This is a genomic window from bacterium (assembly GCA_028821235.1).
Classification (GTDB): domain Bacteria; phylum Actinomycetota; class Acidimicrobiia; order Spongiisociales; family Spongiisociaceae; genus Spongiisocius.
In genome coordinates this window covers 115,343-173,013 of record JAPPGV010000081.1, presented here as the reverse complement: position 1 = coordinate 173,013, position 57,671 = coordinate 115,343, and the positions used below count along the sequence as shown (strand labels likewise).

Here is a 57,671-nt window from a genome sequence, read left to right as displayed (position 1 = left end):
GCCAGGCTGGAGGGGCCCGCCGCCAGCTGGGCCAGCGCGGACACCGTCTCCAGGTCGAGCGATCTGGGATAGATCTGCCCCACGGAGGTCAGGCGCCGGGAGAACCCCAGTCCATCCGCCACCTTCTCCTCGAACCGGTCCACCGCCTCCTCGTCACCACCGAACAGGCCCAGGAGGTCCTGCTGGGTCCCCACCGGGCCTTTGATCCCTCTCAGGGGATAGCCGGCGATCAGGGTCTCGACCCGCCGGTATGCGGCCAGGGTCTCCTCGGCGGCGGAGGCAAGACGTTTCCCCACGGTGGTGGGCTGGGCCGGCACGTTGTGGCTGCGGCCCACCACGACCGTTGTCCGGTACTCGACCGCCCGGCCCGCCAGGGCTGCCAGCACCGCCACGGTCTTGTCCCGCAGCGTCTCGAGCGACCGCCGGACCACCATCTGCTCGACGTTCTCGGTGACATCCCGGGAGGTGAGTCCCTTGTGGATGTGCTCGTGGCCCGCCAGCCCGCAGAACTCCCCGATGCGGGCCGCCAGGTCATGACGGGTGGCTTCCTCCCTCGACCGGATCGAGGCCAGGTCGACCTGATGGATGACCGCCCGGTAGTCGTCGACCACTCCTTCGGGCACCGGCACTCCCAGTTCGATCTGGGCCTCGAGGACCGCTACCCAGAGCTCCCGCTCCATGACCACCCGGCCCACCGGTGACCAGAGGCGACGGATCTCGCGGCCGGCGTAGCGGGAGGCCAGGACATTGGGAACGTCGGACTGTCCGGGGAGATCCGCCGGGGTCGGTGCCATCGTCTCGACTCCGCTCAGGTCTCCGTCTCGGATGGGTCCCATTCCACCCCCGCCAGGCGGGCCAGGGCCAGGATGAGCGACTGGGTGCCCTTGCGCCCCAGCCCCTGGGCCTGGAGCGATACGTAGAGCTCGTGGGCCAGGGCCAGACCGGGCGCCGGGAGCTTCATGGAGGCGGCCTCCCTCAGGGCGATCCCCATGTCCTTGACGAAGTGATCCACGAAGAAGCCCGGCTCGAAGTCGCCCCCGAGCATCCGGGGACCGTAGTTCGACAGCGACCACGATCCGGCCGCGCCGCCGCTGACCGACCCCATCACCGTGTCGAGGTCGAGTCCGGCCTGCTGGCCGTAGAGCAACGCCTCGGACAACCCGATCATGCCGGTGGCGATCAGGATCTGGTTCACCGCCTTGGTGTGCTGGCCGGCGCCCGGCCCGCCCTGGCGGATGATGGTCTTGCCCATGGTCTCGAACACCGGCCGCACCTGCTCCACAGGGTCCGGGTCGCCGCCGATCATTATTGACAATGTGCCGTTGCGGGCGCCTATGTCACCCCCGCTCACCGGGGCGTCGATGGCCTCCACACCCCGTTCGGCGCACGTGGCGGCGATCTCGATGGCGAGGGCGGGCTCGGAGGTGGTCATGTCCACCAGCACGTCGCCGGCCGAGGCGCCTTCCAGCAGGCCGTCCGGGCCGAGGAACACCTGGCGGACATCCTCCGGGAAGCCGACGATGGCGAAGGACATGTCCGACGCCGCGGCCACCTCGGCGGGGGTGGCGGCCCAGGTGGCGCCGCGGGCGATGAGGTTCGCGGCCCTGGCCTTGGTGCGGGTGGTCACCGTCACCGGATATCCGGCGTCGAGGACGTGCCCGCACATGGAGACGCCCATCACTCCGGTTCCGACCCAGCCGATCGCAGGCTTGTCAGTCACGTTCCGCTCCTTTCGATGACCAGCTTGCCCTGATGATCCCCGGCCTTCATCCGGCCCAATGCCTCCGGCAGGTGCTCGAACGGGTAGACGCTGTCCACTAGAACCGGCAGATCGCCGCCGGCCACCCACTCGGTCACCCGGGCGAAGTCCTCGTGGTCGAACATGGTGGAGCCGATGATCTCCAGGTGGCGGAAGAAGAGCGGCGGGACGCTGACCTCCACCTTGGGGCCGCTGGTGGATCCGCAGGTCACCAGCCGGCCGCCCGGCGCCAACGACCGCATCGACTGGCTCCAGGTGGCGGGCCCGACGTTCTCGAACACCACCTCGGCCTGCCGTCCCGCGGCCTGCCGGAGTTCCTTGGAGAAATCCCCTCCGGAGGCGAACCCACCCGCCGCGCCGAGCTGTACGGCCCGTTCGATCTTGGCCGGGCTACGAGAGGTGACGTAGACCTCGGCGCCCATCAGCCGGCCGATCATCAGCCCGGCCGAGCTGACCCCCCCGCCGACCCCCACTACCAGCATCAGATCCCCGCCGCAGAGGCGGGCCCGGCGCAGCATCCGGTAGGCGGTGGAGTAGGCCAGCCCGTAGGCCGCCGCCCGGTCCCAGGGGAGGTGGGCCGGCTTGGGCACGACGTTGGTGGCCGGAACTACGACGTATTCGGCCAGCGTTCCCCAGGAGTGCTCGCCCAGCACCCCCAGCTTCCCGCTGAAGGGTATGTGGCCGGTGGTGGGGGCGTAGCCGAGGCTCGGGTTGACGATCACCTCGGCGCCCGGCGCCAATCCGTCCACCCCGTCACCCACCGCGTCGACCACCCCGGCGCCATCCCCGCCCGCCACGTGAGGGAAGTGCTTGGGCGCGGGTAGGCCCATCGACATCCACAGGTCGAGGCGGTTGAGCGCGGACGCCACCAGCCTCACCCTCACCTCGCCCGGCCCGGGGCTGGGCGTGTCCACCTCCCCCAGGGTGTAGGAGGAAGGCCCCCGCGTGTCGTTCAAAACCCAAGCCCGCATGGGCCAAGGCTAGTGATCTGCCTGCGAACAACCGGGTGCCCTGGCGGCCATCGGCGCCCCGTCGCTGCGTTCCGCTTCCTCAACGTACCCTGCGGGTACGCCTTCGTCAGCGGGCCTTGCGAGGAACACCGCTGCCTCGCCAAACCACACCGCCATTCCACAGACAGACCACTAGACCACCGGACGGCGTCTTCCGACGGGTTCGCGCGAGCGCGACGACGACAACCGAGCCGGTGCGGTCCGCTACCGGATCCCGTGTCAGCGCCAAGTCCGGGCGGTCGCCTCCCGGGGTAGCCGCGAACCAGATCTCACCGCGCCGCATCGACCCAATCGGACCAGTCGTCCGCCACTCCCCAATCGGCGATCCGACCGATCTCCGACTCGTCGGGCGTGAGCGGTTGCTCCTTCCAAAGGTCGGCGTCCTCTACGGAGGCGAGCCATGCCAGGTGCCTACGGAGCGACTCCTGGATCACCCCCGAGCTGGTGGTGCCGAGACGATCCGCCCACCGCCGGACCTCGGCGGCCTCCTCGTCATCCACACGGAAACTGAGCACTGTCATGCGTTCAGAATATATGTATGACGGTCGGGCTGTTCCCGGCTACGTCCAGCCGAAGTGGTCGATGGGGCCCTCGCCGCGGCCCAGGTCCCATCCGGCGGCGCCGGTGATGGCGCGCGACACCCAGGCTCGGGCGTCGGCGATGGCCACGATCAGGTCGGCGCCGGTGGCCAGGCGGGCCGCTATGGAGGCCGAGAGGGCATCCCCGGTTCCGTGGACGTTCCGCGACCGCACCCGGCGTCCCGGGAGGGCATGGGTCCGGATCCCGTCCGAGAACACGTCCAGGAGAGGCTTGTCGTCAGCCATCCGGCCGCCGGTCACCAGGAAGGGCGTCCGGGTGGTGCGGGCCAGGTACTCCGCCGCGGCCCGCTGGTCGCGTTCGTTCTCGACGGGTCGGCTGGCCAGCAGGGCCGCCTCCCGGTGGTTGGGGGTGGCCAGGCGGGCCGCCGGGATCAGGGCTTCGCGGTAGGCGGCGACGGTGGATCGATCCGCCAGCGACCTCCCGTCCCGATCCACCAGGACCGGATCGATCACCAGGTTGGGCAGCCGGGCCGCTTGTTCCGCCACCAGCCGGACCACCTCGGCCCGGCCCAACAGACCCGTCTTGGTGGCGTCCGGCGGAAGGTCGGAAGCGACCGCTTCCAACTGCGAGGAGATCATCTTGACGGGCACTTGCTCGGCCCTGGTGACGCCCCGGGTGTTCTGCGCGGTGACGGTGGTGATCACCGTGGTGGCGAACACGCGGTGCGCCGACAGCGTCTTGAGGTCGGCCTGGATCCCGGCGCCGGCACCGGAGTCGCTGCCGCCGATCGTCATCACCGTCTTGGGGGTATCTGTCATGTCCTCCAGCCGACCAGGGTGTCGTGGGCGGTCCGTCTCTCGCAGCCGGATCGCTGCACTATGCCGACCTCGTCCGATTCGACCGTGGTGTTCGTACACCCGCCGGCATCGTAGGCCTGGTAGGTCACGCGACCGCGGTCCACCGGGACGGGCTCGCCATCGAGGCCGAACGCGGACGGCCGGCTCCACCGTACTTCGATCGGCGGGTCGTCGCACCGGGTGAAGAGCTCGGACCACACGATCGGCGATCGGAGATGGTCGCCCTCGCACAGGAGGTGGCGCACCACCACGTCCTCGCCGGTGTCGAGGCCCTCGATCCGGGCCGGCCACCGGCTCGGGCCCTGGACGCCGGGGGCGCAAGGTCCGATGGTGAGGCGGTAGCGCGCACCGGGCGCCCAGGCTAAGTCCCTGGTGTTCGGGTCGAGGGGCGTGGACGGCAGGGACGACTCGGTTCCCGGCAGGATGGCGCCATCGCGGTCGTATCCACCCCAGTTGACGGCCAGGCTCCCGGGATGGCGGGGATTCCACTGGATCCCGGTGTGGGCGCCTCCCTGGTGGCGGCCGGGCGTCCAGAAGGATGCCTGGAGCGCGAAGAAGGCCAGGCGGCTGACCTCCGGCGGCTTCAGGACCTCCAGGATCACCGACACCGAGGCCAGGGGAGTGTCGGGAACCTCCCACCACACGTGGAACGAGGAGGCCCCGTTGGGGGACGGCGGCAACCCCCGGTCACGCACGGGACCCGAGGCCACCGGTTCGAGCCGCGCCCGGGGAGCGTCGGCGGGATGGGCCGGCTCGGACAGGGCGACAACCCTCTCCGGGTCTATCTCCACGAGCAGGCGGGTCCCCCTGGGAGGCCCGGTGCCCGCGGTCTGGACGACAAGAGGATGACCGGAGCAGTCCACCTCCACACGGGACTGCCCGGCCACGAAGGTGGTCGAGTCCACCGTCCCGGCCAGGCTCCCGGTCGGGCTCAAGGCAGCGCCATCAGGCCGGATGACCACCCGGTGGCGGCCGTCCGGAAGGTGCGTGGGGATGGCGCCCCACTGGGAGGTGGCGGAACCGGACTCGACCGCTACATCGGCGAAGTTCTCGAACCCGAGGAAGCGGGCCACGAACTCGGTGGCCGGGCGGCTCCAGAGTCGCTCAGGGGTGTCGACCTGCCTTATCCGGCCCCGGTGCAGGATCGCCACCCGGTCGGCGATTGCGAACGCCTCGTCCTGGTCGTGGGTGACGTAGAGGGCCGTGATGCCTATCCGGCGCAGGAGTTCGGACAGTTCCGGGACTAGGCGGGCGCGCAGGGCCCGGTCAAGGGCGCCCACCGGTTCGTCGAGCATCAGGAGGGCCGGTTCGGGCGCCAGCGACCGGGCCAGGGCGACCCGCTGCTGCTCGCCACCCGAGAGGGAGTCGACTCCGCGGTCGCCGTAGTCGGCGAGGTCGACCCACGAGAGCACCTCCTCCACCCGTTCGCGGATGGCCCGCCGGTCCCTTCCCTGCATCCGGAGTCCGAAGGTCACGTTCTCGGTCACGTTCAGGTGGGGGAACAGCGCGTAGTCCTGGAACATCAGGCCCACCCCCCGGCGGTGAACGTCGACGCGGGTGATGTCGCGCGACGCCAACTCGATACGCCCTGCTGCGGGCTTCTCGAGGCCGGCGATCACCCGCAGGAGGCTCGACTTCCCCGAGCCTGACGGCCCCAGTACGGCCATCACCTCCCCGGACCCCACCGACAGGTCGATGCCGTCCAGGGCGCGGTGCTTCCCGTAGTCCAGCGTGATACCGGTGATCTCGAGCATCAGAACTCCCCGAGCCCAGCGACCCGGTAGCGGTCGATGGCCATGATTATCACTGTCGTGAGGAGCATCAGGACGGTGCTCAGGGCCAGCGCCTGCCCGAGGTTGGCCGCTCCCGGCTGGCCGAGCAGGCGGAAGATCGCGGTCGGGATGGTCGGCCGGCCGGGCCGGATGAGGAAGGCGGTTGCGCCGAACTCGCCGAGTGAGACGGCCGCGGCGAAACCGGCCCCGACCAGTGCTGCCCGGCTGATGATCGGCAACTCCACCTCCCGGAAGACCCGCCGGGGCGAGGCTCCGAGGATGGCCGCCGCCTCGCGGAGGCGGGGCTGCACCGACCGGAGTACCGGGGTCACGGTGCGGATCACGAACGGCGCCGCGACGACCGAATGGGCCAGGGGTATCAGCCAGATCGAGGTACGGAGATCCACCGGCCAGTCGAAGGCGACCAGGAACCCGAAGCCGATCGTGACGGCCGACGTGCCGAGCGGGAGCATCAGGAAGGTGTCGAGCCGCGCGCCCAACCGGCCGGGGCGCCGCGCGATGACCACGGCCGCGACGAGCCCGGCCGCCACTGCGGGCACCACAGCGGCCGCTGCGAACCACAACGAGTTCACGATCGCCTCGGCAGGATCGACGAAGGGGGTAGCGCCTCGGACCAGGCTCGCGTAGTGGTCCAGACCCGGCCCGGCCGACGTGCGCAGCGATCGCCACATCAGCGTGCCGATCGGGGCGCCCAGGTAGAGGACCATCGAGGCGATGGTCCCTCCCACGACCAGAAACTGACCCGGGGTGGCGGGGTGGCGGGCCACGGTTCGGCTCGAACGCAGGGGGAGGCGCCGGGCGTGCCGCTGCTGGAGCCGGGTGTACGCCCACAGTGCCGTAGCCACACCTGCCATCTGGACCAGCGCCAGGGCAGCCGAGGCGGCCAGGTCCAGGTTGATGGTGGCCTCCCGCCAGACCGCCACCTCGATGGTGGCGTAGCTGAAACCCCCCAGGATCAGCACCACCCCGAACGACGTGAAGGTGAACAGGAAGACGATGGAGGCGGCCGCCGCTATCGAGGGGAGCAGGAGGGGTAGCGTGACGGTCAGGAACGCCCGAGCCCGGTTGGCGCCCAACGCCCGGGCCGCCTCCTCGAGCCTCGGATCGACGAGCTCCCAGAAGCTGCCCACGATGCGGACCACCACGGCGTAGTTGAAGAACACGTGGGCGATGAGGATCGCCCAGGCCGTCTGGCGCAGGTCCACCCCTAGCGGCCCACCGGGTCCGAGAAGAGCCAGGTAGGCGGCACCCACGACCACCGTAGGCAATACGAACGGGACCGTCACCGCCGCCCTCAGCAACCTCCTGCCGAAGAACGAGTACCTGGAGAGGACGTAGGCGCCCGGTAGGGCGAACAGCAGGGTGGCCATAGTGGAGACCGTGGCCTGCCAGACCGTGAACCAGGCGGCCCGCCGCAGCGAGCCCTTGGTGGCGATCTCCACGAAGGGCGACAGGTCGAGTTGCCCGTCCAGGGTAAGGCTGCGCAGCACCACCCGCACCAGCGGGTACGCGAAGAACAGCCCGAAGAAGACGAGCGGGACGGCGACCAGCCACCGTCCGGCGCCGGACTTCAGGAGGCTACGACCTCGATCCATTCCTCGATCCACCTGGAACGGTTGGCGTCGATCTCCTCGGGAGCGACGGCGGCCGGGTCGTCGGGTATCTCGGTGTACCGGACGAACTCGTCGGGCAGCTCGGCCTTCTCGTTGGCTGGGAACACGAACATGTTGAGTGGGATGTCCTCCTGGAAGGTGAGCCCGAGCATGAAGTCGACCAGTTGCCGGGCCGCGTTGGGGACCGGTGTCCCCGCCAGGATGCCGGCGAACTCGATCTGGCGGAAACAGCCGGCCAATACCACACCGGTGGGCGCCTCGGTGACCGGCGGGTCTGCGTAAATGACCTCGGCCGGCGGGGAGGATGCATACGACACCACGATAGGACGGTCCCCTTCCCCCGACCCGCCGGAGAAGGATCCGTAGTAGGCGTCCTCCCAACCTGCCGTGACCAGCACATCGTTGGCCACCAGGTCCGACCAGAAGCTCTGCCACGGATAGTCGCCGTCCTCGCCGAAGGTGGCGACGGTCGCCAGCAGGAAGGCCAGGCCCGGGGACGACGTGCCCGGATGTTCCACCACCAGCAGCCCGGCGTACTCCGGCCTGGTCAGATCCCTCAGCGTCGAGGGAGGTTCGAGGCCCATCCCCGCCAGCCCGGCTATGTCGTAGTTGAGGCACACATCGCCGAAGTCGATCGGCGTCACCCGGGAGTCCAGCTTCAAGGAGTCGGGGACGTCGGCGAGTCCCGGCGACTCGTACTCCACGAACAGGTCCTCGGCAAGCGCGCGGCCCAGGAAGGTGTTGTCGATCCCGAACATCACGTCCGCCACCGGGTTGTCCTTCGTGAGCACCGCCTGGTTCACCATCGTGCCGGCATCGCCGGCCTCCAGGTGCTCGACCGTATGGCCGGTCTCCGCCTCGAACTGCTCCAGCGTGCCCTCGCTGACGTAGAACGAGTCGTGGGTAACCAGCCGGATGGTCTGGGGCCCCTCGTCCTCGGGCGTGTCATCGGCACACCCGGCCGCGACGAGCATCAGCGCCGCCAGCACGATCCCTAGTCTTCTCATGCGCGCAACCTCCCGCCTTGTGGGGTTTCGGGAGGGCGAGATCACTTCCTTCGCCGGTATTACCCGGATCAGGTTCTACGGTCGGAGATGCAGTCTCCCTCTCAGCCCTTCCCGGGCTCCCGTGTGTGAGGGCTTACCTTACACAGGGTTGGTGGATGGTTGGAGGGTAAGTACGAGGGTGGCCCTGCTGTAGTCGCCGTCGGTTCCCACGGCCAGAGCCATCGGGCCCAGCCACCGTGACAGCATCGAGAGCAGTCCGTCATCCGACCCCATCCCGGCGGGACCTATCCGGGCAATGACGCTCGCAAGGTCGACGTAGGCCAGGAGCAGCGGGTCGTAGGAGATGTGCTCCACGGTCCGGCGGTACCGATCGGTGTCGGACACCCGCTCTCTCGTTCCCTGCTGGACGGCCACCGTGGTCTCGAGCGCGTCCGTATCGGTTCCGAACGTGAGGAACCCGCCATGGAGGAGGTATCCGAGGGAGGGCGTCCCGTCCTCCATCACGCGCGCAGGTCGGCCGGCGCCCAGGTCGAGTTGGTGCAGGGACACCCCCGTCAGCGAGGTGACGCCGCCCGCGATGCCGTCGATCGTCCCTGCGAGGGTGTTCGCGGACAGGGGCCGGTAGGACAGCGCGGCCACCACCTCTACGGAGGAGCCCTCGCGGTCCGGGCTGTGGGCGGCTATGACCAGTTGGCCGCGCAGATGGTTGAACAGGTCCGCCTCTAGGTCGAGCCCGGTGCCGAGATCCACGAATCCCAGGGCGAGGTCCAGGGCATCGGCCAGCGTGGCGCCCTGATCGAGCCCGCTCGTGCCGTCCCCTGGCGGCGGGTCGAACAGGTATCCACCCGGTATCAGACCGGCTATGTCGCACCCGCCCAGGACTTCCCGCCAGCGGTCGATGTCGGGATCGAACCCGACGGAGACGAACCCCAACGCATCGGCCGGGACGATGGCATCCGTGACATCGGCCGAGGTATCGGTCCACCAGCTGGTTATGTCCGGCGTGGCAAGGTCGACCACCAGACCGTCACCGACCCAATCGGCCGAGACCATCAACCACTCAGGCCTGTCGAACGGAACTCCCGGGCAGGGGCTGCGATCGGGATCACCCATCCGGCCGGCGAGCCAGTCCAGGTCAACGTACGCCGACGCGAAACGCCCGTCGCGCGCCGCCCCCCGTGCCTCTCCGAAACGCCCGGTGGAAGCGAGGGTTTCGGGATGATGGCCGTCGATCCTCTCCAGTATCTCTTCAAGCAGCCCGCTGTCGGTGCCGAAGAGCAGGAAGTCCCCGGCCTGGGCGTAAGCCTGTTCCTCCATCCACCCGTTGCCGCCTCCCACCCAGATGACGGCATCATTGACGACTCTGCGCTCGAAGGAGGTGGACGCCCTCTCCTCCTGCTTCCGGAGCCAACTCTGCAGGAACTCGGCGGCCGCGTCCCCGTCGCTTACGCCCACGGTGACCGCCAGGCCGACCCCACCGTCCTCCAGGTCGACCAGCGCCGCTGACACCTCGGTCCCTATCCAGGTGCCCAGTTCCCCGAGGATGGTGCCGATGGCGTCGGGCAGAGGTCCGTCTCCCTCGCCTGCCGGCCCGCCGACCCCTCCGAGGTCATCGAGTTGATCCAACAGGAGAGGAATGATCCCGGATGGGCTCTCTCCAGTCCCCAGGTCCAGCCATGCGTAGGCGACGGTCTCGTCCGGGTAGTACGAGGCGGACGCCTCCGCCGGTGTCACGGAGCCGGGAGGGTCCGTGACCAAGGCCCGCCAGACCCACGCGGACGCGATGGCGGCCGCCACCAGCGCGATAGCGATCGTCTCTTTACGGTTCACGGGTCACCACGGTACCGAAACACCGTGACAAGTAGGCGGGCCACCGGCCTCGTCCGCTGACAGCAGCCTCGGGATCGCCGGCTCCGCGATAATCAAGGGAACCGAGGCACGACCCCAGTCACGACTCCGGCACGAGGGAGCACATGTCAGCCAGTTCATCCCGCCCCGTCCTCCGCGTCAGCGACGAGGGTCGAGCGGCGCTCAGCGACCTGTTGCCGACCGAGGAGCCGGTCGAGTTCCGGCTCCAGGGAGTCCCGATCGCGGTCCTGATGCGGACTCCGGGTCATGACGAGGAGCTGGCCCGGGGCTTCGCCCTCACCGAGGGCATCATCCTGAACCCGAAGGAGCTGGCCGAGGTCAAGGCGCTGCCGGGCCTGGACGGGGCTGGACGCTACGACCTGGTCCTGGCCGAGGGGATCCGGGTCGATGAGGAGCAGTTTCGCCGCAACCTCTACGCCACCTCCTCATGCGGGGTGTGCGGGAAAGCCTCCATCGATGCGGTCCGCGTGGCGGCGCCGCCCCTCCCGGCCGGCCCGGTCATCCCTGCCGGCCTGTTGCAGGACCTCATGGAGTCGATGCGCTCGGCCCAGGCGGGGTTCGACGCCACCGGGGGGCTCCACGCCGCCGCCGCGTTCACCGGCGAGGGCGAGTTCCTGGGCGCCCGCGAGGACGTGGGCCGGCACAACGCCATGGACAAGCTGGTCGGCCATCTCTCGTGCCGCCGCTGGCCGATCGGGGAGCTGGTCGTCACCGTCTCCGGCCGGGTCTCGTTCGAGCTGGTGCAGAAGGCGGCGGTCGCCGGGATCAGCGTCCTGGCCGGCGTCTCGGCCGCCTCCTCCCTGGCGGTGGATCTCGCCGACGAGTTGGGCCTGACCGTGGCGGGCTTCGTCCGGCCAGGCGGCTTCAACCTCTACACCCACCCCCACCGCATAGCCCCTTGAAGGTTGAGACTCAGAGACCGTAACCGACGCACCTCGGCGGTCGGCTCACGTGTCACGCACGTCTGCTAGCCTGCTGACGAGGCTAGATAAGATTATATTCGGAGGGGGTACGACGATGGACGAACATATCCGCACGCTATACGAGATCGTCGGCAAACTCGTCACCCAAGGAGGGAAGCACCTCGAGTTCCAGGCCGTGATGGTCGAGCAGGTAGCCAAGCTCGTAGAGGGTCAGAAAGAGCTTGTCGAGGGTCAGAAGGAGCTTGCTTCAGGTCAGAGGAGAATCACCGCAACCCAGAAGAAGCTGGTTGAGGACGTACGGTGGCTCATCGACAGCCATGCCCAGATCGTCGACAGGCTGGAGATCCTCGAACAGGGGCAGCAGGACCTGTTCCGGCTCTACGACGCGAGAAGGACGAGTGACTGTCTCAGCCGGGAGGCGACCCCTCGGGCCAGGCGCTACCTGCGTCGGGTGAGCTAGCTCGGGACCCTGATGAGGGTGTCCCCCTAGCGGTGCTCGGTGTCTCCGGCCAGCAGCTGGAGGATGTGGGGCAGCAGTGGCTCGATGGCTGATGAAAGGCAGCCACGCGGGTTTACCATGACGTGGGTGGGGTCCACACTGGACATCGATCAGAGTCGAAGGGCCTTCCGCGAGGCCGGGATCTTCTTCGTGGACACCGTCGGTCGGGTACCGCCGCATGCGATGGACGATCCGGGGTTGGGGGTGTGGAGCGTTCGGGAGTTGATCGGGCACACCTGCCGCGCTCTCCTCGCCGTAGAGCACGGTGCGGGCCGTGAGTCCGGCATACCGGCTCGGCTGGCCCGCCCGGCGGACTACTTCTGCGAAGCGTTGAAGGACACAAGCATCCATGACGCCATTGCCGAGGGCGCGGCTGGCGCCGCCGCCGCCCTGGGCGAGGACGTGTCAACGGCTGTGGCCGGAGTCGTGGACGGTGTTTTCCGCTTCGTGGATTCGCTGCCCGACGATCACCCGGTAGGTACGCCGTGGGGCGAGATGCGGCTCGCCGACTACCTGCCGACCAGGACCTTCGAGTTGGTGGTCCATACCCTCGATCTAGCGGAGGCGCTGGGCCGGGTCGGTCGGGTACCCGAGTCGGCGTTGTCGGTTGCGCTGGGGTTGCTCACCGAGGCCGCAGCCCGCACGGGACGGGCCGAAGAACTGCTGATGGCCCTAGCCGGTCGGGCGCCGCTCCGGTCGAATCTCCTCGCCCTGGGACCGGACTCCTAGCGGTGCTCGGTGTCTCCGGCCAGCAGCTGGAGGATGTGGGTTAGCAACGGTTCGAGGGCGTCCATGCCCTCGGTCACGGCTTTCGGGCTGCCGGGGAGGTTGACCACCAGGCAGGCCCCGATCACGCCCGCCACGCCGCGTGACAGGGCGGCCATGGGCGTGTGGCGCAGGCCCTCCGCCCGGATCAGCTCCGACAGGCCGGCGGCCGGACGGTCGATCAGGGCGGCGGTGGCCTCCGGGGTCACGTCCCTGGGCCCGAAGCCCGTACCGCCGGTGGTGACGATCAGCCGGCGCCGCGGGGCCAGCCGCGCCAGCAACTCCTGGATCACCTCACGGTCGTCCGGGACCAGATGGCGGTCGACCCGGAAGCCCAGGCCGGAGAGCCGGGCGGCCAGAACGTCGCCGGACGTGTCGGCCCGGGTCCCGTGGGTCACCCCGTCGCTCACGGTCACCGCAGATGCCTTGATGGTGTCCATGGCCCCCATGGTACGGGACCGTCACGCCACCCCGGACGCCCGATGCCGGTCCGGGGCGGGCTAGCCTGCCCGCGTGTCCTGGATCCTCCTCACCAACGACGACGGCGTGGACAGCCCCGCCCTCCCACCCTTCCGCGCCGCCCTCCGGTCGCTGGGAGAGGTGCGCACGGTGGTCCCGGCCGGGCAGCGAAGCTGGATCGGGAAGGCCCTGACCCGCTTCGAGCCCATCGAGGTGGCCGAAGTGGACCAGGCCGGCGCCACCGTGGTGACCGTGTCGGGCACCCCTGCCGACGCCGTGCAGGTGGCGGCCGGGTACTTCGGGTCACCTCCGGACCTGGTGGTCTCCGGCATCAACATCGGCTACAACCACGGCGCCGGCTACATCATCAGCTCCGGGACGGTCGGCGCCGCCTTCGAAGGATGGGAACTCGGGATCCGGTCCGTGGCCTTCTCCGCCGGGGTGCGGGGACGCTGGCATACCTGGTATCCGATCATGCGATCCGCTGCCTCCGCACCGGACTGGGAGCGCCTGGCCGCGGTCTGCGCCGACATCCTCGGCGACCTGCTCGACGCGGACCTCCCCGCCGACGTGGTCACGGTCAACCTCCCGTGGGAGGCCGACCTCGCCACCCCGCGCCGGGTGGTGCCGCCTGCCCGGGTCACCTATGGGCAGATGCATCATCGGCTCGCGGACGGGACCTACACGCACAACTACCAGGAGGACTTCGGAGACGTCCCGCTGGACGGCACCGACATCGGCGTGAACCATGCGGGCGAGATCGCCATCACCCCCCTGATGGCCCCGGCCTCGCCCCCGGTTGCCGAGGAGGCCCGCAACCGCGTCGAACGCCCGGCGGGCGCGGCGACCTAGCGAGAGAGGCCCGGCGATGAGCTATATCGTTGATCGGATGAGCCGGTCCAAGCTACCTACGGTGGTGGCGCTCGCAGCGCTGCTCATCGCCACCTGGATGGATTGGCAGTGGGTCTGGGGAGTCTTCTTCCTGTACTGGGCTGTTCTCGGCATCATGACCGGACAGGCCTTCGTGGTGCGGACCGTCGATCAAGATGAGAGCCCTCTCCTGTTCTGGCTGATCAGCGTGACGTGGCTGGTGGTCGCCGCGCTGTCCATCTTCTACGACCTCTTTCCCGAGACCGCCCGCCTCTGGTTGGGATAGAGCGATGGCCGACCGGAGAGGAATGCCCATCCTGCCCGTGGAGGCCTACACCTCGAGGGCGTGGTTCGACCGCGAGCAGGAGCGCATCTTCTCCCGCACCTGGGCTTGCGCCGGTCTCGCCGAGGACGTGGCCGAGCCGGGCCAGTACGTGTCGGTGCAGGCCGGGCTCAACAATATCTTCATCGTGATGGGCAGGGACCGCCGGTTGCGGGCCTTTCACAACATCTGCCGCCACCGGGGGACGCAGCTGCTGAGGGCGGTGGGCAAGACCCAGCGCGCCATCGTCTGCCCCTATCACGACTGGACCTATGACCTCGAGGGGCGCCTCGTCTCCGTGCCGGACCGGGAGCGCCAGTTCCCGGGAGTCGACCTGGACTGCGTCAGCCTCAAGAAGGCCTCGGTGGACCTGTGGAGAGGGATGCTATGGGTGCATCCCGATGAGAACGCGGGTTCGATAATGGACTGGTTCGGCGAGGTGGAGCCGCACCTGGGCCCTCACGAGGTGGACGAGCTTGCCGAGTACCCGAAGGGGCGCACCGAGCACACCATCGAGGCCAACTGGAAGATCGTGGTCGAGAACTACATCGACGGTTACCACCTGGCGCACCTCCACTCCGGGACGCTGGGGATGTACGACCACTCGCGCATCGAGTCGGGCTTCGTCGGCCCGCACTTCGCGTTCTGGGAGCCCCTGGCGCCGGACTACGCCAAGGACGTAGAGAAGAACTCGCCCTATCCGCTGGTGATTCCAGCCGAGCAGGCGGGCGCATGGGTGCCGATGCTCTTCCCCGGCATCGGGCTGGCGGAGACCGAGAGCACCTGGTCCCTGTTCCACGTGAACCCGATCTCGCCCGACCGCACCCGGGTGGTCATCCGCACCAGGGTGGCCGCCGTTCCGTACCGGGCCTTCGCGCGCCAGGCGGCCCGCTCGCGACGGTTCTGGGCCAGGCGCGTCTCCGGTAAGTTCGAAGGGCATGGAGACGACCCCATGGCCTCGGGCGACTTCATGGCCGAGGACATCTACGCCTGCGAGCAGCAGCAGCGGTCCCTCCGGAGCCCCTACTTCGAGCATGGCCCTTCCTCGGAGGGCGAGGCCGGGGTACGCGAGCACCAGGAACTGGTGCGGCGCTGGGTCGAGGGATAGGTGGACGGAGGATTCCACCGGCTCCGGGTAGCGGCGACCCGGGCCGAGACCGAGCGGGCCACCAGCCTGGTCTTCGAGGTTCCAGAAGGGCTGCGGGAGGCCTTTCGCTGGAAGGCCGGTCAGCACGTCACGCTGCGCTTTCACCTCGGTGGTGAAGAGGTACGGAGGCCCTACTCGATCTCCGCCAAGCCGGAGGGCGGACGTCTGCGCGTCACCGTCAAGCGGCACGAGAGTGGCCTGGTCTCGAATCACGTGAACGACCGCGTGGCCGCCGGCGACGTGGTGGAAGTGATGCCTCCCTTCGGCGGCTTCTACCTGGATCCCGATCCCAGGGCCCGGCGCACCTATTACTTCTTCGGTGCGGGCAGCGGCATCACGCCGTTGTTCGCCATGATCGGCTCCGTCCTGGCGTCCGAGCCTCACTCGGTGGCCCGGCTGGCCTATGGCAACGTCGACGCCGGATCGGTCATCTTCCATGAGGACTTGGCCCGGATGGAGGAGGGCTCGGACGGTCGTCTCCGGGTCCGGCACGTGCTGTCGTCCCCCTCCCGGGCACCGTCGCTCGCGCCTTGGAGACGGGGACGGATCGACGCCAGGTGCGTGGCCGATTTCATCAACGAGCATCCGCCGTACGCCCAGGACACCCGGTACTACGTGTGCGGCCCTGGACGTATGAACACCGCCGTCCGGCGTGCCCTCCTGGACATCGACGTACCGGACACGCGCATCCGCATGGAGAGCTACGGCCCGGTGGAGCCACCCGACGACTCGGTAGCGGGCGTGGCGGCGGAGGCCACGGTACGGCTCGGAGGCGTGACCCTTACCGTTCCCGTGGCGGCCGGGCAGACGGTGCTGGGCGCGACGCGGGCTGCCGATGAGACTCCGCCCTATTCGTGTGAATCAGGCGTCTGCGGCGCCTGCCGGGCGAGGCTACGCCGGGGAAGAGTCCACCTCCGGGCCCGCATGGCCCTGACCGACGCCGACATCTCTGGAGGGACGATTCTTACCTGCCAAGCTCTACCCCTCACCCCCCGGCTCACGGTGGAATACGACTGAGACCGGGCTGCCGGACCAGGATCGGGTGTCAGCCGCCCTGGCGGGCGATCGCCTCGTACAGCGCGTTTGAGAGGGCGCGGGGGCGGGGGTCGGTGCCCGCATTCATGTACGTCTGGTTCATGGCATATCCGAAGCCCACTTCTGCGACCGGGTCGGCGTAGCCGAGGGGGCCTCCAATACCCTGCATCCCGAACGCCTCGTCGTTGGGTCCCAGCGACATGCCGCCACCGATGGAGCGGCCGTAGCCGAGGGCGACCCGGGATGCGCCTCCGAATACGGCATCGATGCCCCGGGCCTGTTCGGCCGAGTGAGCGACGACCGACTCCTCGGACACGATCCGCACCCCGTCGAGCATGCCTCCCCCGGCCAGCATGGCGTACATGCGGGCCACGCTCCGGGCGTCGCCGATCCCGTTGATGGCGGGCGCCTCCGCCGTCCAGAGGTCGGGGTCGTTGGCCAGATCGACCGAACTCCGCCGCTCAGGGCCGATGAAGAGCGCGGCACCGGCGGGATTGTCCGGTGCCCAGATGGCCATCAGGAGGTCGGCTGCCGGGTCGGGATCGTGCAGGAGCCGGGCCACCCGCCCGTGCTGCTCGGTGGGAAGCCCGATCCAGACGTCCAGGCCGAGCGGGCGGGCCACCTCGTCCGCGAAGAACGTCCCGAGAGTGCGGCCGTCGATCCGTCGCACCAGCTCGCCCACCAGCCAGCCGTAGCTGATCGAGTGGTATCCGAGGGTGGTTCCCGGCTCCCAGGCCAGGGGTGCGGCGGCGAGCCGGGCCGCGATCTCATCGGTGCGATGCCATCCCGCCGTGTCGTCACCGCTCACGAGATCCCAGTACCCGGGGAAGGACGGAAGCCCGAGCGTGTGGCTGAGGATGTGCCGGACCAGCGCCCCGTCCTTACCCTGCGCGGCGAACTCGGGCCAGTAGGCGGCTACCGGGGCGTCGAGATCCATCAGGCCGCGGTCAGCCAGGACCTGGGCCACGAGGGCTGTCGCCCCCTTCGTCACCGAGAACAGGAAGACGAGCGTGTCATGTGTCCACGGGCGCTCAGGCGTCGCCATCCCAGCCCAGACGTTGACCACGCACTCGCCCCCCACGTAGGCGCAGAACTCGGCCCCCACCTCGCCCCGGATGGCGAAGTTCTCCTCGAACGCGTCGACGACCGGCTCGAAGCCCGCGGTCACGTGCCCGCTGATGTCGATCACTGCGTGCGTTCCTTCACCGGGTTGAGACACTAGGGGGGTCCGCGAACGCCGCGCAAAGGGGTCCCGCGGCAGCTGCCAACCGCAAACGGCCGGCCGCCGGCGGATGACCGTTGCAGCATCCGTTTCGGGCTTCGCACTAGTACCCTGGGACCGCGTCCAGAGCGGAGGTGACGGCATCACCGACATGCGACCGATCGAACAGGTCGACTCCCAGGTGGCGGAGCTCATCCGCCGGGATGTGGCCCGCCAGAACACCCACATCCACCTCATCGCGTCCGAGAACTTCGCGTCGCCCGCCGTCATGGAGGCGTGCGGATCGATCTACACCAACAAGTACGCGGAGGGCTACCCGGGGCGGCGCTACTACGAGGGCTGTGAATGGGTGGACGGTCTCGAGAGCCTGGCCATCCAGCGCGCCAAGGCCCTGTTCGGCGCGGAGTACGTCAACGTGCAACCCCACTCCGGCGCCCAGGCCAACATGGGGGTCTACTTCGCCCATCTCGAGCCGGGCGACACGGTGCTCGGCCTCAGCCTGGCCGAGGGCGGCCACCTGACCCACGGCTCGCCCGTGAACTTCTCCGGTCGCCTCTACCGGTTCGTGGCCTACGGGGTCGATCGCCAGACCGAGCGGATCGACATGGACGAGGTGAGGGCCAAGGCGCTCGAACACCGCCCCAAGATCGTCCTTGCCGGCTACTCCGCCTATTCCCGCCACCTCGACTACGACGCCTTCCGGTCCATCGCCGACGAGATCGGGGCGCTGCTGATGGTGGACGCGGCCCACTTCATCGGCCTGGTGGCGGGGGGCGCGTCGCCCAACCCCGTGCCGATCGCCGACATGGTGACAGCCACCACCCACAAGGCGCTCCGGGGACCCCGGGGCGGCATGATCATGGCCAAGGAGCAGTACGGAGCCGGTCTCAACAAGGCGGTCTTCCCCGACATGCAAGGGGGGCCGATCATCAGCCAGATCGCGGGCAAGGCGGTCTGCTTCGGAGAGGCTTCGACGGACGCCTACCGGGCCTACGCCCACCAGATCGTGGCCAACGCCTCGGCCATGGCCGGAGCGTTCACCGAACGCGGGGTGCGGGTGGTCTCAGGCGGAACCGACAACCACCTGCTGCTGCTCGACATGCGATCCATCGACGAGGATCTGACCGGCAAGGAGGCCTCGACCCTGCTCGACTCGATCGGGATCACCCTGAACCGGAACGGCATCCCGTTCGACCCGAGGCCGCCCTTCATCACCAGCGGCCTGCGCATCGGCACGCCGGGCATCACCACCTGCGGGATGGAAGAAGCCGAGGCGGCCCGGATCGCCGCCTTGATCACCCGCGCCCTCCGGCACCGGGCGGACGAGGCGGTAGTCGGGGAGGTCCAGAGCGACGTGGCGGAGCTGGCCACGGCCTTCCCTCCCTATCCCCCCGACTTCCCCGGCCACGTCTAGCACTCAACATCGGAGTAACTGACTTCGCCCTCCGCCCCTGGCAGGGCGACTTCAACTGAGTAACCACCACAGGGCAGCCGGCCCAGGGCAGCATCGTGGAAGTGCCCTGGGTGGCAGCGCCCCTCCCCGGCATCCGGGTCGCGAATCACACCTCTTGAAGCCGGATGCGGATCACCGTACGTTCAACTGATGAGCGATACCAGCCACACTCGGCCATTACCGCGCGATATCCCAGAGGCCGTGAGACCGTCTTGAACAAAGGACCTGGATTCCTCGGATCCGGCCAAGAGCGACGCCGCTTCAGCTATCACGCATTGAGGCGAATGGGCGAGCAGGGAATCACCCGTGAGATGGTGGAGACCGTCCTGGCTCGTCCACGGCGGTGGTTCGAAGGAGACACCGCCCACGAGTATGAATCCACGGTGAAAGGCCGCCCACTACATGTCGTACTCTCCGCAGGCCCTCGACCGGGTATCGTCATTACCGTCTACTGGGTTGGCCGTTGAAGGGAGAGCCGGATGCAGGTTCGTTATGACTCGGAGGCTGACGCGATCTTCCTGCGGCTGCGCCCCGCTGACGGAGGCGAAGCCGGCGGGCGGCGACTCGACGACACCCGCATCGCCCATCTCGACCACTCCGGCCGCGTCTTCGCGTACGAGTTCCTGTTCGTGAGCCGAGGTGTCTCCCTTGAGGGGATCGGAAGCGACGACGTAGCGCTAATCCGTGAAACGCTCCGGCCCGTGAGCCGGCTGGCGGTCGCCTGACGGCAGGTCTTCGATCCGACCCATCCTGACCGGCCTGCCCGGTTGCCCTGGCTCGGAAAGTGGAGCTTTAGATTATCATGATATTCTAAAGTTCATGGTGATGAAACCTTCTAAAACGATTATTGTCGTTTGTTTGTCACCTGGTCCGAACCCCGTCCGAGCCGACCCGTAGGCTGTTCTCAGTCCATCGACGTCGGGACTGGAATCTGGCCATCCGCACCCGTCGAGCGGCTATTCGTAACCGGCGATCAGCCCCGGTTTATGCTCCTCTGCTGATTGTGAAGCTGATCACAAGCGGGCTACCATCCGGGCTGATGCCCGAGTCCGCCGGCCAGCACTCCTCCCACGCGGAAATCCCTCGACCCGCCCAGGGTTCCGCCCTCCGGACAGCACACACCGGGGTGACCGCCGCAGTCTCCGACGGATGGGTTGCAGGAGGCTCCTTCTTCGGTTCGATAATGGCCGGCACCCTGCTGGGCTGGCTTGCCGATCGATGGTTGGACACCGAACCTTGGCTCATCGTGGCCGGCATCGTCCTGGGATCCGTCAACGGGTTCTATCGCCTGTGGATGGTGGGCAGGGTCCCCACCGGGAAGCAGCCCGTTGCCGGCCGCTGAGACCCATACGTCGCACTCCGGGGGTCTGACCCGCCACGAGGTGGAGGACTATCTGGCCGGGCGCCCGCCCGTGGAGCTCAACCTGGTGCGATCCCTCCTGCGCCGCACCGTGGTGGTGGGTCCGGTCGCGGTGGTGCTGGCAGGTCTGCTCAGGGGCCTCGACGGCGCCGTGGCCGCGGCCATAGGGGTCGTCCTGGTGGTCGGCTACTACCTGCTGTCAGGGGCGCTGATGTCCTGGTTGGCTAGGGTGTCGCTCGGGGCCTATCATGCCGGTGCCCTCTTCGGGTTCGTAGCGCGACTCGGCCTGATAGTGGCAACGATGCTGGCTGTGGCAGCCCTATTCGATGTGGACCGTCCGGCGCTCGGGCTGACCGTGATCGCCACCTACATGGTGTTGCTCCTCTGGGAGGCGGGAGCGCGCGGGAGCCGGCGAGCCAGCAGATCCGGCAAGGTGTGGAAAGCCGGGACGGCGAGCGGAAGGAGTGATCGATCGCATGGGTGATGTGATGATTCTGGCGATCGACTGTGACCTCGAGGCCGAGGTCATATGCGCGCCCACCGACGTGAACAGCCTCTTCGAGTTCACCACGCCGCTGTTCTCGATAGGCGGGTTCCATTTCACCCGAACCGTCTTCCTGATCTTCGCCGCCATGGCCATCGTCCTGGGGCTCCTCTACTTCGGCCTGCGCCGCGGGCAGCTGGTCCCCTCCAAGTACGAGTTGGCGATAGAGAGCCTGGTGGGCTTCGTCCGGGACGACATCGCCAAGGGCGTGATCGGACCGGTGCACGGGATGCGCTACTTCCCCTACCTCCTGTCGGTCTTCTTCTTCCTGCTGGTGGGGAACCTCTTCAAGGTCACTCCGTTGGTGAACTTCCCGATCAGCTCGCGGATGGCCCTGTCCGGCTTCCTGGCCATCCTCACCTGGGTGATCTTCGTGTTCGTTGGCTTCGCCAAGAACGGCTTCAAGCACTACTTCTTCGATGCCCTCTGGCCCAAGTCGGTCCCCATCGCTATGCGCTGGCTGGTCGGGCTCATCGAGATCGTCTCGACCTTCGTGCTCCGACCCGTGACCCTGGCCGTGCGGCTGTTCGCCAACATGGTGGCCGGGCACCTCATGCTGACCCTGCTGCTCGTGTCGGGCCTGCTCTTCGTGGCCGGCGTGGGCGACATCGGCCTCAAGGCGGGTATCGGAGTCATCTGGTTCGCCTTCGGGCTGGCCATCTGGATCTTCGAATTTGTGGTGGCGGTGCTTCAGGCCTACATCTTCACCCTGCTCTCCGCGGTCTACATCCAGACCTCGCTGGAGCCGGCCCACTGACGGTTAGCGAGCCGGACACGGGCGCACGGGCCTAACGACAAAGTGACGAAATAGACAACCAGAAAGGGAGAACGAAGGATGGACGCAGTTCTTGCGCTAGGGCAGGGAGCGCTCACGCTGGCCCAAGCCGGCCTCACCGGCAACATCAGCGGGAGCCTCAACCTGGTCGGCTACGGCCTGGCGGCCATTGGTCCCGGCATCGGCATCGGCATCGTGGTCGGTAACGCCATCACCGCGATGGTCCGGCAGCCGGAGATGGAGGGAACGGTCCGCACGACCATGTTCTTGGGCATCGCCTTCACCGAGGCGCTGGCCCTGATCGGCTTCGTGTTGTTCTTCATCGGCTGATGGTGACCTCGAACAGGCGATATATGGCGGCGGCGCCCCTGGTGGTGGCTGCCGAGGAGTCGGGAAGCAGCGGGATCGACCTGCTGCGGCCCGAGATGTCGGAATTGATAGCGGGCGTCATCGCCTTCGCGATCATCTTCTTCTTCGTCTGGCGATGGGTCGTGCCCACGTTGAGCGCCACGCTTGCCCGCCGCCAGGAGGCCGAGCGGTCCCGTCTCGAGGCGGCCGAGAACACCAAGGAGGAAGCCGAACAGCTGGCCTCCCAGTACCGCGAACAGCTGGCCGGCGCCAAGGACGAAGGGACTCGAATCGTCGACGAGGCCCGCCAAGCGGCCGAGTCGGTGCGTACCGAGACGATCGCCCGGGCCCAGCAGGAGGCGGACGACATCGTGGCCAGGGCTCGCGACGAGGCGAACGCCGAGACCGCTCGCGCCCTCGCGGAGGCGCGCACCACGGTGGCCACCCTGTCGGTCGACCTGGCCGAGAAGGTGGTCGGGCGCAACCTCGACCGGGAGGCCCAGATGGGCTTGGTCGAGGACTATCTCGCGGAGTTGGAGTCGAGCAAGTAGTGGCCGACGCACGGATCCAGGGTTACGCCGCCGCCATCTTCGAGTTGGCCCGCGGCGAGGGCGTCCTGGAGCGGGTCGAGAACGAACTGTTCCTGGTGGCCCGGGCGCTGGAGGGTTCCGAGGACCTGAGGGAGGCCCTCAGCGACCCCCGCCTGCCCATGGAACGCAAGCAGGCGGTGATCGACGACCTCCTGGCGGCCCGCGCCCACCGCCTTACCGTCGCCTTCGTGAGCTTCGCGGTGGGGCTGGGTCGGGGCGAGGACCTGACGGCGATAGCCGACCAGTTCACGGCCCGCTCGGCCGAGGCGCGCGATCGGGCTGTCGCCGAGGTGCGGAGCGCGGTCCCGCTGGATGACGAGACCGTAGATCGCCTGGCCCGGGCCCTGGCCGAGCGGATCGGCAATCAAGTGGAGGTCCGGGTGGTGGTGGACGAGTCGGTCCTCGGTGGTCTGGTGGCCCGGGTGGGCGACACCGTGATCGACGGCTCCGTCCGCAAGCGTCTGGAACGCCTACGCGAGGCGGTGGCCGGATGACCGGACTTGCCCCCGAAACAAGGTCAACCGAGATTCAGGAGTGGAGTATTCGATGGCTCAACTGACCATTAGTCCCGATGACATAACCGCCGCGCTCCGGGAGCATGTGGAGAGCTGGTCGCCCAGCCTCGAGCAGGAGACAGTCGGTTACGTGACCTCGGTCGCCGACGGCGTGGCCCGGGTCTCCGGACTCCCCAATGCCGCCGCGTCGGAGCTGATGGAGTTCCCGGGAGGGCTGCTCGGCGTGACCCTCAACCTCGACGAGGAGGACCTCGGGGTGGTGTTGATGGGCGACGCCTCCCATATCGAGGAGGGCGACGCGGTCCGCCAGACCGGACGCGTCCTCTCGGTTCCCGTGGGCGACGGGCTGCTGGGACGGGTGGTCGGCCCGCTGGGCGAGCCCCTGGACGGCAAGGGGGACATCCCCTCGACCGAGCGCCGCCTGCTCGAGACGCAGGCGCCGTCCGTGGTGCAACGCCAGCCCGTAACCGAGCCGCTCCAGACCGGCATCAAGGCGATCGACTCGATGACCCCGATCGGTCGGGGACAGCGGCAGCTCATCATCGGCGACCGCCAGACCGGCAAGACCGCCATCGTGGTCGACACGATCATCAACCAGAAGCAGTTCCAGGGCACTCCCGACGAGGTCAAGTGCATCTACGTGGCGATAGGCCAGAAGGCATCGACGGTCGCCGAGGTGGTGGCCGCCCTCGAGGAGGCCGGTGCCATGGACTACACGGTGGTGGTGACGGCCGCGGCCTCGGAGCCGCCGGCCCTCCAGATGTACGCGCCGTATGCCGGCTCCGCCATCGGCCAGCACTGGATGTACAACGGGCAGCACGCCCTGGTCATCTTCGACGACCTGTCCAAGCAGGCGGTGGCCTACCGTGAGATCTCCCTCCTCCTGAGGCGCCCGCCCGGACGCGAAGCCTTCCCCGGCGACGTCTTCTACCTGCACAGCCGGTTGCTGGAACGCTGCGCCAAGCTGTCGGACGAGATGGGCGGGGGATCCCTCACCGGCCTGCCGCTGATCGAGACCAAGGCCAACGACGTGTCCGCCTACATCCCCACCAACGTGATCTCGATCACCGACGGCCAGATCTTCCTGGAGACCGACCTCTTCTTCGCGGGCATCCGTCCCGCCATGAACGCCGGCATCTCGGTGTCACGGGTGGGAGGCAACGCCCAGATCGGCGCCATGAAGAAGGTCGCCGGGACGCTCCGGCTCAACCTGGCCCAGTACCGCGAGCTGGAGGCCTTCGCCGAGTTCGGCTCCGAGCTGGACGCCGTGTCGCTGGCCCAGCTGGAGCGGGGCCGCCGGGTGGTGGAGGTCCTCAAGCAACCCCAGTTCGCCCCCGTTCCGGTGGAGGAGCAGGTGCTGGCCATCTACGCGGTGACCCAGGGCCTCTTCGACGACATCCCCGGCGAGGACATCTCGAGAGCCGAGCGGGAGCTGCGGGAGTTCGTGCGGGTCCGGCACGCCCACCTGCTCGACACCATCAAGCGCACCGGAAAGCTCCCCGATGCCGGCGCGCTGGAAGAAGCCATCTCGGCCTTCAAGGACTCGTTCGGGGGAGGGGAGTAGCGCCCCGGAATGGCCAGCGCCGAACTCCGAGCCATCCGCCGGCGGATTCGAAGCGTCGAGTCCACCAAGAAGATCACCCGGGCGATGGAGTTGATCGCCGCCTCGCGCATAGTCAAGGCCCGGGAGCGGGTCCGGGCCGCCCGCCCCTACGCGGAGAAGATGATCGAGGTCATCCGCAACGTGGCCCGCGCCTCGGGAGACGTGGCAGACCCCTTGCTGGAGCGCCGGGACCTGGTCACGATGGGTGTGCTGGTGGTGACCTCGGACCGGGGCCTGGCGGGTGCCTACAACTCCTCGGTGCTGAGGATGGCCGAGCGGCACATGGTCGAGTGGCGGGATCAGGGAGTGGCGGTCCGCCTGTACGCGGTGGGGAAGAAGGCGCAGACCTACTTCAGCTTCCGCGGCTACGAGATGGCCGAGAGCTTCCTGGCGGTGACGGACCAGCCCACCTACGCCGATGCCCGCAAGATCGCCCAGGCCCTGACGGACGACTACCGGTCGGGGACGGTGGACGCCGTGGACATCTTCTACACCGTCTTCCGCTCCGCCCTGTCGTACGTTCCCACCCAGGCCGAGCTGCTACCGGTCAGCCCTCCCGCCGATGAGGAAGGCGGGCCGGATGCCTCGGGGCCGGCGGTCTCCTACGAGTACGAGCCGGATCCGGGCGCCATCCTGGGGCGATTACTACCCCGCTACGTGGAGTCGGCCATATACGAGCAGCTGCTGGAGAGCTCGGCGTCGGAGCACGCCAGCCGCCAGCGGGCGATGAAGGCGGCCACGGACAATGCCGAGGAGCTCATCAAGGTCCTGACGAGAACGGCCAACCAGGCCCGGCAGGCCGAGATCACCACTGAAATAGCCGAGATCGTGGGCGGCGCGCAAGCGATGTCCGCGAGTTGAAACTGGAGAGAACATGGCAGAAGCTGTCAGCGTAGGGCGGATCACCAAGGTCGCCGGCCCGGTGGTCGACGTGGAGTTCCCGCGGGAAGGCCTCCCGGAGATCCTCCACTCCCTCGAGATCGAGTTCGACGTCGAGGGCGAGCACAAGACGGTGGTGGCCGAGGTGGCGCAGCACCTGGGTCGCAACCGGGTGAGAGCGGTGGCGATGGCGCCGACCGACGGCCTGGTAAGAGGGTGTCCGGTTCGCAACACCGGCGCGCCCATCTCGGTCCCGGTCGGGGATCAGACCCTCGGGCACATCTTCAACATGTGGGGCGACTCCCTGGACGCCCCCGACATCGAGTTCAGCGGAGAGCGCTGGCCGATCCACCGTCCCGCCCCGCCCTTCGAGGATGTCGAGCCCACCAAGGACGTGTTCGAGACCGGCATCAAGGTGCTCGACCTCATCTGCCCCTACCTCCGTGGCGGCAAGATCGGCCTGTTCGGCGGCGCCGGCGTGGGCAAGACGGTGCTCATCCAGGAGATGATCAACCGGGTGGCCACCCAGCACGACGGCGTGTCGGTGTTCGCCGGGGTGGGGGAGCGCACCAGGGAGGGGAACGACCTCTTCCTCGAGATGTCCGAGACCGGGGTGATCAACCAGGCCGCCCTCGTCTTCGGCCAGATGGACGAGCCCCCGGGAGTCCGCCTCCGGGTGGGCCTGTCGGCGCTGACCATGGCCGAATACTTCAGAGACGTCCAGCGCCAGGACGTGCTGCTGTTCATCGACAACATCTTCCGCTTCACCCAGGCCGGTTCGGAGGTCTCCACGCTGCTGGGCCGGATGCCCTCGGCGGTGGGATACCAGCCCACCCTGGCCGGCGAGATGGGCTTCCTCCAGGAGCGCATCACCTCGCTGAAGGGCAGGTCGATCACCTCGATGCAGGCGATCTACGTCCCGGCGGACGACATCACCGATCCGGCCCCGCACACCGCCTTTGCCCACCTGGACGCCACCACCGTGCTGAGCCGCCCGCTGACGGCACTGGGCATCTATCCGGCGGTGGATCCGTTGGACTCGACCAGCCGGGCGCTGGATCCCCAGATCGTGGGGACCGAGCATTACGACGTGGCGACCGACGTGCAGCGGGTGCTGCAGCGCTACAAGGACCTCCAGGACATCATCGCCATCCTCGGCGTTGACGAGCTGTCCGAGCAGGACAAGCTGATCGTGGCCCGGGCCCGCCGCATCCAGCGGTTCCTGTCCCAGCCCATGTTCGTGGCCGAGCAGTTCACCGGACAGCCCGGCGTCTACACGTCGCTCCAGGAGACCATCGACTCCTTCAAGATGTTGCTGAACGGCGAGCTGGACCATCTGCCGGAGCAGGCCTTCTACATGGTGGGAGGCGCCGAGGAGGCGATGCGCAAGGCCCGCGCCATCCAGCAGGAAGCCGCCTAGTGGTAGTCGCCTCGACCTCCATGAAGGTCGACGTGGTCTCCCCCGAGGCCGTGCTGTGGTCCGGCGAGGCCGAGTTCGTGGTGGCCAGGACGGTGGAAGGCGAGATCGGCATCCTCGCCAACCACGAGCCCGTGATGGCCGCCCTCGGCGCCGGGACGGTCAGCATCCAGGCCGGCGAGGACCGCATCAAGGCCACAGTGGGCGGAGGCTTCCTCCAGATCCTGAACAACGCCGTCACCCTGTTGGTCGACGAGGCCACCCTCGAAGACGACTAAACCCCACGGGTAGGCAAGTCCCCGTAGTGGCTGTCGACGGTCAGGGCCGGGCAGCGAGGACGCTTGGTGTTCGGCTTCGCGCGGCGACCCAGGTACGACTGTCGGAGCAGATCCATCCCACCACTTCCAGCAGTTGGGCGTGATCGCGAGCCAGGTCGCGCCGGTGGATCGGCTCGTGATGCGCGATCCGGTTCCGGAGAAAGTGGAGACGCTGCATACGATCTGCTACTTCAGCCCGTACGCGCCGTGTGTTAGGTGTCGATGGGTGTAGTGGGAACGCAGCAGTGAGGGCAGGCACCCATAGCGAAGTGTGATACGGCGGTTCGCATAGGTAGCGCCAGAACCCGAATCCGAGTTCGGCGATCACCTTGCCATGCACCTCAGGGTGTCTCCCTCCCTGGGTCGCTCGTTGGCGAGCCCTGTCTACGTCGACTCTGGCTCGAGACGCCAGCTGACCGGGGAATAGTTCTGTTCGCCGATACCAGGTCGTTTGCCATCCTTGATCCCTCCCGTGCCTTATCAGCGCATTGTCAATCGCATTGCGAAAGACGACCTCGAGACGGCCGAGGTCCTCGTGCAGGGCACCGCCCGCCAGGGTGTTCCAGTCGTAGAGGTCGATGGCATACCCAAGGCTGCCCCCGGTCGCGTTGAGGTAAGAGGCGAGCCGGTCGCGCGTCAGGCGGTTGGCGACCTTCTGGTAGTTGACCCTTGACATCTGTCCCACAGCGGGAGTACATTAGGCGTCGAAGACCCCGGAACCGTCCCTGCCTCGGCAAACGGCCGGGGTTACGCCTTTCTGAGCCGTCCATCGCCATCGAGGTGTCAGGATGGGGTAGGTTGACCGGTATGGAGAACAAGCAGGCAAGCGAGCCCGCACTCGAGGAGGCGCCGAAGCTCTACGCCATATTTGTGGCCGGTCCCAACCCAGACATGGATCCGGACCCGGCCGCGGCTATGGAGGAGATCCACCAGGCCAGCCTCAGTAACTCTGACAACTTCTACAACAATCCTCAGAAGCATCAGGAGGCGCTGGAGGGCCTCGGCCGACTGCTCGATGAGTGGCAGGAGGAGAACGGGGCGTTCACCGAAGAGGAGTTGGAGGCAGCCCGGATCAGCCTGTACGGGGAATGACCATCGTGCCCGAGGCCGGGGTGCTCATCGCCATCGACCGTATCCGCTGAGGGTCACGGCGGCGGGGTAATCGGATAAGGTCGGGAGTACGCATGACACAGTTCCCGCACATCAGCGACGAGCGGCGCATGGAGATGCTGGCGCCGCAACCCGGCAGGGTTCGGGTCTTGATCGATACCGATGCGGCCAACGAGGTCGATGACCAGTTCGCCATCACCTGGGGGCTTCTGTCGCCCGAGCGGTTGGACATCGAAGCCATCGTCGCCGCTCCGTTCTCGCGGGCTTACTTCAGGGAGCCTCTCCTGGAGGCGGCTCGGGCGGACGTCGACGACTCGACCGCCGGGGAGGTCGACGATATCGCTGCCTGGTTACACCGGCTGAGAGCATCCGGAATCGAGCCCGAGGAAGTCGAATTCGAGACGACGGCCGAGGGTATGGAGCTGTCGTTCGCCGAGATCGGCACCCTCATGGGGTGCCTCGGCATGTCATCCGACGGGGTGGCCTTCCGGGGCGCCGACCGGTTCATGGAGTCACCCGACGACATCGTGGACAGCGAAGGCGCCCGGCGGATCATCGAGGCCGCCATGGCGGACGACGACCGGCTGCTCCATGTCGTGGCGATCGGGGCGGTTACCAACATCGCCGCGGCGCTGCTGATGGAACCGGAGATCATCACCCGGATGGTGGTGTCTTGGACATCCGGCTACCCGACGTTCGTGAGGTTCAGCAACTCACCCTCGATGAACCTGGTGCAGGACCAGCACGCCTCCCGCCTGCTCTTCGACTCGGGTGTGCCGCTCCTGTACCTGCCGGGCTACTACATCGGAGAGCAACTCGTGATGTCGTTGCCGGAGTCGGAGCGGTGGGTCGACGGCCGTGGCGAGATCGGCAGCTACCTCCACTACCTGTACACGCACAACCGCCTCCGGGCGCAACGGCTCGTCGAGCCCTTCCCGGGCCAGTCCTGGGTGTGCTGGGACTTCATCAACTTCGCATGGCTGATCGATCCCACTTGGGTGCCGACCGCATTCGTGCCGACTCCCACCCTGGACGAGGATCTTAAGTGGCGCCACCTGCCCGGCCGGCCGCTGATGAGCGAGGCCACCGACGTCGACAGGGACGCGGTCTATCGCGACTTCTTCCGCAAACTAGATCGGCAGGACTAGGCCGTTGTGTGTATAGTACAGCACATGAGATTACACATAACCTTGGACGAAGAACTTGTGGCCGATCTCGACCGGCGGGCTGGTCCTAGACGTCGTAGTGCGTTCATCGCCGCTCTGATCCAGCGTGGGCTTGATGACGAGCGTCGATGGGACGAGATAGAAGCCTCCTTGGGGACCATCCCGGATACTGGTCATGAATGGGACGAAGATCCTGCTAACTGGGTTCGGTCCCAACGGCGGGGGGATCGTCGACGGTCCGGCTGAGATTGTCGCGACTGCTCATCGACTCCACAGTGCTGATTGATGCCCTCAGGGGGCGGTCTGCCGCTGGTCGTGTAAGGGGGCTCCGACGGCGCGGTGTGGAGCCGTGGGTGTCGGTCATCTCGATCGAGGAGATCTGGCGAGGTCTCCACCCGGAGGAGGAGTCGAGCGCGAAGCGCTTGGTCCAAGCCCTCCGTTTGGCCCCACTGCGTGCTCCCGAAGCTCAGCGTGCCGGCGCATGGCGGCGCGAGTTCGCCGAGATCGGTATCACTCTTCACCAGGCGGACTGCTTGATAGCTGCTTCGGCTGTCGGGATCGGGGCAACTCTTGCCACAGCGAACGTCTCTGATTTTCCGATGACGGAGCTTGAGGTACAGCACTGGCCGTCCGGATGAGGTTCTGGGAGTGGCTCGGCCGGTGGTTTTGTCGGTGTCGTGGTGGTAAGCGAAACTCTGTGTGTGAGAGCCCTAGGGTGGTGTGGGGTGCTGCATGAACGAACCTGACCCAACGTGGGTGGGCGGTCCGGGAATACTGTCCATCGGCCACTCGACACATTCCATTGACGTCTTCATGGGCCTACTCCGGCAAAACCGGATCGAGGTCGTCGCGGATGTCAGGAGCTTGCCCTACTCAAGGTTTAATCCGCAATACAACCGCGAGAGGCTAAGGCGTGAACTGCTTGCGGCGGGTATTCAGTACGACTTCCTAGGGAGTGAACTCGGTGGTAGGCCCGACGGCGAAGAGTTCTACGACTCCGATGGTCATGTTCTCTACGGACGCATGGCTGAAAGTGGCTCATTCCGTGCCGGTCTCGAGCGGCTTACTCAAAGAGCCGAGTTCTCACGGGTGGCCATGATGTGCAGTGAAGAGGATCCGGCTGATTGCCATCGCTACCTTCTCATCACCGGCGTCCTGGATCTCAAGGGCCTCCGCGTGGGCCACATCCGGTGCAAGGGACTCGAAGAAGACGGACAGATCGGATCAACCACGGAGCACAGTGATCAGGTCAGGAACTTCCGGATCTGGGAAGACGGGCGCTACGAGCAGCGGGATCTGTTTGGCCAGTTGGTAGTGAGCCCATGGAGGTCGTTCAAACCGGTTCCGCGGTTGGATCGATCGCCACAGCCGAGCATCGCTGAGACATCCTTGGACATCTATACGATCGGCTTCACGCGAAAGTCCGCGGAGGAATTCTTCACGAAGCTGCAGGACAACAGAATTGAGCGGCTCGTGGATGTCCGTGTTAACAACACATCACAGTTGGCTGGTTTTGCCAAGCGCGAGGATCTCCGCTACTTCCTAAGGGTGCTGGTCGGTGTCGACTATGTTCATGAACCCTTGTTGGCGCCTACGAAGGAACTACTCAAAGCCTACCGGGGCGGTGAGAAGGCCTGGGATGTATACGAGTCTGACTTTCTCGACCTTATGTCGGAACGTTCAGTCGAGAGTGAGATCCCTCGAGCGCTTTTCGCCGAGAGACGAGTGGCTCTTCTGTGCAGCGAGCCTACTGCTGAACGCTGCCATCGTCGCTTGGTAGTCGAGTACTTGGACAGAAAGTGGCGGAACATAAGGGCAGTTGATCTGTAGGTCCATCATGAAAATAGCGGTTAACCACCTCACGCGAATGAAGTTCCCGTATATCTGTGTTGCAGGACTCACTGGGAGCGGTTCACATATACGACCTGTCATTCCATCCGAGCAACTTCACAGGCGTCTCCTGGGGGAAGAAGGGGGACCGTTCTCGTTAGGGGAGGTGGTCGAACTCGGTTCTACGACCCCCCGCCCCGCTCGCCCCGCGCTTGAGGACGTAGAGTTCGAGCCGTACAAGGCAAGGTCGGTTCGGGTCCTGGACAGAGATGCATTTCGCAAGCTGCTCAAGGGTGCCGCGAAGTCCTCTCTCAGCAAGATCTTCGGCCCGGACCTGAGAAGGACCAGCAGAACAGCTGCCGCGGTGCCGGAAGGCAGGGGTGGTGCCTCTCTGGGTGTGCTCGGGCCGATACGGAAGGCTTGGATCAAGTCGCGCATCGAAATGCACCGGCCTGTGATCAGGTGCTCTTTCGCCGACTCGGACATCGGCTATGTATCGCTGAAGGTGACGGACCTCCGGTTGTGGAAAAACGATCACACCACACCGGAGGTCGCTGCTGTCCGTGCGATTGAGCCACAGCTCGAAGGTTGCTATCTAGCCGTTGGCCTCACGAGGGCGTGGTCGCCTGACCCTTCCGAACCAAGTGAGCATTGGTTGCAGGTGAACAACGTTTTTCCCATACACGATCCTCTTTGGTCGCGGGTAAGCCGGGCGAAGGGCCCGACGCGTTCCCCATAGCGGCCTGATCGCCCGATTCAGATCCCGACACCAGTGCCAGAACACCCGAATCTCGCCAGATCGCGCAGCCCCGCCCTATGTTGCCTGGCCGCGGGCGGATACGTGCGCGGCCACGCCGAAGTGGTCCGACAGCTTTCTCCCTTCGCGGAGGTTGCTGAGCGACGACATGGAGTCGACGGCTATATCGGCGCTCAGGGCGATGTGGTCGATGGAGGAGCGTCCATCGAAGGCGATATCCGAGGTCACGATCCGCATGCCCGGCGGAAAGGCTTCCCGCAGGGCGCTCCGGAGTTTGGCCGGCGCGCGGCTGCCTGGCCCGATTTTCTGGTTGAAGTCACCCATCACGATGACCCGCTTGTCCGAGATCCGTTCGAGCACCTGGGGGAGTCCGTCCAGGAAGCGACCATGGTCCTCCCAGGGTTTCTTTCGTCTGTCACCACGCCGCGCCTCGGTCCGTGACCCGAACCAGGGAATGCAGACCCCTACGACCGTGACGTCGCCAAGCGACGTGCGCGTGGAACCGGACACGAACCGTCCGGGTGGTAATCCGTCGTTCCCCGCGTAATCGACTTTCACCCAGGGCTCCCTTGACCAAAGCAGCACCTTCCGGCGATCCGTGATCCGATAGCCGTAGTCGGGCTGGGAGCAGATGCTGTGACCGCGTTGAGACAGCAGGTCGTGGTGGGTCTCGGTCAGACAGATCACCTCAGGAGCATGGCGATCGATGCGGTCCAGAAGGTGCGGGGCACGCGAGCGGGGCGTGGCCCACTGGACGTTCCACGTGACGATCGAGAGCGCCACTAACGGGCTCCGGGGGCGGCGAGTCCTTGCACTACTCGAATCGTAACGTCCGGTCCCCTGTCTGCGCGCGAGGTCCATCGGCCGTCCAGGTCGGTGTCTGGCTAGAAGCCGCGCGGCCATAGACTTTGCTTTAGGGCCCTATGGAGGGCGGTGCTTGGTCTGACCGCTGTAAGGAGGATCCGGTGGCACGGGTGCTGGTCTTAGGCGCCTCGGGGTATGTGGGGAGCCATCTGATCCCGCGGCTGGTGGAGCGGGGGCATGAGGTTCGGGCTGCCGGGCGCCGGCCGGAGGCTCTGGCGGACCGCGGGTGGGAGGGCGTGGAGACGGTTCGCGCGGACGCTCTCGATCCTAAGTCGCTGGAGCAGGCATTCGAGGGGATCGAGCTTGTCTACTACCTGATCCACTCGATGGCATCGGGGAAGGACTTTCCGGAACTGGACCGCCGGGCGGCGACCCATGTTCGGGATGCTGCCGCGACCGCCCGGGTGGGCCGCATCATCTACCTGGGCGGGTTGCAGCCGCGGGAGGCGGCCTCGGCACACCTCGACTCCCGGCGGGAGACCGGCGATTTGCTCCGATCGGGCTCGGTGCCGGTTATAGAGATCCGAGCCGGGATAGTGGTGGGGCCGGGCTCGGCAGCCTTCGAGGTCATCCGTGACCTCGTGTACCACCTGCCCGTGATGGTGACGCCCAGGTGGGTCGACTCCATGACCCAGCCGATCGCCCTGGCTGACCTGATCGAGTACCTGCTCCGGCTTCCGGAGACGGGAGGGTCCGGAAGCCCGATCCACGACGTCGGAGGCGCCGAGGCCTTGCGCTACCGGGATCTGCTCACCGGCTTCGCCAGGGTGATCGGCAAGCGGCTCCTGATCGTGCCGGTACCCGTCCTCACCCCTCGCCTCTCCTCCTACTGGCTGAACCTGGTCACCGCCGTGCCTACGAGCGTTGCCAGACCGCTCATAGACGGCCTCAGGCACGACCTGGTCGTCGATCCGAATGCCGACCTGGCCACCTCGATTCCTCTCCCTCTCCACACCTATGAAGAGGCGGTGCGGGCGGCCCTCGAGGCCGAGCAGGATGCCGAGATGCCGGCGCGCTGGACGGAAGGCTCCTTCGCTATGCGCGACTATCGCTCGGACGTCTCCTTCTACAGCCGCAGCGAGCGGGTCGAGCGCGTGTGCGAAGCCGATCCGGAGACCGTCTGGGAGGTCGTATCGTCCATCGGCGGGACCAACGGCTGGTATTACGCCAACCCGTTGTGGAACCTGCGGGGCATCCTGGATCGCTTGGTGGGGGGAGTCGGTAGGCGCCGGGGTCGTCGCCATCCGACCCGGTTGCGAGTGGGCGATGCGGTCGACTTCTGGCGGGTGGTGGCTATCGAGCCGGGTCGCCGCCTGACGCTCCTGGCGGAGATGCGCCTCCCCGGCACCGCAATCCTCGAGTTCGAGGTGCTGCCCGAAGCGGACGGGTCACGCATGGTCACCGCCGCGTACTTCCACCCGGCAGGTGCTCTGGGCCTCCTCTACTGGTACGCGTTGTGGCCCATCCACAAGCGCATATTTGCCGGCCTGGCAGATGCCGTAGTCGAGCGCTCGCTGGACCGGATGCCCGCCAAGGTACAGGTGGCGCCCCACGGCAGCTAGCCGGACTGCGGCCAGGAATAGGCCCGCCGGGATCCGGATCACGATCTTCTCGCTCAGATTGTCGATGAACGCGATTGTGTCGGTGGCGGGTGATAAGTTCGCCTCTGTGGAGGACCTGCACCGGACGCACGCTCTGAACCGATCTGGCAACTCACCGTGGCGTTGCTGATCCACGTCGGGTCGCATCCCGACGAGCTGGTGGGCGGGTTGTGCGAGATGCTGGCGTCACCCCCGGCGGATCCCTTCGCGCAGGAAGTGGTGGCCGTGCCGACCCGCGGTATCGAGCGCTGGCTCACCCAGCGGATCGCCTCTGAATTGGCCGATCGGACGTCCGGCGGCGGCGTGTGCGCCAACATTGGGTTCCCCTCCCCGCGTCGCCTCGTCCGGGACGTGCTGAGAGCGGTTCCCGAGCTGGCCTCGGCGCTGGATGCCTGGGAGGGACCCGCTCTCACCCGCACCGTGGTCTCGGTGGTGGACGATCATCTCGATGAGCCGTGGATGTGGCTACTGGCCCGCTTCATCGACGCCCCGAATGCAGTCGATGCGCTCGGCAACAGCCAGCGCCTCCGGGCGGCCCGCAAGATCGCCGGACTGTTCACCCGCTACGCCCGCCGCCGGCCCGAGATGGTACGGGCCTGGATGGAGGGGGAGGATGCCGGACCCGATGGAGGGGCCCTTCCCGAGGCGGATGTCTGGCAGGCGCGCCTGTGGCGGCTGGTCCGGGCACGGATAGGGACGCCCGGCCTGGCGGAGCTGATCCCTTCGGCCCTGGAGCCGATCCGGAGTGGTGTGCTGGATGTGGCTCTGCCGGAGCGGATCTTCGTGTACGGGCTCACCTCGGTGGACCCGATGGATGTCGAGGTGTTCGAGGCGCTGGCCGCTACTCGCGATGTACACCTGCACCTGTTGCATCCGTCCCCCGTCCTGTGGCAGGACACTGCGGTCCTTGCGGAACGGGACGTGGTCGGTGCCGAAACGGGAAGGGCGTCCGACCCCACGGCGCACCTGCCTCGGCATCCGCTGCTGCGCTCCTGGGCGCAGGAGAGCCGTGAACTCCAGTTGGTCCTGGCGAGCCGGGACCATGCGAGCGGGCCATCCGGAGGCGCAGCGGCCGCCGCGGCCGCCACCCTGCTCAGGCGGCTCCAGCAGGACATCCGCTCCAACGCCCTTCCCGCCAACTGCGCTGCCGCGGTCGGCGGCGCTGACGGAGACCGGTCGGTCCAGGTCCACGTCTGCTACGGCGCCCGCCGGCAGGTAGAGGTCCTTCGCGACGCCATCCTTCACGCTCTCGCGGCCGACGCCACGCTGGAACCGCGCGATGTCGTCATCATGACGCCGGACCTCGGCACCTTCGCCCCTCTCCTGGAAGCGGTGTTCCTCGGCCATGCCGGTGGCGGCGAACCCGATACCGGCGCGGATGCCCTGCCTGACCTGCGCCTCCGGATCGCCGACCGGGCGCCCGCCGCCACCAACCCGCTGGTCCGGTTCGCCGCAATCGTCCTCGACCTGGCCTGCGACCGCCTCGAAGCGGGCACGGTCCGCGAGCTGGTGGCGATGCCGGTGGTGCGGCGACTGTTCGGCTTCGACGAGGAGACGGCCGACGCGATCGCCGCGGTGATCGAGGACACCAACGTGCGGTGGGGCCTCGATGCCGACCACCGCGCCCGGTGGGACGCCGGCCGGGTGGGGGACCACACCTGGCGGCGCGGGCTCGACCGGGCTCTCTCCGGCGTCTTCTACGCGGACAGCAGCGTCCGCGTGGTCGGCGCGATCGCCCCCCTCGACGGGGCCGAGGGGCAGGAGGCTTTGCCGATCGGGCTATTGGCCCAGATCATGGACCGGATCGTCACGGTCCGGGAGCTTCTCGGCGAGCCTCGGCCTTACTCCGAGTGGGGCCCGGCCATCGCCGCGGCCGTACGCCTCCTGGCGGCACCCGCGTGGGACGACCAGTGGCAGTGGGGCCAGTTGGAGCGCCTGCTCGAGGAGAGCTTCCCGGGGGTGGAGGCCGGCGGTAACGATCCACTGCTCGATCCTGCGGAAGCCCGGTTGGTGGTGGACTACTGGTCGGAGGATGTGCCGAGCCCCCTGCATTTCAGGACCGGGGACATCACGGTCTGCACGCTGGTTCCGATGCGTTCGGTGCCCTACCGGGTGGTGTGCCTGCTCGGTATGGACGACCGGCGCTTCCCCAGAAGCAGCCGGGCCGACGGCGACGACCTGCTGGTTGACAACGAGATCATCGGTGACTCCGACCGCGGCGCCGAGGACCGCCAGCTCCTCCTGGATGCGGTCATGGCGGCCGGGGACCACCTGATCGTCACGTACTCGGGCCGTGACCCTCTGACCAACGCCGAGTATCCGCCGGCGGTCCCGATCGCCGAGTTGGCGGACGTGCTGTCCGGCATGGCGGGGGAGGCCGGTCTCGAGAGCCTCCGGACCCACCATCCTCTGCAAGCATTCAGCGAGACCAACTTCGTCTCGGGAAGTCTCGGTGTGTCCGGACCCTGGGGGTTCGACCCCATGCAGTTCCAGGGGTCGCTGGCCGTCCAGCATCGCACCGGTGGGGAGGCGCCCCATCTCCTGTTGCCCGCCCCCGAGGACGACGTCTTCTCGGAGATCCGGCTCGCGGACTTGGCCCGCTTTCTCGAGCATCCCGCCCGCGAGTTCATCCGCAGCAGGCTCGGCTTCCTGATCCCGCGCCAGGGAGAGATCCCGGACGACACCGTGCCCACCGAACTCGGCCCCTTGGAGGAGTGGCAGGTCACCGACCGCTTCCTCGCCGGACTGCTGTCGGGTCACCCGATCGAGTTGCTCGAAGCCCATCAGCGAGCCGGCGACACCGTGCCCCCCGGCGACCTCGGGCGGGCAGGTCTCGACCGGGCCCGGCAGCGGGCGTTCGAACTGTGGGAGGCCGCCACGGAAGTGGGGTACGACCCGGAGCGGCACGAGCAGTTCGCCGGAGCGGTACGGGTGGGCGGGCGCACGGTCGAGGGCGTGATAACGGCCGATCCAGGCGCCTCCCGGGCGGACATGGTCACCCCGTCGAGGCTCAAGGGTAAGCAACGCCTGAGAGCCTTCCTCCAGATGGTCTTCCTGTCCGCGCTGGACCCGCACCGCTCCTGGCAAGGGTTGCTGCTCGGTCGCCACCTGCGGGGCGACAAGCTCCGGAGCGTGAAGATCGGACCGATCCGCGGTGACGCGGCGCGCCGCCGGCACCGGGCGGAGCGTCTGCTGTCGGGCCTCGTCGACCTGTACGTCGAAGGGCTTACCGCCCCCATGCCGTTGCCCTGCGAAACGGCCTTCAACTGGCAGATGAAGGTGGGCGGAGATCTCGGAAGCGCCCGCAAACAGGCCGAGAAGGCGTGGGAGACGGACCGTTTCTCCCCGGAGGCCAAGGATCCGGCCAACGAGTTCCTGTTCCCGCACCTGGGGACCATGTCCGCCCTAGAGGGGAGTTCCTTCCCGGACCTCGCCCGGAGGCTGTGGGGGCCGATCCTCCCGCTGCTGGTGGAGAAGTCGCTATGACCGAGATCGGTCGTTACGACCCCTACGCGCCGATCGCCGGCGGCCGCACGGTGATCGAGGCGAGCGCCGGTACCGGCAAGACGTTCACGATCGCGGCCGTGGTCACCCGCCTGGTGGCCGAGGAAGGGCTTCCACTCGAGCGCATCCTCGTGGTCACCTTCACCAGGGCTGCCACCGCCGAGCTCAAAGACCGGGTCAGGCGCCGGATCGTCACCACCCTCAGTGCTCTCCGCGGTTCACATGTCGGGCCGGTCGACGACCACGTCAGCGCCCTGCTCGACGCCGACCCCGGCCGGCAGGGGAAATACTCGGAACGGCTCGAGGAGGCTCTGACCCACTTCGATCGCGCCCAGATCTTCACCATCCACGGTTTCGCGCTCCGGTTGCTGGAGAAGCTCGGATTCCGGTCACGGCTCTCCGGTGACATGGAGCCCCGCGAGATAGACGAACTGCTGCTGCGCCGGGCCGCCAGTGATCTGGTGGTGGGTCGTTTCGCCGTTCCCCGGGCGAGTGACAGATTCGATCAGGTCACCCAGGAGCACCTGGCCCAGATCGGCAAGGTCGTGGTAACCATCCCGGATGCCCGGATCACTCCGGCGCCGGCCTCCGCGGACGGACTGGCGAGAGTGCGGGCGGAGATGGCCCGGGATATGAAGTCGGTACTTTCCCGGCGGCTCTGGGCTGAAGGCATGGTCACCTTCGATGACACCCTGGTGGAGGCCCGCGACGCGCTGAACGAGGAGCGGGTCGGCGCCGGCGCCCGCGATCTGCTGAGGAGGCGCTACTCCATCGCCCTGGTCGACGAGGCCCAGGACACGGATCCCATCCAGTGGCAGATCCTCAGGGCGGTGTTCGACGAGTCCCGGCTGGTCGTGATCGGCGACCCGAAGCAGTCGATCTACGCCTTCCGTGGCGCCGACATCGAGTCCTACCTCTCGGCCGTCGAGGACCCCTCCGGGCACCGCACGCTGGCCACCAACTGGCGGAGCGACGGTCCGCTGATCGACGCGCTCGACGCGTTGCTGGCAGGAGCCACCTTCGGAGACGACCGTATCGGCTACCGGCGCGTGCAGCCATCCGAGCGGAACCGGACCGCCCGGATCCGGGGCGTCCGTGGAGCCCTGGAGATCCGCCGGTTCTCGGACGACTTCCCGTTGCCGCGCCAGCAATACAGACCGTTCTTCTACGTGAGGGAAGCTCGGGAGGCGGTTGCCTCGGACGTGGCCTCGGAGGTGGTCCGGCTCCTCGACCATGAGGTCTGGCTGGAAGGGAACGACGGTGAGGAGCGCCGACTCGAACCGGGGGACATCGCAGTGCTGTGCCGGACGGGGCGGCAGGTCGGGACGATCCGGGACGCCCTCGCGGCCGCGAGTGTACCGTCGGTGGTGGCCCGGACCGGGAGCGTGTTCGCCACCCCGGCGGCCGAGCATTGGCGCCGGTTCCTCCTTGCGATCGAACGGCCCAGCCGGGCGGACTACCTGCGCCTGGCGGCCACCACCCCGCTCGTCGGTAAGGACCTTCCCGAGGTGGCACGTCTGGAAGGGGACACGATCCTCGACCTGCAGCAACACTTCCTGCGGTGGCAGGGCCTGCTCCACGACCGCGGAGTGCCGGCGATGTTCGCCGACATCGACCGGACCACGGGTCTCACGGCCCGGATCCTCTCCCGCTTCGAGGGCGAGAGGGAGCTGACCGACCTCAACCACATCGCCGAGGAGATGCATGCTGCCTGGCGGAGGGGTCGGATCGGCTCGTTAGTGGTGTGGATCGAGGTTGCAATGGACGAAGCGGCCCGCAACGCCGAGGCGAACGTAGAGGACGTGGAGTCCCGCCAGCGACGATTGGACACCGACGCGGCGGCGGTGCAGGTCCTGACGGTGCATGCCGCCAAGGGTCTGGAGTACCCCGTGGTGATGGCGCCGTACCTGTGGGACATCCCCCGGATCAAGCCCATGATTCCCGTCTTCCACGACCCCGAGCCTGCTCCGGAGGGACAACCCCGGCGGCGTGTCATCGACGTCGGCGGTCCCACCTCTCCCGGCTTCGAGTCCCACCGGGAGGCGGCTATGGACGAGGACGCCGCCGAGGAGGGCCGCTTGCTGTACGTGGCGCTGACGAGGGCCAGGCACCGCTTGGTGGTGTGGTGGATCGAGAACACCCAGTACTCGGCCAAGACGAAGCTGCACCGGCTCTTGAGTCGCGGGGATGACGCGGATCGCGGGATAGAGCGGCTTATCGAGGCCTCCTGGGGGACCATCAGCCAGACCATCCTGAGCAGGCCCCAGCCGACCGTGCCGTACACGGGGGAGCAGCGGACTCCCGGCCGGCTCGACCGGGCCAGCCTCGATCGTTCCCTCGACTACTTCTGGCGGCGGGTCTCCTTCACGTCCTTGTCGCCGGACCGTCCCCTGGGCGGGGAGGCGGACACGATGGAAGAGCCCGACCGGGTGGATGAGCCGGCGGACGCCGGCGAGCCGGGCGGCGCCGGCGGCGGGCTGTTGATGGACGATCTCCCTCGGGGGCCCCGGTTCGGGTCGCTGGTGCACCGGATCTTCCAGAACGTGCCCTTCGACTCTCCCGATCTCTCCGCGGCGATCGGCTCCGAACTGGCCCACCTCACCCGACACGCTTCCTGGGACTTCGAGACGGATGCCTTCGTCGGAGGGATGACTGCGGCGATGCGAACACCCCTGGGACCCGGAGACGACGCCCTGTCCCTGCGCGACCTGGATCCGGGGCGGACCCTCAAGGAGGTGAGTTTCGAGCTGCCGCTCCGTACTTCCGCGTCGACCACCTCCCTGCGTGACATCGCGGCGGTCGTGCTCGAACGCCTGGACGAAGACGATCCCCACCGCGGCTACTTCCCGCGACTTCGGGACCTGGAGCCTCATCGGTTCCGCGGCTTCCTGACCGGCGAGATCGACCTCGTCACCGTGCTTCCAGGCCGCCGTGGCGCCCGCTACGTGGTGATGGATTTCAAGTCCAACACGCTTCCGGCCGCAGGGGAGTTGCCCGCCTCGACCGACTACGGGCCCGGCCCGCTCGTTGCCTCCATGCACCACGGCAACTACGTGCTCCAGGCCTTGCTGTACCAGGTGGCTCTCCACCGGTACCTCGAGTGGCGCCTTCCCGGCTACCGTCCGTCCGTCCACCTCGGCGGTTCCATGTACCTGTTCGTGAGGGGCATGATCGGTCCCGACACCCCGGTCATGGACGGGGAGCGCTGCGGGGTGGCGCGCTGGTCCCCGCCCTCGCAGGCAGTGGTGGCTGTGAGCGATCTCTTCGCAGGGCGTCGATGATGGTGGCCTCCGGACGGCTCGAAGCGGCCATCGCCGGACCGCAGGCCGTGGCCGGCGCGTCCGGCTTGCTGGCGGCCTTCAACGAAGGGGGTGCGCTCTCGCCGCTGGAAGTCCACGCAGCGATGGTGATCAGCCGCCTGTGGGACGAGTCCGACCAGGCGGTGATGCTGGCCGCCGCCCTGGCCGTACGGGGAACCCGCTTCGGGCACGTATGCATCCGTCTCGATACGCAGCGTGACGCGATGGTGATCGAGGGCCGGCCTCCGGAGGTGGTGGAGGCGCTTCCCTGGCCGGATCCGGAGGACTGGGTGGCGGCGGTGTCGCGTAGCGCGATGGTCGGCGACGGCAGGGGAGAGGAGCCTCTCGTGCTGGACGGCGATCGCCTCTACCTCGAGCGTTACTTCCGGCACGAGGAGCGGGTGGTCAACCTGATCCGAACCCGCACGGCCGTGCCCCGGGCCATCCTCTCCCCGGAGTCCCGGACGGTCCTGGACGGGTTGCTTCCACCCGTCTCCGACAACAAGCCGAACCTCCAGCATGCCGCCGCCGTCAACGCTCTGACCGGGAAGCTGACCGTGGTCGCCGGCGGTCCCGGCACCGGCAAGACGTACACGGTGGCGAGGATGCTGGCCGCCCTGGCCCAGACCTCCACGGACTTCCCGCGGGTGGCGCTGTGCGCTCCCACCGGGAAGGCGGCTGCCCGGCTGGGGGAAGTCATCGACGAGCTCGCGGCCGAGGCGGAGCATCCGATAGTCCGGGAGAGGCTGGAGACGCTCCAGACGGGCACCATCCACCGGCTCCTCGGGTGGGCGTGGGGCCGGGGCCGGTTCGCCCACCACGAGCGGAACCGGCTTCCCCACGACCTCATCGTCGTCGACGAGATGTCGATGGTCTCGCTGCCGCTGGCCGCCAAGCTGATCGCCGCGGTGCGGGCGGACGCCACTCTCGTGCTGGTCGGGGATCCGTACCAGCTGGAGTCCATCGAGGCCGGAACGGTCCTCGCCGACATAGTGGGTCCCGCCGCCCGGTCGCCCCATCGGGGACAGGGGAGTCCCGTTCCGGGCGGACCCGAGATCGCCGGCTGCGTGGTGGTGCTGGAGCGGGTGCACCGCTTCGAGGAGCAAGGCCCGATCGCCGACTTCGCCGACGCGGTCCGGGACGCTGATCCGGACCGGGCGATGGAGTTGCTCGACCGGGGAGTCGACGGCCTTCACTGGGTGAGGGACCGGGCCGAGGCCGGCTTCCGGAGGGTCCGAGACCGGGTCACCGAGCACCGCGCCGGGTTGGTGCGGGCGGCATCCCTGCCGGGCGGCGAGGAGGAGGCGCTGGCCCGCCTGGGCGGGATGGCGGTGCTGTGCGCCAATCGCGAAGGTCCGGGCAGCGTCGAGCAGTGGAGGCGCGACATCGAGGGCGCACTCGACGAGAGGTTCCCCGGCCTCCGGTACCGGGGCGAGTGGTACCCCGGACGGCCGCTGATGATCACCAAGAACGACTACAACCTGGGCCTCTACAACGGGGACATCGGGGTGGTGGTCCGGGCCGGCGAGGGCATGCGCGTCATGTTCGACCGGGGCGGCGTCCGCTCCTTCCCGCCCGGCTACCTGGGGGAGCACACGACCGTGCATGCCCTGACCATCCACAAGAGCCAGGGCTCCCAGTTCGAAGAGGTGGTCGTCTCGCTCCCGGTTGAGTCGTCGCGGCTGCTGACCCGCGAGCTTCTCTACACCGCCGTGACCCGGGCGTCCAAGAGCGTGACGGTCGTCGGTCCCGAATCCGCTATCCGCCTTGGCATCGAACGCTCGGTCCAGCGCGCCTCCGGCCTGAGGGCCAGGCTATGGGGATGAAAGCTCCTTGGCGTCCCTTGTCTGTAGCGCTTCTAGTCGTGGTCATACTCGGTTATACTCGACAGGATGAAGATAGCGGTCTCCATTCCGGACACGGTGTACGAAGCGGCGGAACGTCTGGCGGCACGACGCCGGTGTTCACGGTCGAGTCTGTACGCCGAGGCATTAGAACGTCTGCTGGCTCAGGAGGACTCCGAGGAGGTGACGGCCCGTCTCAACGCCGTGTACTCCGAGGAGCCCTCGAAGGTATCCGACGAGCTGCTTGAGGCACAGGGGCGAGCTTTGAACGAGCGCTGGTGATCCGCCGCGGCGACATACGCTGGGCAAGTCTCCGCGACCCTGTAGGTTCCGAACCGGGTTACCGGCGACCCGTTTTGATCATGTCGAGCGACCGCTTCAACAGGAGTGGGATCGCGACAGTGGTTGCGGTCGCTATCACCTCGAACGTACGCCTCGACGAAGCGCCCGGCAATGTTCTCCTAGCGGGGGCGACATCCGGCCTGGGCAGGGACTCTGTGGTGAACGTGTCGCAGCTCGTCACACTCAACAAGGCCGATCTCTCCGAATCAGTCGAACGACTGGATACGGCGACGATGCGCATGGTTGAGGAGGGCTTAGCGCTGGTCTTGGACCTGCCAAGCGCGCGCTGAACGCGATGGCGGATACCTCGGCGCGGCCGGTAGCGATCGGGGTCGATGCGGGGGAGAATCCCCGGCGGCGGCTCCACGACCTCGACGCTCTGCGGGGGTTCGCCATGCTGCTGGGCATCGGCCTGCACGCCTCGCTAGCGTTCTTCCCGGCGCCCTGGTGGGTTCAGGGCCGCACCTCGAGCCTCGACGGCCTGTTCGACGAGTTCCTGTGGGCGGTCCACGGTTTCCGCATGCCGGTGTTCTTCCTGATGAGCGGCTTCTTCACCGCCCTGCTGTGGCGGCGCCGCAGCCTCGGCGCCCTGCTGAACCACCGGCTGCGCCGGGTGGCGCTCCCGCTCCTGATCGGCATGTTCACGATCGTCCCGCTGACCAGTCTCGTCGGCGACTGGGCGGCCGGGTCCGCGCCGGCAGCCCCGGTCGCGGACGATGACATCTGGGGGAAGGTGTTCGCCGGTGACGTCGCCGGGGTGGAGCAGCTTCTGGACGGGGGCTTCGACCCCGACCTCCGGAGCGAGCCGGGCGGATGGGCCCTCCTCCACGCGGCCGCCCTGACCGGTGACGTGGAGATGTTGGAACTGCTGCTCTCGCGCGGGGCCGAGCCGGCGGCGGTGGCCACCGCCTCGGAGGGCGAGACGCCCCTCGGGGTGGCCTTCCACTTCGGCCACGAGGCGGCGGCCGACCTGCTGGTGGTCTACCGAGGAGGCGACCCGCTCCCTGAAAGGATGGAGTGGTCGGAGGTACCGGGTTGGGGAGCAGGCGCCGTAGAGACGGAGGAGGACGATGGTTCGTCCGGCCGGCTCGATCTGTCCACGATCCAGCGTTTCTTCCATCTCTGGTTCCTATGGTTCCTCCTCTGGCTGGTGGCCGGCTTCGCCATCGTGGCGTGGGCGGTGGACCGCCGGGTTCCCCATGGCTCCGGGCAGGCGACCTGGCCGCGGTGGGTCATGTGGTCGATGATTCCCCTCACGATCGTGCCGCAGTTGTACATGGGCGGGGGCGGCGTCTATCCGGTGTTCGGGCCCGACACCTCTGATGGCCTCATTCCGCTTCCCCACGTTCTCGCCTACTACGCCACCTTCTTCGCATTCGGGGCCCTGATGTACCGGCGCCGGGGGCGCAGCGGCGAGCTGCTGGTCGACACGGTGGGGAGACCGTGGTGGGCCTTCCTGCCGGTCTCGTTCCTGGTCGTGCTTCCGGCCGGGCTGGTCTTCACCTTCGACGAAGCGGCCTTCTCATGGCCGGCGGCGTCCGTATTGCAGGTGGCCTACGCCTGGGGGATGTGCTTCGGGCTGATGGGGCTGTTCCGGGTGCTGCTGGCGGAAGAACGTCCTGGGGTCCGCTTTCTCTCCGACTCGTCGTACTGGCTATACCTCGCCCACCTTCCGTTGGTGGTGGTTGCACAAGCAGTCGTAAGGGACTGGAACCTACCGGCGGAGGTCAAGTTCTTGATGATCTCGGTGGCCGTGACGGTTCTGCTCCTCTTGACCTATCGGTTCTTCATCCGCTACACCCCGATCGGGACGATGCTGAACGGGCGCAAACTTCGACCGACCTCTTGAATCATGCCGGGCTTCGTGGTCTTGGCCTCTGTGGAAGAACCACCTCACACTGCAGTCCAGGGGATCGGCCGATCCTGCGGTCGAGGGTTACAAGTGGGAAGTCAAGCGCTTCGGCCAGCGCCACGTACCAGGCGTCGTAGCAGGTCAGGTTGGCGCGTAACGCCCATACACGGTCGGCAAACGGCGCGAATGGGTACAAGTCCAGGTCAAGTCTGAGCAGGTCGCGATGAGAAGCCGTGGCTTCAAGACTTGAGAGCCTTACGGATAGTTCCATCCGCCGAAGGACGTTGGTGACCTCTGCCAGGGCCAGTTCCGGTGCGGCTAGCGGACCCTCCGAGATCACCTCCTCTGCCCAGAGGCCGTCGTTAGTGGTATCCACCAGCGCCGCCACGAGCACCGATGAGTCGACAACTGCCTTCACTTCCGGTCCGCGTCTCGCTCTTGAATGATCAGCGAACTTGGAATGCTGGTGCCTGCGGCCGCCTTACGCCGCCGTATTTCGGAGACCAAGGTGGCTAGGGATGGTCGGGAGGCAATGCGCTCCAACTCGCATCGCAGGTATTCCTGCATCGACTGGCGGTTGAGGGCAGCTCTCGCGGCTAGCTCGTCGCGGACTGACTCCGGGACACCCCTTACGGTTATCTGAACCGGCATGCTTGCATAATGACACAACAGACATCAAACTGCAAGCAGGTCACACGGGCATCACGTTCTCGTAGAGATCGAGCCCGGCGGGAACCACGCCGTCCAGCGAGGCGATGTCCGCCGGGCCGAGGGCATGCAACGCTCGTGTGAGGCTGTCGCGTGTTGCGGTCTCCAATTTCGAACTCAAGCTGAAGGGTGGCGCCGGCCAGTCGACGGTGCGGTCGATCACGCGGAATCCCGCCACTTCCTCCGGCCTCTCGGCCAGCGCGTGCTCCCACACGGTCACGTCGACCGAGGCGACATCACAGGTCCCGTCGGCCAGCGCTGCGAGCGAGGCCCGGTGCGAACCGGCCACGACTTGGTCGGCGAACCACCTACCAGGGAAGGATCGCTCGACATGGGCCTTGAGCCCGAGAAAGCCGGACCAGGACTCGAGTTCGTTCACGGCCAGCCTGGTCTCCAGCGCGGCGCCCAATGATTGCGGTCCGGACCCATGGGTGACGATTACCGCGTGGTAGACCGGTCCTCCGTGACCGGCGAAGACCGGCGCGCCCACAACGGCATGGGACATCCGTCCGGCCGAGATGAGCGATACGGTCGGGTAACCGCACATCCAGACCAGGTCGAGCGTGGGCGCGTGGCGGAGCGCCTCGATGGTCGTCCTCCCCGCCGTCTGGTCGATCACCACCTCGATGCCGGTCATCTCCGACAGGTGTCCGACCAGATCGCCCATGATGGGCTGCGTGTTGTCGCCCAGATAGGTTGCGGCTCTCAGCGGCCCAGCTGCCGGGGTGCTCAACGCCTTCTCCTGATTGGTAGTTCCTAGTTGCTAGTTGATGCTAGTAACTAACAACTACAGACTAGCAACTAGAAACTAATCAGACCCAAGGACTGTTCGAGTTCCGGTTGCCGAAGGTGCCGCCGGTGCGGTACCGGTCCAGGGTGAACGGCTTCAACTCCTCGGGCTTCTCTCCGTACACGAGCATCTGAGCGGTGAGCTTGCCCACACCGATCATCTTGAAACCATGGTTGGAGTCGGCGATCACCCAGGCGTTGTCCGTGAGGTGGTCGAATACCGGCACGTTGTCGGGTGTGAACGCACCGATCCCACCGTTGCGGCGGTCCTTGAAGTACGGCCGCAGGTTCTCGAGGCGCTTGAACAGCATGCCCAGGGCGGAGCAGTAGTAGTCGGCGAACCACGATTCCGCCTGGTAGAGGTCATTGAGATGGCCGTAGGGCTCGACCTCCGCTCGGGGGCCGATCTTGATCGGGATCGTGCCGCCCTGGAGGCCGGGAGCGCCCACCCGCTCGGCGGCGTAGCGCGTGTAAACGTAGGTGTGGTCCTTGATCATCGTTCCGTCCTCGCCGTAGATCGGCGTGTCCAGCAGTTCCACGTGGAGAACCGGGGAGTCCCGGTGCTGGGCGGTGCGGAAGTCCACGCCCTCGGGGAGGAGGACCTCGCCTTCCAGGAGGCGCCAGTAGGTCCACATGTCCATCTGCTTCTCGATGTGCCCGTCGGGATACAGGACGTCGAGGTGGGAGGGGCCGCCCAGCCAGTCCCACTGCTGCGGCGTCCACGCGCCGGCGCCCACCACGACCTGCTCGCACGATATGGGTCCCTGGTCGGTCTCCACCGCGGTGACCGATCCCGAGGCATCCCGCTCGTAGCCGGTGACCGTGGTTCCGTACACGCGCTGCACGCCCCACTGCCGGCACTTCTGGTCGAGGCCCCAGACGGCGATATGGGTGCCGGCGTATCCGGACCGGCGCTCGTGGAGCACCACGTCGCAGTTCTCGGTCTTGAAGTCGGGCCACAGCCCGGTCAGGAACGCATGCGCGTCCGATCCGAAGTAGAGGTCCGACGGGTACCCGCTCGCGGCCTGCGACGCGTGGAGCTCGATGTAGTCCTCCTCCTGGTTCGCCTCCCCGACCGACACGTAGCCGACCTGCTGGAAGCCGAAGTTCACGGGATCGGACTCCCACACCTCCACGCTGGCGCGCAGGATGGGGTGGAGCGCGTTGGTCATGTAGAGGTTGCGGACGCACCCGCAGGCCAGGCCGGTGGCCCCGGCGCCGGGTCCCTGCTTGTCGATCAGCACGACATCGCTTCCCTTGCCCTTCCCCGATCGCTCGAGGTACATGGCCAAGTGGTAGGCGCTCGACAGCCCGTGGACACCGGCGCCGACCACCACGAACCGGGCGCTCCGCGGCAGGGGGGCCGAATCGAAGACGGGTATCGCCGCCGGGTTGGCCGACTGGCCGTTGACATCGGGCGGGAGCGGGCGGTTGGCGAACGGGTACCACTGGTTGTGTCCGGTGGGGTTGGGAACGTTCATGGGTTGACCTTTCTCTTACGGGTTCTCGTTGTCGTCTTCCGGGTTCGCGTAGCCGGCGCCGATCGTCCGCCATATCAGCGGAACCCCGGGCCGGTAGGCGAGGTGGTGACGGTTCGGGGCGTCGATGATGGTTAGGTGGGCAGGCCCGCCGGGCGCCAACCTGCCCACGTCCTCGCGCCGGAGAGCGGCCGCCCCGCCGGTCGTGGCGGCGGCGATCGCCTCGTCGATGGTCATGTTCATGTCGCGCACCGCCAGCGCGATGCAGAACGAGATAGAGCTCGTGTAGCTCGACCCGGGGTTGCAATTCGATGCGATGGCCACGGTGACGCCGGCGTCGATGGCCCGCCGGGCGTCGGGATACGGTTGGCGGGTGGAGAAGTCCGCCGCCGGGAGGAAGGTGGCCACGGTATCGCCGGCTGCCAGGGCCTCTATGTCTTCGTCGGAGAGGTAGGTGCAATGGTCCACCGACGCGCAGCCCATCTCCACGCCGAGGCGGACTCCGGGACCGTAATCAAGCTGGTTGGCGTGGAGGCGTAGGCCGAGGCCGGCGGCGCGGCCCGCCTCGAGGACCGCCCTCGACTGGTCGGCGTCGAATGCCCCGCGCTCGCAGAAGGCGTCGATCCAGCGTACGTGGGGCAGGACGGCCTCGAGCATCGGTCCGCACACCAGGTCGACATACTCATCGGTCCTGCCCAGGTACTCGGTGGGCACCACGTGGGCGCCCATGAAGGTGCTCTCCGGGGTGACCTCGGCGGCGAGCGAGGTGGTGGCAGCCTCGGATTCGACCGACAACCCGTACCCGGACTTGATCTCCACCGTGGTGGTGCCGGCCCGGTGGACCTCCTCGAGCCGCCGGGCCAGGCCCGCCCGCAGGGCTTCCCGACCCGCGGTCCGGGTGGCCTCGGTCGTCACCCGGATCCCTCCGCCGTCATAGTGCTCCCCGGCCATCCGCCGCGTGAACTCCTCCGCCCGGTCGCCGGCGAACACCAGATGGGTGTGCGAGTCGACGAACCCGGGCATCACGCACCTGCCTCCGGCGTCCAGGCGCTCGTCCGCCACCGCGCCGGCCGCACCTACCGAGACCACGGTGTCCCCGTCGATCACCACCGAAGTGTTCTCCACGATCCCGAGCGGTCCCGCCCCGAGCGCGGGGACGTTGGTGACCAGCTCGCCGATGTTGTCGATCACCAGCGTCATGCCGCCAACACCTTGGCGATGGCGGAGTCGAGCTCGCCCGCCGCATCGACCGACACGTGGGCGCCGCCTACCACCACCGGCCGGCCACCGACCACGAGGTTGTGAACGTCAGCGCTGGAGCCGGCGAAGATCACCGCGTCGAGAACGTCGGGGTTGTCGATGCCTGCCAGGCGGACCGAGTCCAGCCCGATGCTGGTGAAGTCGGCCAGATAACCCGGCTTGATAACGCCTCCGTCCTTCCAACCGAGCGACCGGTACCCGTTGACGGTGGCGATGGCGGCGAGGGTCTCGATGGGGTGGATTCCCCGCCGGTTCGTCAGGATCCTCGCGCCCAGCTCCACCGAGCGTGTCTCCTCGAGGATGTCGATGACCGCGTGGGAGTCCGATCCCGCGCAGAGGACCGCCCCCGCCCGGGCCAGGTCCTGGCTGGGCCCGATCCCGTCGGCCAGGTCGCGCTCGGTGGTGGGGCAGATGCAGCAGTGGGCTCCGGCGGCGCCGATCAGACCGATGTCGTCGCCGGAGAGATGCGTGGCGTGGACGAGGGTGGTGCCCGAGCCCAGCGCACCCACGCCGGACAGCACGGTCGTCGGGCTTCGACCGTGGACCTCGCGGCAGGCTTCGTTCTCGGCCGGCTGCTCGGAGACGTGAACGTGAAGGGGCAGAGCCCTGTCCCTGGCCCAGCGAGCCACCATTCCGATCGACGGCGGGTCGACGGCGCGGACCGAGTGGACCGCCGCCCCGACCCTGGTGCCCGGGCCCGGAACTGTCGCCCGGAGGCTGTCGACCCTACGTGTCCAGGCATGGACCGATCTGTCGCTGAACCGGGCCTGTTCGGGCCGCAATGGGGCGTACCCGGATCCCGACCAGGGAGCGAACCCTCCGTGCAGGTACAGCGTGTCGAGCAGGGTCAGGCGGACACCTGCATCCCGCGCCGCGGCCACCAGGCTCGCCCCGAAGGCGTTCGGGTCGTCATAAGGGTCCCCTCCGGGCCGGTGGTGGACGTAGTGGAACTCGCCCACCACGCCTATTCCGGCCAGCGCCATCTCGGCGAAGGTCGCCCGGGCGAGCAGGTAGTAGTTCTGCGGATCGAGGTTGGCGGCCACCCCGTACATCAGGTCGCGCCACGTCCAGAAGGTTCCTTCACCGCCATGGGTCCGGCCCCGCAATGCCCGATGGAAGGCGTGGCTGTGGGCGTTGGCCAGCGCGGGGAGGGTCAGGCCGGACAGCTCGACGGCGTCGCGGGGAGGCGAGGCGTGGCCGGGGGAGACCCCGGCGATGCGGTCGCCGTCCACTTCGATCAGCACGCCGGGGACGGCCGTCGGGCCGCCCAGCCAGGCCAGCTCGCACCAGTAGCGGCTGCTCACGAGCCAACCTCCGCCACGAAGCGGGTGATGCGCTCCACGAAGGGCTCACGGTGATGCCGGTCGAACTCCTCCCAGGTGCTGAGGGTCTTGGGGTCGATCCGGTCGACCACCAGGACGCCGTTGAGGTGATCGCACTCGTGCTGCCAGGTCCCGGCGGTGAGGCCGCGCAGGACTCGTTCATGATCGGTCCCGTGGCGGTCTGTGTAGCGGACGCCGAGGTTCACGTGGCGTTCCAAGTCGCCCCGCAGCGGGACCGACAGGCATCCCTCGTTGATGATCACCGTCCTGTCGTCGAGAACGTCGTACTCCGGGTTGATCGCCACGGTGAGGGGGATGGGCGGCTTGTAGGGATAGCGCGGGTTGTCGTCGACCTCCATCACCATGACCCGGACGGGCTCGCCTATCTGGGTGGCGGCGATCCCCGATCCGTTGGCGTGCCGCATGGTGTCGATGAGGTCGTCGATGAGGTCCTGGATCGCCGGGAGCGAGATGTCGCGGCGGGACACTTCTCCGGCCCGTACCCGCAGCCCAGGATCGCCTATGGAGAGGATCGGCCTCACCGTCATCGCCGGCCCGGCCAGGACTCCGCGGATGTGATACCTCCCGGGAGTGTCCGGACCGCGTGCCACATCGGGTCCGAGTCGTAATCCCAGTACTTACTGATGTCCACGGTCACCCGGCCGTCGCCGATCGGGCCCCCGCGCAGCCGCCCGTTGTGGATGCGGACGTTGTGGTACACGACGGGGGACAGCACCTCGGCCGCTTCTACGTGAACCGCGCTGTGGCGCCAGGCCTCACGGTCCCCGACCTCCTGGTGGACCACCAGGTTCGCCCATTGCTTCGGGGTTCTCTCTGTCGAGCTGTAGCTGAGGATTCCCGGGTACTGCCGGAATTCGGAGATCACGTCGATGTCGAACTCGTCGATCGCCTGGGCCTCCGGGGTCGACCTCCGGTTCCCGAGAAAGCCCACGATGAGGACATCCGTGCCCTCCAACAGGGTCGCCGGGTCGCACATGACGATCCTGCGGCGCAGCCCGTCCTCGTCCCAGTTCCTGATCTCGTACGGGCGGAGTTCCAGCTCGCCCGCCCTGGCGCGGCGGAGTAGCGCCCGCAGGTCCCGGCGGAGGTGGTCCAGCACGGCGAGGTCGGCCTCGTAGTGAAGTAGGTCCGCGCATGGATGGCCGGCGGGGTTCTCGTCGGTCCGAAGGCGGGCCGGGCTGTAACGGACAGGCTTCACGCAACTCCTCTCAATAGTCGGTCGCCACCCCGCCTTCGCGGGCTCGGCGGGCGACGAAGTCATCGAGTTCTTCACGGACCGCGATGTCCATCGGGGGCTTCTCGTAGGCGCTCAGCAACTCCTTGGCGAGGGTCTCGGTCCGCCGGGCGGGATCGGGCCGTCCGGCCTCGTCCCAGGTCTCGAAGTTGCTCCAGTCGGAGAGGAGGGGGTCGTGGAAGGCGTCGCGGTAGCGGGCCCGGGTATGAGCGGTACCGAAGAAGTGGCCGCCCGGTCCGACATCGGCGATGGCTTCGACGGCCAGCGAACCGCCATCGGTAGCCGGTGGTTCGAGCGCCGTGCAGATCATCTGCAGCAGGTCGGCGTCCAGCACCATCTTCTCGAAGGACGCCCGCAGCCCGCCCTCGAGCCAGCCGGCCGCGTGCATCACCAGGTTGGCGCCGCCCATCACCGCTCCCCACAGCGAGAACATGCTCTCGTAGGTGGCCTGGAGGTCCACGGCGTTGGAGGCGTTGGCGTTCGAAGACCGGTACGGGAGGCCGTAGCGGCGCGCCAGCTGGCCGCCGACCAGCGCGGCCTGCAGGTATTCGGGGGTCCCGAACGCGGGAGCGCCCGACTGCATGTCCACGTTGGAGGTGAACCCGCCGTACACCACAGGCGCTCCGCGCCGGACGGCCTGGGTGAGGGCGATGCCGGCGAGGGCCTCGGCGTTCTGCTGGACCAGCGCACCGGCGACGGTCACCGGGGCCATCGCTCCCGCCAGGGTGAAAGGGGTGACCACCACCGGCTGGTTGCGGGCCGACATCTCGAGGATGCCCTCGATCATCGGGGTGTCGAGCCGCAGCGGCGACGAGGTGTTGACCACCGTGAACAGGGAAGGCTGGGACTCGAGCTCCTCGTCGGTCACCGCCCGGGCGATCCGGGCCATCTCGATCGTGTCTAGGGTCCGCTGCCGGCCGAGACTGTAGGTGTGGATGGCCTTGTCGCTGAGCGTGAGGAGATCGTGGGTGGCGTGCAGGTGCCGGACGGAAGGATGGAGGTCGGTGGGTTCCACCGGGTACCCACCGTGTAGATGCACGGCGTTCAGGTGCTGGCTCAGGCGCACGAGTTGCCTGAAGTCGTCCCGGTTTCCCGTACGCCGGTCACGGCCGAGACCCGAGACGTGGGGCGGGCTGGCCACCGCCGCGAACGCCAGGTGATTCCCTCCGAGGCGGATGCTGTGGGCGGGGTTGCGGGCGTGGAGCGTGAACGAACGCGGTGCGTGACCGACCAGTTCGGTGACCATCTCAGGATCGAAACGCACCCGGGCCGAGTCGGGATCGACATCCGCTCCCTCCCGACCGAGAAGCGTCCTGGCCTCGAGGTGGAGCATGTCCATCCCCACGTCGCGCAGTACTTTCAGGGACGCCTCGTGGATGGCTTCGACACCGTCGTCCGGAATGGCCCGGACCGGCAGCCAGTGGAGCCTCGGCTGCCGGAACGGAAGCTGGGGGTTGGCGGGGCCGCGGTCGGCGATGCGGGCACGGCGCCCGCCCCGGCCACGTCGCGCAGCCATTACGCGTCACCCGTTTCCGCCATCGGGATGCGCACCCCCCGATCGGCGGCAACTCGGGTGGCCAGTCCGTAACCGGCGTCCGCATGCCTGATGACGCCGGTGGCCGGATCGTTGAGGAGCACGCGTTCCAGCTTTCGCGCCCCCAGATCGGTGCCGTCGGCCAGGCACACCTGGCCGGCATGGATAGAGCGGCCGATTCCCACCCCTCCTCCATGATGGATGCTGACCCACGATGCCCCCGACGCCGTGTTGACCAGCGCGTTGAGGAGGGGCCAGTCGGCGATGGCATCGCTGCCGTCCGCCATATCCTCGGTCTCGCGGTACGGCGAGGCGACCGATCCGGAGTCGAGGTGATCCCTCCCGATCACGATGGGGGCCTTCAGCTCTCCTGACCGCACCATGTCGTTGAACCGCAGTCCCAGCCGGTGGCGCTCGCCGTAGCCCAGCCAGCAGATCCGGGCGGGGAGCCCCTGGAAGGCGACCCGTTCCCCGGCCAGCGTGATCCAGCGCCGCAGGCCCTCGTCGTCGGGGAACTCCTCGAGGACGGCCCGGTCGGTGGCCGCGATGTCGGCCGGGTCGCCTGACAGGGCCACCCAGCGGAACGGTCCCTTGCCCTCGCAGAACAGCGGGCGGATGTAGGCGGGCAGGAATCCCGGATAGGCGAACGCCCGGTCGTACCCGCCGAGATCGGCCTCGGCCCGCAGGCTGTTGCCGTAGTCGAACACCTCCCCCCCGGAGTCGAGGAATCCGACCATCGCCTCGACATGGGTGGCCATGGCGGCTCGAGACCGGGTGGTGTACTCGTCCGGTTTGGCCTCCCGGAGCTCGTCGGCCTCCTCGAGGGACAGGCCGTCGGGGATGTAGGCCAGCGGGTCGTGGGCCGGTGTCTGATCGGTGACGATGTCGGCGGCGACTCCATCCGCCAGGAGGCGGGGCAGCAGTTCCGCCGCGTTGCCGACCAGCCCCACCGAGAGCGGCCGGCGGGCGGCCACCGCCTCCGCGCAGCGGCGGAGGGCGTCCGTGTAACCGTCGGCGACAACGTCCAGGTAACGGGTCTCGAGACGGCGCTCTGCCCGGTCGGGGTCTACCTCTATGCATAGGGCCACGCCCCCGTTCATGGTGATCGCCAGAGGTTGGGCGCCGCCCATTCCTCCCAGACCGGCTGTGATGGTGAGGGTGCCCGCCAGGGTGCCCCCGAACCGTTTCCGGGCGATGGCGGCGAAGCACTCGTAGGTGCCCTGCAGGATGCCCTGGGTCCCGATGTAGATCCAGGAGCCGGCCGTCATCTGCCCGAACATCGTCAACCCGAGGTGTTCCAGGCGGCGGAACTCGTCCCAGTGGGCCCAGTCGGGAACGAGGTTGGAGTTGGCGATCAGCACCCGGGGCGCCCATTCATGGGTGCGGAGGACTCCGACCGGCTTGCCCGACTGGACGAGCATCGTCTCGTCATGGGCGAGGGTGGTGAGCGTCCGGATCATGGCGTGGTAGGCGTCCCATGATCGGGCGGCCCGTCCGGTACCTCCGTACACCACCAGGTCGTCCGGACGTTCCGCCACCTCGGGGTCGAGGTTGTTCTGGAGCATGCGGAAGGCTGCTTCCTGCGGCCAGCCGCGACAGGTCAGGTCGGTTCCGGTCGGGGCGCGGACACCTCCCACCGGCGGGCCTGAACCGGGGTGCCTGATTGCCGTCATCGCAGACCTCGCCGATCCGAAGTGATAGGTTCTCGCAGGGCGAACTGCTCCTTGAATAATACCTGATCCGGCTCTATCCTGTCAATGAACAGAAAGAGATTTCAGATAATGAAACTCCGGCAAGCAGCAGAGTCTCAGGATCGGGTGGCCGCGACCTCCGCTCGGTCCTCGCGCGGATCCGGGTCGACGCTTCATGCATCACGCTCGGCGGAGAGGGTTCTGAGCCTGCTCGATGCGGTCGTGACCGGAGGGGCGGTCGGTTTGACCGAGGCGGCCGAGGCCACCGGCATACCGGTGAGCACGGCCCTGCGCCACCTGCGGGTCCTGACCGGCCGCGGCTACCTGGTCCGGGACGATCTCGGCAGGTACTCGGTGGGGCCGAGCTTCGTACGGGTCGCCCTGGCCGCCTTCCAATCGGGCCCCTACGCCCGGCTCACGGCGGCGGCCCAGCCGGCCCTGCAGCGCCTGGCCGAGGTAACCGAGGAGTCCGCCTACCTGGCGGTCAGGGATGGAAGCGAGGCCGTCTACATCGCGACGGTCGAGAGTCGCAGAGCGATCCGCCACGTCGGATGGGTGGGTAGGTCGGTGCCCGTGGAAGGAACGGCGCTGGGGGAGGCGCTGACAAACGAGGTGGCGAATCCGGGCCGGCCCCCCGTCCCGTTCTTCAACACGGGCGCCATCGAACCCGATGTGACCGCGGTGGTGGCGCCCATCCATGGATCGGTGGGGGTCGTGGGCGCCTTCTCGGTCCTCGGACCGGCGGAGAGGTTGGTGGGTGAGCGCCTGGACCTGACCGCCGAGGCCGTGGTGGACGCGGCGCGAATGACCTCCCTGGCGCTCTTTCCGCGACTGGCGGTGCCGGGTTGACAGTCATGCTCGAGGGTCCCGGAGTGACGGTCCCGGAAGTGGTCGGGGTTGCCCGCCGGGGCGAGAGAGTCCGTCTCACGGATGGCGCCCTGGAGCGCATGAAGGCTGCCCGCTCCGTAGTGGAGCAACTGGCCGAAGGTGACCCGGCCTACGGGATCACCACCGGTTTCGGCGCCCTGGCCACCACCGCCATCCCGACGGGGCGGAGGGCCGACCTGCAACGCTCGCTGATCCGTTCCCACGCCGCGGGGATGGGACCACCGGCGGAGGCCGAAGTGGTCAGGGCCATGATGTTCCTGCGGGCGCGGACCCTGGCACTCGGGTATTCGGGGGCGCGGCCGCTGGTCGCGGAGGGGCTGGTAAGCCTGCTGAACGCCGGGATCGTTCCCAAGGTGCCGGAACACGGCTCGCTGGGCGCCAGCGGGGATCTGGCCCCCCTGGCCCACGTAGGGCTCGTCCTCATCGGCGAGGGCGAGGTGATGACCGGCGGAGGGGTAGAGGCGGCCACCGCCGCCCTCGCCCGCAACGGCATCGCGCCCGTGGTCCTCGCCGAGAAGGAGGGCCTGGCCCTCACCAACGGCACGGACGGGATGCTCGGGATGCTCTGCCTGGCCGTTCACGATGCCTCGTACCTGCTGGCCGCCGCCGACATCGTGGCGGCGCTCAGCGTAGAGGGTCTTCTGGCGACCGACCGCGCCTACGCCGCTGACCTCCAGGCGTTGAGGCCCCACCCCGGCCAGGCTGCCAGTGCCGCCAATCTCCGGGCCGTCCTGGCCGGGTCACCGATCGTCGCCAGCCACCGCCGCGGCGACCTGCAGGTCCAGGACGCCTACTCGATTCGGTGCACGCCCCAGGTCCACGGTGCGGCCCGCGACACCCTCGCCTTCGTTACGGAGGTGACCGACCGCGAGCTGGCTTCGGCCATCGACAACCCGATGGTCCTTCCCGACGGTCGCGTCGAGTCCTGCGGGAACTTCCACGGGGCGCCGGTCGCGCTCGCGGCCGACTACCTGGCCGTCGCCCTGGCAGAGGTGGGCGCCGTCGCCGAGAGACGGCTCGACCGGCTGCTGGATCACAACCGCTCCCACGGGCTCCCGCCGTTCCTCGCCGACGATCCCGGTGTCG

General features: G+C 67.8%; 53 protein-coding genes, 2 pseudogenes and 1 riboswitch (2 of these 56 running past the window's edge). Of the genes and pseudogenes, 32 read left to right on the top strand and 23 right to left on the bottom strand.

Annotated elements, in window-relative coordinates:
* The 10 genes and pseudogenes from purB to OXK16_09565 all read right to left on the bottom strand — a co-directional run.
* On the bottom strand, positions 1–794 hold the 5' portion of the coding sequence (gene purB, locus OXK16_09610; protein ID MDE0376204.1) for an adenylosuccinate lyase. 652 nt of this gene lie to the left of the window's left edge; only the first 794 of its 1,446 coding nucleotides appear in the window; its start codon is at positions 792–794; the stop codon falls past the left edge of the window.
* A gap of 14 nt (positions 795–808) precedes the next feature.
* The gene (locus tag OXK16_09605) at positions 809–1,720 is read right to left on the bottom strand and encodes an NAD(P)-dependent oxidoreductase (protein ID MDE0376203.1); all 912 of its coding nucleotides are present in this window, start codon (positions 1,718–1,720) and stop codon (positions 809–811) included.
* Entirely contained in the window at positions 1,717–2,730 is a 1,014-nt protein-coding gene (locus OXK16_09600) for a zinc-binding dehydrogenase (GenBank protein ID MDE0376202.1), read from the bottom strand. The genes OXK16_09605 and OXK16_09600 overlap by 4 nt, the downstream gene beginning before the upstream one ends.
* 193 nt (positions 2,731–2,923) lie before the next feature.
* Positions 2,924–3,052, bottom strand: a pseudogene (locus tag OXK16_09595) (type II toxin-antitoxin system PemK/MazF family toxin).
* Complete coding sequence (locus tag OXK16_09590) at positions 3,039–3,290, bottom strand: antitoxin (protein ID MDE0376201.1); 252 nt, start codon at positions 3,288–3,290, stop codon at positions 3,039–3,041. The pseudogene OXK16_09595 and the gene OXK16_09590 overlap by 14 nt, the downstream one beginning before the upstream one ends.
* Before the next feature lie 39 nt (positions 3,291–3,329).
* Positions 3,330–4,127, bottom strand: a complete 798-nt coding sequence (gene thiD / locus OXK16_09585) for a bifunctional hydroxymethylpyrimidine kinase/phosphomethylpyrimidine kinase (protein ID MDE0376200.1) — start codon at positions 4,125–4,127, stop codon at positions 3,330–3,332.
* Positions 4,124–5,920 carry an ABC transporter ATP-binding protein gene (locus OXK16_09580; protein ID MDE0376199.1) on the bottom strand — a complete coding sequence of 599 codons (1,797 nt, stop codon included), beginning with the start codon at positions 5,918–5,920 and terminating at the stop codon, positions 4,124–4,126. The genes thiD and OXK16_09580 overlap by 4 nt, the downstream gene beginning before the upstream one ends.
* Complete coding sequence (locus OXK16_09575; protein ID MDE0376198.1) at positions 5,920–7,554, bottom strand: iron ABC transporter permease; 1,635 nt, start codon at positions 7,552–7,554, stop codon at positions 5,920–5,922. Before OXK16_09575 ends, OXK16_09580 begins: the two co-directional genes overlap by 1 nt.
* The gene (locus tag OXK16_09570; protein MDE0376197.1) at positions 7,530–8,579 is read right to left on the bottom strand and encodes a thiamine ABC transporter substrate-binding protein; all 1,050 of its coding nucleotides are present in this window, start codon (positions 8,577–8,579) and stop codon (positions 7,530–7,532) included. The genes OXK16_09575 and OXK16_09570 overlap by 25 nt, the downstream gene beginning before the upstream one ends.
* 28 nt (positions 8,580–8,607) lie before the next feature.
* Positions 8,608–8,712, bottom strand: a riboswitch (TPP riboswitch).
* A 5-nt stretch (positions 8,713–8,717) separates the two neighbouring features.
* Complete coding sequence (locus OXK16_09565; protein MDE0376196.1) at positions 8,718–10,409, bottom strand: hypothetical protein; 1,692 nt, start codon at positions 10,407–10,409, stop codon at positions 8,718–8,720.
* Between the two features lie 143 nt (positions 10,410–10,552).
* Between OXK16_09565 and fdhD the strand changes: the two genes are divergently transcribed.
* From fdhD to OXK16_09550, 3 genes are all read left to right on the top strand, one after another.
* Positions 10,553–11,350, top strand: a complete 798-nt coding sequence (gene fdhD / locus OXK16_09560; protein MDE0376195.1) for a formate dehydrogenase accessory sulfurtransferase FdhD — start codon at positions 10,553–10,555, stop codon at positions 11,348–11,350.
* Positions 11,351–11,465: 115 nt separating this feature from the next.
* Positions 11,466–11,831: a hypothetical protein gene (locus OXK16_09555; GenBank protein MDE0376194.1), complete on the top strand. Its 366-nt coding sequence runs from the start codon at positions 11,466–11,468 to the stop codon at positions 11,829–11,831.
* An 84-nt stretch (positions 11,832–11,915) separates the two neighbouring features.
* The gene (locus tag OXK16_09550) at positions 11,916–12,599 is read left to right on the top strand and encodes a maleylpyruvate isomerase N-terminal domain-containing protein (protein ID MDE0376193.1); all 684 of its coding nucleotides are present in this window, start codon (positions 11,916–11,918) and stop codon (positions 12,597–12,599) included.
* Here the strand turns inward: OXK16_09550 and OXK16_09545 are convergent.
* The gene (locus OXK16_09545) at positions 12,596–13,075 is read right to left on the bottom strand and encodes a MogA/MoaB family molybdenum cofactor biosynthesis protein (protein ID MDE0376192.1); all 480 of its coding nucleotides are present in this window, start codon (positions 13,073–13,075) and stop codon (positions 12,596–12,598) included. The genes OXK16_09550 and OXK16_09545 overlap by 4 nt on opposite strands.
* A gap of 73 nt (positions 13,076–13,148) precedes the next feature.
* Here OXK16_09545 and surE point away from each other — a divergent pair, with 73 nt between their 5' ends.
* The 4 genes from surE to OXK16_09525 are packed head-to-tail and all read left to right on the top strand — an operon-like array spanning position 13,149 to position 16,450.
* The gene (gene surE / locus OXK16_09540) at positions 13,149–13,946 is read left to right on the top strand and encodes a 5'/3'-nucleotidase SurE (GenBank protein MDE0376191.1); all 798 of its coding nucleotides are present in this window, start codon (positions 13,149–13,151) and stop codon (positions 13,944–13,946) included.
* Positions 13,947–13,962: 16 nt separating this feature from the next.
* Positions 13,963–14,250, top strand: a complete 288-nt coding sequence (locus OXK16_09535) for a hypothetical protein (protein ID MDE0376190.1) — start codon at positions 13,963–13,965, stop codon at positions 14,248–14,250.
* 4 nt (positions 14,251–14,254) lie between these two features.
* Positions 14,255–15,394 carry an aromatic ring-hydroxylating dioxygenase subunit alpha gene (locus tag OXK16_09530; GenBank protein ID MDE0376189.1) on the top strand — a complete coding sequence of 380 codons (1,140 nt, stop codon included), beginning with the start codon at positions 14,255–14,257 and terminating at the stop codon, positions 15,392–15,394.
* The gene (locus OXK16_09525; protein MDE0376188.1) at positions 15,395–16,450 is read left to right on the top strand and encodes a ferredoxin--NADP reductase; all 1,056 of its coding nucleotides are present in this window, start codon (positions 15,395–15,397) and stop codon (positions 16,448–16,450) included.
* 28 nt (positions 16,451–16,478) lie between these two features.
* Here OXK16_09525 and OXK16_09520 read toward each other — a convergent pair whose 3' ends face one another.
* A complete protein-coding gene (locus OXK16_09520; GenBank protein MDE0376187.1) occupies positions 16,479–17,657 on the bottom strand; it encodes a serine hydrolase in 1,179 nt (392 codons plus the stop codon).
* 184 nt (positions 17,658–17,841) lie between these two features.
* Between OXK16_09520 and OXK16_09515 the strand changes: the two genes are divergently transcribed.
* The 12 genes from OXK16_09515 to OXK16_09460 all read left to right on the top strand — a co-directional run bounded on the left by OXK16_09515 (position 17,842) and on the right by OXK16_09460 (position 27,452).
* A complete protein-coding gene (locus OXK16_09515; protein MDE0376186.1) occupies positions 17,842–19,104 on the top strand; it encodes a serine hydroxymethyltransferase in 1,263 nt (420 codons plus the stop codon).
* A 518-nt stretch (positions 19,105–19,622) separates the two neighbouring features.
* A complete protein-coding gene (locus OXK16_09510; protein MDE0376185.1) occupies positions 19,623–19,868 on the top strand; it encodes a DUF2283 domain-containing protein in 246 nt (81 codons plus the stop codon).
* 314 nt (positions 19,869–20,182) lie between these two features.
* A complete protein-coding gene (locus OXK16_09505; GenBank protein MDE0376184.1) occupies positions 20,183–20,485 on the top strand; it encodes an AtpZ/AtpI family protein in 303 nt (100 codons plus the stop codon).
* Positions 20,472–20,987, top strand: coding sequence for a hypothetical protein (locus OXK16_09500; GenBank protein ID MDE0376183.1), 516 nt, complete (start codon positions 20,472–20,474; stop codon positions 20,985–20,987). The genes OXK16_09505 and OXK16_09500 overlap by 14 nt, the downstream gene beginning before the upstream one ends.
* Complete coding sequence (atpB, locus tag OXK16_09495; protein MDE0376182.1) at positions 20,980–21,804, top strand: F0F1 ATP synthase subunit A; 825 nt, start codon at positions 20,980–20,982, stop codon at positions 21,802–21,804. Before OXK16_09500 ends, atpB begins: the two co-directional genes overlap by 8 nt.
* Positions 21,805–21,882: 78 nt before the next feature.
* Complete coding sequence (gene atpE, locus OXK16_09490) at positions 21,883–22,152, top strand: ATP synthase F0 subunit C (protein MDE0376181.1); 270 nt, start codon at positions 21,883–21,885, stop codon at positions 22,150–22,152.
* 23 nt (positions 22,153–22,175) lie between these two features.
* On the top strand, positions 22,176–22,721 hold the full coding sequence (gene atpF / locus OXK16_09485; GenBank protein ID MDE0376180.1) for a F0F1 ATP synthase subunit B: 546 nt from the start codon (positions 22,176–22,178) through the stop codon (positions 22,719–22,721).
* Positions 22,721–23,254 carry an ATP synthase F1 subunit delta gene (atpH, locus tag OXK16_09480; protein MDE0376179.1) on the top strand — a complete coding sequence of 178 codons (534 nt, stop codon included), beginning with the start codon at positions 22,721–22,723 and terminating at the stop codon, positions 23,252–23,254. Before atpF ends, atpH begins: the two co-directional genes overlap by 1 nt.
* A gap of 52 nt (positions 23,255–23,306) precedes the next feature.
* Complete coding sequence (atpA, locus tag OXK16_09475; GenBank protein MDE0376178.1) at positions 23,307–24,839, top strand: F0F1 ATP synthase subunit alpha; 1,533 nt, start codon at positions 23,307–23,309, stop codon at positions 24,837–24,839.
* A 9-nt stretch (positions 24,840–24,848) separates the two neighbouring features.
* Positions 24,849–25,739 carry a F0F1 ATP synthase subunit gamma gene (locus tag OXK16_09470; protein MDE0376177.1) on the top strand — a complete coding sequence of 297 codons (891 nt, stop codon included), beginning with the start codon at positions 24,849–24,851 and terminating at the stop codon, positions 25,737–25,739.
* A gap of 13 nt (positions 25,740–25,752) precedes the next feature.
* Complete coding sequence (gene atpD, locus OXK16_09465) at positions 25,753–27,177, top strand: F0F1 ATP synthase subunit beta (GenBank protein MDE0376176.1); 1,425 nt, start codon at positions 25,753–25,755, stop codon at positions 27,175–27,177.
* Positions 27,177–27,452 (top strand): F0F1 ATP synthase subunit epsilon, encoded by a 276-nt coding sequence (locus OXK16_09460; protein MDE0376175.1) that lies wholly within the window; start codon positions 27,177–27,179, stop codon positions 27,450–27,452. Before atpD ends, OXK16_09460 begins: the two co-directional genes overlap by 1 nt.
* Before the next feature lie 40 nt (positions 27,453–27,492).
* Here OXK16_09460 and OXK16_09455 read toward each other — a convergent pair whose 3' ends face one another.
* Entirely contained in the window at positions 27,493–28,167 is a 675-nt protein-coding gene (locus OXK16_09455) for a hypothetical protein (protein ID MDE0376174.1), read from the bottom strand.
* Positions 28,168–28,289: 122 nt separating this feature from the next.
* On the opposite strand from OXK16_09455, the gene OXK16_09450 reads away from it, so the two are divergent.
* The 4 genes and pseudogenes from OXK16_09450 to OXK16_09435 all read left to right on the top strand — a co-directional run bounded on the left by OXK16_09450 (position 28,290) and on the right by OXK16_09435 (position 31,597).
* Positions 28,290–28,583 carry a hypothetical protein gene (locus OXK16_09450; GenBank protein ID MDE0376173.1) on the top strand — a complete coding sequence of 98 codons (294 nt, stop codon included), beginning with the start codon at positions 28,290–28,292 and terminating at the stop codon, positions 28,581–28,583.
* 92 nt (positions 28,584–28,675) lie between these two features.
* Complete coding sequence (locus OXK16_09445) at positions 28,676–29,749, top strand: hypothetical protein (GenBank protein MDE0376172.1); 1,074 nt, start codon at positions 28,676–28,678, stop codon at positions 29,747–29,749.
* A gap of 831 nt (positions 29,750–30,580) precedes the next feature.
* A pseudogene (locus OXK16_09440) lies at positions 30,581–30,898 on the top strand (DUF488 domain-containing protein).
* Positions 30,899–31,156: 258 nt separating this feature from the next.
* On the top strand, positions 31,157–31,597 hold the full coding sequence (locus tag OXK16_09435) for a DUF488 domain-containing protein (GenBank protein ID MDE0376171.1): 441 nt from the start codon (positions 31,157–31,159) through the stop codon (positions 31,595–31,597).
* 814 nt (positions 31,598–32,411) lie between these two features.
* Here OXK16_09435 and OXK16_09430 read toward each other — a convergent pair.
* Positions 32,412–33,137: an endonuclease/exonuclease/phosphatase family protein gene (locus OXK16_09430; GenBank protein MDE0376170.1), complete on the bottom strand. Its 726-nt coding sequence runs from the start codon at positions 33,135–33,137 to the stop codon at positions 32,412–32,414.
* A gap of 182 nt (positions 33,138–33,319) precedes the next feature.
* On the opposite strand from OXK16_09430, the gene OXK16_09425 reads away from it, so the two are divergent.
* The 7 genes from OXK16_09425 (at position 33,320) to OXK16_09395 (ending at position 45,657) form a co-directional block, all read left to right on the top strand.
* Positions 33,320–34,780 carry an SDR family oxidoreductase gene (locus OXK16_09425; GenBank protein ID MDE0376169.1) on the top strand — a complete coding sequence of 487 codons (1,461 nt, stop codon included), beginning with the start codon at positions 33,320–33,322 and terminating at the stop codon, positions 34,778–34,780.
* Between the two features lie 156 nt (positions 34,781–34,936).
* Positions 34,937–38,305, top strand: coding sequence for an exodeoxyribonuclease V subunit gamma (gene recC / locus OXK16_09420; GenBank protein ID MDE0376168.1), 3,369 nt, complete (start codon positions 34,937–34,939; stop codon positions 38,303–38,305).
* The gene (locus tag OXK16_09415; GenBank protein ID MDE0376167.1) at positions 38,302–41,604 is read left to right on the top strand and encodes a UvrD-helicase domain-containing protein; all 3,303 of its coding nucleotides are present in this window, start codon (positions 38,302–38,304) and stop codon (positions 41,602–41,604) included. Before recC ends, OXK16_09415 begins: the two co-directional genes overlap by 4 nt.
* A complete protein-coding gene (gene recD / locus OXK16_09410) occupies positions 41,601–43,448 on the top strand; it encodes an exodeoxyribonuclease V subunit alpha (GenBank protein MDE0376166.1) in 1,848 nt (615 codons plus the stop codon). The genes OXK16_09415 and recD overlap by 4 nt, the downstream gene beginning before the upstream one ends.
* 66 nt (positions 43,449–43,514) lie before the next feature.
* Positions 43,515–43,748 carry a ChpI protein gene (locus tag OXK16_09405; GenBank protein ID MDE0376165.1) on the top strand — a complete coding sequence of 78 codons (234 nt, stop codon included), beginning with the start codon at positions 43,515–43,517 and terminating at the stop codon, positions 43,746–43,748.
* Positions 43,742–44,098 carry a type II toxin-antitoxin system PemK/MazF family toxin gene (locus OXK16_09400; GenBank protein ID MDE0376164.1) on the top strand — a complete coding sequence of 119 codons (357 nt, stop codon included), beginning with the start codon at positions 43,742–43,744 and terminating at the stop codon, positions 44,096–44,098. The genes OXK16_09405 and OXK16_09400 overlap by 7 nt, the downstream gene beginning before the upstream one ends.
* A 5-nt stretch (positions 44,099–44,103) precedes the next feature.
* Complete coding sequence (locus tag OXK16_09395) at positions 44,104–45,657, top strand: acyltransferase family protein (GenBank protein ID MDE0376163.1); 1,554 nt, start codon at positions 44,104–44,106, stop codon at positions 45,655–45,657.
* Position 45,658: 1 nt separating this feature from the next.
* On the opposite strand, the gene OXK16_09390 is transcribed toward OXK16_09395, so the two are convergent.
* The 9 genes from OXK16_09390 to hutU all read right to left on the bottom strand — a co-directional run bounded on the left by OXK16_09390 (position 45,659) and on the right by hutU (position 55,679).
* Positions 45,659–46,078 carry a type II toxin-antitoxin system VapC family toxin gene (locus OXK16_09390; GenBank protein ID MDE0376162.1) on the bottom strand — a complete coding sequence of 140 codons (420 nt, stop codon included), beginning with the start codon at positions 46,076–46,078 and terminating at the stop codon, positions 45,659–45,661.
* 273 nt (positions 46,079–46,351) lie between these two features.
* The gene (locus OXK16_09385; protein ID MDE0376161.1) at positions 46,352–47,101 is read right to left on the bottom strand and encodes a PhnD/SsuA/transferrin family substrate-binding protein; all 750 of its coding nucleotides are present in this window, start codon (positions 47,099–47,101) and stop codon (positions 46,352–46,354) included.
* Positions 47,102–47,180: 79 nt separating this feature from the next.
* Positions 47,181–48,638: an FAD-binding oxidoreductase gene (locus OXK16_09380; protein ID MDE0376160.1), complete on the bottom strand. Its 1,458-nt coding sequence runs from the start codon at positions 48,636–48,638 to the stop codon at positions 47,181–47,183.
* A 15-nt stretch (positions 48,639–48,653) separates the two neighbouring features.
* The gene (hutI, locus tag OXK16_09375) at positions 48,654–49,835 is read right to left on the bottom strand and encodes an imidazolonepropionase (protein MDE0376159.1); all 1,182 of its coding nucleotides are present in this window, start codon (positions 49,833–49,835) and stop codon (positions 48,654–48,656) included.
* A complete protein-coding gene (locus OXK16_09370; protein MDE0376158.1) occupies positions 49,832–51,199 on the bottom strand; it encodes a formimidoylglutamate deiminase in 1,368 nt (455 codons plus the stop codon). The genes hutI and OXK16_09370 overlap by 4 nt, the downstream gene beginning before the upstream one ends.
* Positions 51,196–51,765: a peptide deformylase gene (locus OXK16_09365; GenBank protein MDE0376157.1), complete on the bottom strand. Its 570-nt coding sequence runs from the start codon at positions 51,763–51,765 to the stop codon at positions 51,196–51,198. Before OXK16_09365 ends, OXK16_09370 begins: the two co-directional genes overlap by 4 nt.
* The gene (locus OXK16_09360) at positions 51,762–52,436 is read right to left on the bottom strand and encodes a hypothetical protein (protein MDE0376156.1); all 675 of its coding nucleotides are present in this window, start codon (positions 52,434–52,436) and stop codon (positions 51,762–51,764) included. Before OXK16_09360 ends, OXK16_09365 begins: the two co-directional genes overlap by 4 nt.
* A 10-nt stretch (positions 52,437–52,446) precedes the next feature.
* Complete coding sequence (locus tag OXK16_09355) at positions 52,447–53,988, bottom strand: trimethylamine methyltransferase family protein (protein MDE0376155.1); 1,542 nt, start codon at positions 53,986–53,988, stop codon at positions 52,447–52,449.
* Complete coding sequence (gene hutU / locus OXK16_09350; protein MDE0376154.1) at positions 53,988–55,679, bottom strand: urocanate hydratase; 1,692 nt, start codon at positions 55,677–55,679, stop codon at positions 53,988–53,990. The genes OXK16_09355 and hutU overlap by 1 nt, the downstream gene beginning before the upstream one ends.
* Before the next feature lie 144 nt (positions 55,680–55,823).
* Here hutU and OXK16_09345 point away from each other — a divergent pair, with 144 nt between their 5' ends.
* Together OXK16_09345 and hutH are read left to right on the top strand one after the other, a co-directional pair.
* The gene (locus OXK16_09345) at positions 55,824–56,546 is read left to right on the top strand and encodes a helix-turn-helix domain-containing protein (GenBank protein MDE0376153.1); all 723 of its coding nucleotides are present in this window, start codon (positions 55,824–55,826) and stop codon (positions 56,544–56,546) included.
* Between the two features lie 5 nt (positions 56,547–56,551).
* On the top strand, positions 56,552–57,671 hold the 5' portion of the coding sequence (gene hutH / locus OXK16_09340; GenBank protein MDE0376152.1) for a histidine ammonia-lyase. 398 nt of this gene lie beyond the right edge of the window; 1,120 of the gene's 1,518 nt are visible here — the first part of the coding sequence; its start codon is at positions 56,552–56,554; its stop codon lies beyond the right edge, outside the window.

Bases quoted from the DNA above. Each gene is read 5' to 3' on its own strand.
- OXK16_09580 (MDE0376199.1), bottom strand. From the start codon at position 5,920: ATGCTCGAGATCACCGGTATCACGCTGGACTACGGGAAGCACCGCGCC.
- atpA (MDE0376178.1), top strand. From the start codon at position 23,307: ATGGCTCAACTGACCATTAGTCCCGATGACATAACCGCCGCGCTCCGG.
- OXK16_09545 (MDE0376192.1), bottom strand. From the start codon at position 13,075: ATGGACACCATCAAGGCATCTGCGGTGACCGTGAGCGACGGGGTGACC.
- OXK16_09415 (MDE0376167.1), top strand. From the start codon at position 38,302: ATGACCGAGATCGGTCGTTACGACCCCTACGCGCCGATCGCCGGCGGC.
- recD (MDE0376166.1), top strand. From the start codon at position 41,601: ATGATGGTGGCCTCCGGACGGCTCGAAGCGGCCATCGCCGGACCGCAG.
- OXK16_09550 (MDE0376193.1), top strand. From the start codon at position 11,916: ATGGCTGATGAAAGGCAGCCACGCGGGTTTACCATGACGTGGGTGGGG.
- hutI (MDE0376159.1), bottom strand. From the start codon at position 49,835: ATGACGCTGGTGATCGACAACATCGGCGAGCTGGTCACCAACGTCCCC.
- OXK16_09365 (MDE0376157.1), bottom strand. From the start codon at position 51,765: ATGACGGTGAGGCCGATCCTCTCCATAGGCGATCCTGGGCTGCGGGTA.
- OXK16_09530 (MDE0376189.1), top strand. From the start codon at position 14,255: ATGGCCGACCGGAGAGGAATGCCCATCCTGCCCGTGGAGGCCTACACC.
- OXK16_09355 (MDE0376155.1), bottom strand. From the start codon at position 53,988: ATGGCTGCGCGACGTGGCCGGGGCGGGCGCCGTGCCCGCATCGCCGAC.
- OXK16_09600 (MDE0376202.1), bottom strand. From the start codon at position 2,730: ATGCGGGCTTGGGTTTTGAACGACACGCGGGGGCCTTCCTCCTACACC.
- atpD (MDE0376176.1), top strand. From the start codon at position 25,753: ATGGCAGAAGCTGTCAGCGTAGGGCGGATCACCAAGGTCGCCGGCCCG.
- OXK16_09515 (MDE0376186.1), top strand. From the start codon at position 17,842: ATGCGACCGATCGAACAGGTCGACTCCCAGGTGGCGGAGCTCATCCGC.
- OXK16_09575 (MDE0376198.1), bottom strand. From the start codon at position 7,554: ATGGATCGAGGTCGTAGCCTCCTGAAGTCCGGCGCCGGACGGTGGCTG.
- OXK16_09455 (MDE0376174.1), bottom strand. From the start codon at position 28,167: ATGTCAAGGGTCAACTACCAGAAGGTCGCCAACCGCCTGACGCGCGAC.
- OXK16_09535 (MDE0376190.1), top strand. From the start codon at position 13,963: ATGAGCTATATCGTTGATCGGATGAGCCGGTCCAAGCTACCTACGGTG.
- fdhD (MDE0376195.1), top strand. From the start codon at position 10,553: ATGTCAGCCAGTTCATCCCGCCCCGTCCTCCGCGTCAGCGACGAGGGT.
- atpE (MDE0376181.1), top strand. From the start codon at position 21,883: ATGGACGCAGTTCTTGCGCTAGGGCAGGGAGCGCTCACGCTGGCCCAA.
- OXK16_09445 (MDE0376172.1), top strand. From the start codon at position 28,676: ATGACACAGTTCCCGCACATCAGCGACGAGCGGCGCATGGAGATGCTG.
- hutU (MDE0376154.1), bottom strand. From the start codon at position 55,679: ATGACGGCAATCAGGCACCCCGGTTCAGGCCCGCCGGTGGGAGGTGTC.
- OXK16_09470 (MDE0376177.1), top strand. From the start codon at position 24,849: ATGGCCAGCGCCGAACTCCGAGCCATCCGCCGGCGGATTCGAAGCGTC.
- atpB (MDE0376182.1), top strand. From the start codon at position 20,980: ATGGGTGATGTGATGATTCTGGCGATCGACTGTGACCTCGAGGCCGAG.
- thiD (MDE0376200.1), bottom strand. From the start codon at position 4,127: ATGACAGATACCCCCAAGACGGTGATGACGATCGGCGGCAGCGACTCC.
- OXK16_09590 (MDE0376201.1), bottom strand. From the start codon at position 3,290: ATGACAGTGCTCAGTTTCCGTGTGGATGACGAGGAGGCCGCCGAGGTC.
- OXK16_09505 (MDE0376184.1), top strand. From the start codon at position 20,183: ATGCCCGAGTCCGCCGGCCAGCACTCCTCCCACGCGGAAATCCCTCGA.
- OXK16_09405 (MDE0376165.1), top strand. From the start codon at position 43,515: ATGAAGATAGCGGTCTCCATTCCGGACACGGTGTACGAAGCGGCGGAA.
- OXK16_09510 (MDE0376185.1), top strand. From the start codon at position 19,623: ATGCAGGTTCGTTATGACTCGGAGGCTGACGCGATCTTCCTGCGGCTG.
- OXK16_09395 (MDE0376163.1), top strand. From the start codon at position 44,104: ATGGCGGATACCTCGGCGCGGCCGGTAGCGATCGGGGTCGATGCGGGG.
- OXK16_09380 (MDE0376160.1), bottom strand. From the start codon at position 48,638: ATGAACGTTCCCAACCCCACCGGACACAACCAGTGGTACCCGTTCGCC.
- OXK16_09555 (MDE0376194.1), top strand. From the start codon at position 11,466: ATGGACGAACATATCCGCACGCTATACGAGATCGTCGGCAAACTCGTC.
- OXK16_09570 (MDE0376197.1), bottom strand. From the start codon at position 8,579: ATGAGAAGACTAGGGATCGTGCTGGCGGCGCTGATGCTCGTCGCGGCC.
- atpF (MDE0376180.1), top strand. From the start codon at position 22,176: ATGGCGGCGGCGCCCCTGGTGGTGGCTGCCGAGGAGTCGGGAAGCAGC.